Raw genomic sequence first — 55,634 nt, 5'->3', positions numbered from 1 at the left:
CTGACCACCACGCGCGTCGATTTCACGAACTTCTTCCGGCACCTGACCGGCGCCGCCCGCGGGGACGAGGCCGGCCTGCGCGAGTTGTTCGCTGCCGCACCGGCGGGCAGCTGCACGGAGGCCGACCCCGGCGCCGGGGAGGGCCCGGTCGACGCCTGGCTCGCGCGCTGGCGGGCTCTCGATCCCTCGGCTCCGGAGATGGCGCTCGCCAACCCCGTCTACATCCCGCGCAACCACCTGGTGGAGGAAGCGCTGGACGCGGCCACGGCAGGGGATCTCGGGCCGGTGGAGCAGCTCCTCGTCGTCGTCGCCGATCCCTACACCGAGCGCCCCGGCCTCGAGCGGTTCACCGAGCCGTCCCCGGCGGGTGCCGCCCCGCACGTCACCTACTGCGGCACCTGACGCGCGAGGTCAGGCGGTGCCGGACAGGTTCATGGCGGGCAGGGACGCATAGCCGCGCGTGAAGGGTGAGAGCGCGCGGACGGCGTTGTGGTGGTCGACGCCCAGGCGTGGGTGGGCCGCATAGAGTTCCTCGACCGCGAGACGGGCCTGCAACCGGGCGAAGTGGGAGCCGATGCAGAAATGCGGGCCGCGCGAGAACGCGAGATGACCGGTGTCCTCGCGGGTGATGTCGAGCCGGTCGGCGGTGGGGCCGTAGTGGCGCTCGTCGCGGTTGGCCGATCCGTACAGCATCATCACCTTCTCCCCGGCCGGGATCGTCGTGCCCTCGATCGTCACATCGCGGGTCGTGGTCCGCGCCAGGGCCTGCACGCTGGACTCGAAGCGCAGACATTCGGTGAGCGCACCGGGGATGAGGCCGGGGTCCGCGGCGAGCATCGCTCGTTGGTCGGGGTGCCGGTCGAGCAGAGCGGCGGTGTGCGAGATGAGGTTGCCGGTGGTGTCGTTGCCGCCGGCGACGATCACGAAGCAGAACCCCAGGACATCCCAGTCGGTGAGGGTATGGCCATCGATCTCGGCCCGGGTGAGCGCCGAGATGAGGTCGTCCCCGGGGGCCGCACGACGCTCCGTGATGAGCGCCCCGAAGTACTCGAACATCGCCGCGACCGCCGAGACGGCATCGCCCGCGAGTCCCTCGGGGCGGAAGCCCTCCTCCTGGAGTGAGGTGAGAGCGGTGACCCACGGGTCGAAGAGCGGACGGTCGGCCTCCGGAAGGTCAAACAGGTGCGAGAGCACGAACGTCGGCACCTGCGAGGAGAAGTCGCGGTGGAGGTCGACGGACTCGCCGGCGGAGTAGCGCGTGCTGAGGTCGGTGAGGCGGCCCCGCACGAACTCGCGGATGACCGGCTCGGTGGCGGCCACCCGCTTCGGCGAGAAGGCCCTGGCCAACAGGCGGCGCTTGGTCGAGTGCTCGGGCGGATCCATCATCACGATGGTCGGGGCCAGGCCGAGCGCGGCGATCTCGTCCGGGTAGAAGGTCAGACCGCTGGCGGAGGAGAAGAGGTCTGGTGCGGTGACCGCCGCGTCGACGTCCGCGTAGCGGGACAGGGCCCAGAAGTCGGGGCGGGCAGCGGTGCCGTCGCTGACGTGGTGGTGGACAGGGTCGGTCTCGCGGAGGACCCGGTAGGCCGGGTACGGGTCGGCGAGGTGCGCGGGATCGAAGGGGTCGAACACGTCGGCCGTTGCGGTGGTCGGCGCGGCAGGGACGGGCGGGGCAGTGGCTGCGGAGGGCGTCTCGGCGGACATGCCGCCATTTAACACCTACTGTTAATCCGGGGGAAGGGGTCGGGCCGAATCCGTCTAGACTCGGCCCATGCCGCGCACCTCCGCCGACACTCGCCGGGCCCTCTACCTGGCCGGACTGCGCCGCTTCGCGGACGAGGGCTGGCAGTCGGCCCGGGTCCGGGACATCATCGCCGACGCCGGGCAGGGAAACGACTCGGCGATCAACTATCACTTCGGCTCCCGCAGCGGCCTGCTCGCGCAGATCCTCGCCGACGGCGTGGCGCGGATGGAGGACGAGCGCCGGGCCGATCTGGCGCGCTGGCGCACGGACCCGCCCGACCTGCCCGAGGCGGTACGCGCCGTGGTGGCACCGCTCGCGGATCTGCTCCTCGACGAAGAAGGGCGCTGCACACTCCGGGTGATCGCCCAGGTGGGACCGCTGACCGAGGTCGGTCGGACCGTCACCGCCGGGCCGGTCGGCGGCACCGCGCTCCAGGATCAGATCGAGGTGCTGGTCAGCGAGACGGCGCGACGGTGCGGCACGGAGATGGCACGGCACCGGGTGCGGCAACTCGTCGTCGTCGTCACCTCCGACCTCGCCGTCCGTGCCGAGGCCTCCCCCGACTCGTTCCCACCGCACCACGAGTACGTCGCGGACCTGGTCGACTGGATGGCCGCGGGGTTGGGCCGTCGCCGGGTCGGCGCGGCGGTCGCTCGTCGGGGCGCCGTCACGGGGGACGATCCGGCCGCGGTGTGACCCCCGGCGGACCGGTGTCGGTCCCGCACCCCGGTGCCTACCGTGATCACACCGAGGGGTCGACCGCCCGGCATCAGCGGGGCGAGTGGCCGACACCACCGGAGGAGGCCTCATGCACATCACTTCCGTCGCCGACGGCGTCCATCTGCTCACCCACGCCCGGGTCAACTGCTACCTCGTGGAAGACGACGACGGGGTCACGCTCGTGGACGCCGGCCTGCCGCGGATGTGGCCGATGCTGCTGGACGCACTCGAGGAACTGCGACGGCGCCCCGGCGACGTGCGGGCACTCGTGCTGACCCACGGCCACTTCGACCACGTCGGGTTCGCCCGCCGCGTCCGCGACGAGTGGCGGGTCCCGGTGCTCGTCCACCCGCAGGACATCCGATTAGCCGCCCACCCGTACCAGTACAAACCGCAGCGCAACCGCCTGCTCTATCCGCTGCTGCACCCACGGTCGCTGCCGACACTCGGCCGGATGGCGCTGGGCGGCGCCCTCACGGTCCGGGGCGTCGACCAGACGGAGGAGATGGCCGTGGGATCGGCACTTCCGTACCCGGGTGCGCCGGTCGCGGTACATTCGCCCGGCCACACCGACGGGCACTGCATCCTGCACATCCCCGACCGAAACGTGGTGCTCAGCGGTGACGCGCTGGTGACCTTCGACCCCTACACCGGAGTGGCCGGCCCCCAGATCGTGGCCTCTGCCGCCACGTCCGACACCGCCCGCGCCATCGACTCACTGCAGGCCGTCGTCGCGACCGGCGCCTCGGTGGTCCTGCCGGGGCACGGCGACCCGTGGACCGACGGCGTCGAGACCGCCGTCGATCAGGCGCTGGCCGCCGGGGCCCACTAAACAGCGGCCGCGGCCTCCGCGCGGGGGCGGGCGCGGCGCCATGCCGCACCGTCGATGAGATCGGGTCGGCGACCGCGTAGCAGCGCGTCGAACTCAAACGCGGGCCGCGGCGACGGCAGCGTCCCCGAGTTGGCGTCGGCCAACAGGGCGTTGACGGTCTCCGCCGCACACGTCTTGTTGGAGCCGATGAACCCGCGCGGTCCGCGCTTGATCCAGCCCACCACATACTGGCCCGGCAACTCGCTGCCGCCGGGCTCGTCGAGCACGCGGCCCTGCGAGCTGGGGATCGTCGCGGAGGCCGGATCGAACGGCACTCCCGGCACCGGAACGCCACGGTAGCCGACCGAACCCAGGATGAGTCCGGCCGCGATGACCTCTTCGGAGCCGGAAACCGGGACGGCGCGGGCGGTGCCGGTGTCGTCGTCGACCTCGAGCTCGGTGCGCACCACCCGCAGGCCCTCCGCACGGTCGGTTCCCACGACCTCCACGGGGGAGGCCTGGAAGCGCAGCACGATCCGGCGGCGATCGCCCGGCGCGTCGGTCTGGCGCGCGGCGAGCTCGGCGAGATATTCCAGCTTGAGGCGCGTCTGACGGTCGGCGGTGGCGTCCACGTCGATGCCGTCGGGCGCGTCGACGCGCAGGTCGATGTCCTCCCGCGTGGCCAGACCCACCAGCTCGGGCAGGGTGAAAGCGGCGTGCTGCGGGCCGCGCCGGCCCAGCACCACCACCTCCCGCACCCGGCTGTGGCGCAACGCGTCCAGGGCGTGCGGAGCGATCGAGGTGTCGGCCAGCCGCTCCGGGTCGGTGGCCAGGATGCGCGCGACGTCCAGCGCCACGTTGCCGTTGCCGACGATCACCGCGCGCTCGTGGTCCAGCGGCACGTGCGCGTCCACGTGGTCGGGGTGATCGTTGTACCAGGCCACCACCTCTGTCGCGGACGTGCTGCCGGGGAGGTCGGTGCCCGGGATGGACAGCGGCCGATCGGTCCCCGCGCCGGTCGCGTAGATGACGGCGTGGTGGTGCGCGGCGAGTTCGGCGGCGGTGACGTCCTCGCCGATCCGCACGCCCAGCCGATAGTCGAAGCCGGGCTCGTCCTCGATCGCGGTGAACAGGTCCGCGACCGCACGGGTGCTGGTGTGGTCGGGCGCCACGCCGTGGCGGGCGAGTCCGTGCGGCACCGGCAGCCGGTCGAAGACCGTGACCTGCACGTCGTCCTGTCGCAGCAGGGCGTCCGCGGCGTACAGCGCGGCCGGGCCGGCGCCCACCACCGCGACCCGCAGCGTTGTGCGGGTCGGACCGAGGCGCACCAACGCCGGCACGCGGGCCTGGGGCCGGGACGGACGGTTGTCCCCGGTGAGCTCGGCGTTGATACGCAGGAAGTCCTGCTGCTCCGGGGCCAGCTCGGTGTGCGGCACGATCGCCCCGACCGGGCACGCCCCCACGCAGGCGCCGCAGTCCACGCACGACACCGGGTCGATGTAGAGCATCTCGGCGGTGCCGAAATCCGGCTCGTCCGGCGTGGGATGGATGCAGTTGACCGGGCAAGCGTGGACGCATGAGGCGTCCGCGCAGCAGGCCTGCGTGATGACGTGGGGCATGGCAGCCTAGCTCGCGGCGGCGGCCGGAGCCGGCTCGTGGAACGCGACCGGCGGCTCGCCGCGGAAGCGGGAGGGGCGGCCGTCGATCTTCAGCGCCTTCCACACGCGGCGGGCGGTCGGGTTCATGAGCCCGGAATCCTCGGCGAGCATGCGCACGTCACCGAACAGGTCCGACAGGAACCGGCGCGACTCGGGGCCGTCCCAGTACAGCTCGTCGACGACCTCCTGCGGGATGTCGAAGGCGTCGCGGAACTCCTTGGTGGGCTTGAGGATCGCGTCGCACAGCAGCCGCATGATCACCGGGAACGCCAGCGAGACCAGGAACTTCTCGCGGCGGGACATGCGCGGCGCGTTGCGGGCGACGAAGGTGTGGGCGAAGGAGATGTGGCGGGCCTCCTCGGCGACGTGGATCTCCATGATCCGCGACAGCACCGGCGGGAGGTTGTCCGAGTTGCGCAGGACCTGCTTCTGCGTGTGGTCGATCGGCTCCTCGCCGGCGAGGACGCCGATGAAGAAGGCAACCGGGAACGGCCCGGCCGCCATCGGGATGATGGGCGAGATCCGGCGCAGCCACTTGGGCATCCCCGGGACGTCCGCGCCGATGGCGTTGACGCCCTGCTGGAACATCTGGGTGTGGTGGCACTCCTCGGTTGCCTCGTGCGTGAGGTAGCGGAACTCGGCCGAGCCGTTCTCCGACTTGAAGACGTACTGCATGATCCCGCGGATCAGGATGTTCTCGAACTGCAGGCCGACCTTCATGATGTTGGCCTGGCGCCACAGGCCGATCGCGATCTGCTTCTCCTCGGGCTGCGACAGGTACCAGGGGTGCCCGCCCAGCGGGTCGATCCCCGCGGGCAGGATCCAGCGCTTGTCGGTGGGATCCGCCTTGAAGTCCGGGTGGTCCCAGGAGATGTCCTTGAACGGGTCGAAGCTGCGGTGGACCGAGGCGTCCGACAGGCGCCGGAGCGTGTTCTCGTACTCCTCGGTGGTCGCAGACGGGGCGGGTGCGACAGCAGTCATGATCATCCTTCCGGTCACCGGCCGTTGCCGGGAGCGTGGGAGCCAGATGCGGATCGATACAGAGTGACATCCGCGATCTATTTGTAACTGACGCTAGACACGGAGGGGTGTTTCGTCAACCGCCCACGAAGATTTACTCAGGAATGTGCTGGTCTGGCCTCGCCGGCGAACGCCGACGGGCCGAGCAGCGGACCGAGATGGTTGCGGGCGAACGCCCGGGAGACCTCGGGGTCGTCCAGGTCGATGACCATGGACGGACTGAGGACGAACGAGATCACGAGCCGCACGGTCACCTCGGCCACGACCAGCAGTTCCTCGTAGCTTCGAGAGTCGGGGGCGTTACGGGAGACCTCGCCGGCCAGGAAGTGCGCGGCCGCGGTGATCAGCGGTGCCCCCTGGACCGTGAAATGCGGGACGGTCGCCTCCGCCTCGGTCTCCAGGAGCCGATTGAGCAGGTCGTGATCCCGCAGCGTCTCGACGGTGAAGGCGAACCCCTCGGTGAGCTTGTCCTCCACCGTGTCGTGGGCGTCGATCTCCTGCTGCAGATCGGACAGGAACCACGCCGACTCCCGCAGCAGCGTCGCCTCGACGAGTTCCTGCTTGTTGGCGAACCGCCGGTACAGGGTCATCCGCGCCAGGCCGGCCCGACGCGTGATGTCGTTCATCGTGGACCGGGCGATCCCCACGCTCTGGAACTGCGCCGTCGCCGCGTCGAGGATCTGCTCGCGGATCGGGTCGTCCGGCTCGGCCCCGTCCTCCAGTCCCCGCCCGGAGCGCAGCATGGCCAGGGGGTCGGACGCCGGGATCGAGCTCATGGTCTCCAGTCTCCCACCTCGACGGCAGGCGTGCCGCCGAGTCGTACCTGGCGAGCGGTCTTTCCCCACCAGCGGCGCGAGTACTGGCTGAACGTGGTCGCATCGCCCAGGTCGAGGGCGGAGGCGATCTGGTACAGCGGGATCTCCGTGGTGGTGAGCAGTCGCAGCGCCGTCTCGCGACGGACATCATCGCGGATCGCGGCGAAGGTCGTGCCCTCCTTGGCGAGCTCGCGCTGCAGCGTGCGCGGCGACACCGCCAACAGGCCGGCCACGTCCGCGAGCGAGGAGGTGCCGGTCTCCAACGACTGGTGCAGCACCGCGCGGGCGTGGTCGACGAAGCCGCGTCGGTCAGCGGGGACGTGCTGGTCGAGGTATCGGAGCGCCAACTGCTGCAGGGTCTGGTCGCCGCCGGGAATGGGCTGCCCGAGCAGCGCGGACGGCACGCGCAGCACCGCGCCCGGGGTCGACGCCGCCACTGGGGCGCCGAACAATTCCCGGTACTGCTGCTCCGCAGCGCCGAGTTCGTTCGGCAACTCCACCGACAGGAGTCCGTAGTCAGGCCCCAGCACGCTCTGCATCGCGCGGTGCAGGAAAAGGAGCACCAGGTCGACGGACTGCGGGGGGATCTCCTGGTCCACGTCGCGGTACCCGAAACGCACGCCCAGCACGTCGTCGTCGCCCATGGGATCGGGGATCACGGTGATCTCGATCGACCGCGAGTGGAAGAACAAGTACTTGGAGGTCATCTCGAGCGCCTGGGTGGTGCTGCGCGCGTTCTTCACGGCCACGGCGACCGGGCCCAGCATGTCCAGGTCCTGGAGCTGGGCAACCCGCAGGCCGAGGTCCGGGCAGTCGAGTTCGGCGGCGGCCGTTTCCAGCAGCAGGGCGATCGCCAGGTCCTCGACCAGGATCTCGTCGCTGTCCAGGGCGGCGGTCGGCAGGCCGCAGCGCCGGGCCAGGTCGTCGGGGTCCCCGCCCAGGTCGGTGACCACCTGTCGGACGCCGCGCAGGCCTGCCGATCGGATGAATGCCATGGGGTAACCCTGCGTCGGGTGGCGCGAATTCTCAACTTGTTGGCGCATTACGGAAGGTTTCTGACGCCAGGCGCGGCTACGGTACTCGGCATGAGTACTTCCACCGACAGTCGCCAGCGGCCGGGCGCGACGCCAGAGAACCCGCTGGACCTGCTGATCGTGGGCGCGGGGATCTCCGGGATCGATCTCGCGCACCACGTCAACCGCGCCTTCCCCCAGTGGGAATGGGAGATCCACGACGCCCATGACGATCTCGGCGGAACGTGGCACACCTTCCGCTACCCGGGCATTCGTTCCGACTCGGACATGGCAACCTTCGGCTTCCCGTTCCGGCCGTGGCCGCACGACTCCACGCTCGGCGGCGGCGCCGACATCAAGGAGTACATCCGCGACACCGCCCGTGAGGCCGGCGCGCTGGACCGGCTGCATCTGCGGTCGTGGGTCGCCGACTCCGACTGGAACAGCGCTCTACAGCTGTACCGCATCACGTGTCGTGTGGGCGGCGACGCCTCCACCGACCGCACCACCGCCGATGACGCCGCGACCACCACCGAGCGCATCATTTGGGCACGCCGGATCCACTACGGTGCCGGCTACTACTCGCACGCCGAGGGCTACCGCCCCGAATTCCCGGGCGAGGCCGACTTCCGCGGCGAGGTCATCCACCCGCAGCAGTGGCCCGAGAACATGGACTACGAGGGCCGCAAGATCGTCGTGATCGGCTCCGGCGCCACGGCGGTCACGCTGCTGCCGTCACTGGAGCAGCTGGGCGCCGAGGTGACGATGCTGCAACGTACCCCCAGCTACATCGGCCCGCTACCGGAGAAGGACACCATCAGCGCGGTGTGGAAGCGACTGTTGCCGGGCCCGCTGGCCTACAAGGTCGCGCGCTTCAACCACGGTGCGCGCGACATGTCGCAGTTCGTGGTGGCGCAGCGGGCGCCGTGGCTCTTCAAGCGGGCCCTGCGCGCGATGCAGCGGCGCTACATCTCCGCCGAGATGATCGACCAGCACTTCACACCGGACTACCGCCCGTGGGACCAGCGCGTGTGCAAGGCCCCCGACGGCGACATCTTCCGCTCGCTGCAGCGGGGTGCGCGCGTGGTGACCGGGCACATCGAGACGTTCACCCCGACCGGCATCCGGCTCGTCGGAGGCGAAGAGATCCCGGCCGACGTGATCGTCACCGCCACCGGCCTGCGGCTTCAGGCGTTCGGCGGCGGCACCCTGAGTATCGACGGTCGGCCCCTGGACATCTCCGCCCAGGCGACCTACCGCGGCATGATGCTCGCGGGCGTGCCAAACTTCAGCTTCACCGTCGGGTACATCAACTCGTCGTGGACCCTGCGCGCCGACATGGTGTCGCGCTACATGGTCAAACTGTGGAAGCGGGGCGACGCCGTGTACGCGCCGACCGTGCCGGAGGAGCCCGCCGACCGGCTGTTGCTCGATTTCGATGCCGGCTACATCAAGCGCGACGGCCATCTCTTCCCGAAGCAGGGCGACGCGCGGCCGTGGCGTTACGTGCAGAACTACCTGGTGGAGATCCCGGAGCTGGCGTTCGGCGACCAGCGCCGCGGGATGGCCTTCGGTGGGGACGTGGAGCTGTCCGGCGGGCGGCCGGCCCCGGAGAGCGCCGCCGCGAGCCCCGAGGTCGCGGGCCACGAGGCCGCAGACCTGGAGTACGACGACGAGAACGACGACGACAAGGTGGGCCTGACCCGATGAGCGGATTCCTTTCCCGACGTGGCCGCGCAGGGGCGTCGGCGGCCGAGGCCGGCTCGCGTCGTGTCCTCATCACCGGCGCGGCATCCGGGCTCGGACTGGCGCTGACGCGCGAGTTCCTGGCGCTCGGCGACGAGGTGATCCTCACGGACGTCCACGCCGAGGCGCCGGCCGAGGTGCGGTCGCTGACCGGACGCTGGACCTACCGCCGACTGGACGTGACCTCGGACGCGGACTGGGAGTCGGCGGCCGCGGTGATCGACCGACTGGATGTGCTGGTCAACAACGCCGGCATCGCGGTGGGCGGGCCGATCGACATCACGTCGATGGCCGCGTGGCACCGGATCGTCGAGATCAACCTGCTGGGCGTCGTGCGCGGCTGCCGCACCTTCGCCGGCCGGATCCCGGACGGGGGCCGGATCGTCATCACCGCCTCGGCGGCCGGCCTGGTGCACGCACCGCAGATGAGCGCCTACAACGCCACCAAGGCCGCAGCGGTCGCGCTGGGGGAGACCCTCGACGCGGAACTGCGGCACCGGGGCGTGTCGACGTCGGTGATCTGCCCGCAGTTCTTCCAGTCCGGGCTGGCGGATTCGCTGTCCGGGGAGGATGCGCAGTCGGACGAGATGGCGCGCAAGCTGCTCTCCAAGACGCACCTGACCTCGGAGATCATCGCCCGGCGGGCGATCCGGGGCATAGAGGCCCGGCGTGTAGTGATCACCCCGGACGCGTTCGCGACGTTCGCCTGGTATTCCAAGCGGTTCACACGGGTCCCGTTCCTGGCGAGCACCCGGCTGATCGGTCGCTTCACGGCTCGCCGCGGCTGAGGCTCGCCCGGGGCTGGCCCGCTGGAGTCGGCCAACCCCGGGTTAACCGGCCCCGGGTCTGACAGCCCCCGGTTCGACCGGCCCCGGGCGGGCAGCCTGCCGGGGTCAGCCCCGGGCGGGGCCGCCCAGCGTCCGCTGGAGGAGGTCCTCCAGCGTGCGGAACATCCGCTCGGCGCCTTCCTCCTGGTAGGAGGCGGTGTCCGACATGCTGAAGCCGTGCGGGGCGTCCGGATAGGTCTCGTTCACCGCGGTCAGCCCGGCGGCGTCGAGCGCCCGGCCAAGCTCGGCGATCGCCTCGGCGTCGTTGGCCGGGTCGGCGTCGGCATGCCCGAACGCGAACTCGGCCCGGCAGTGCGGCAGCAGGAGATGGGGGCTCGCCTCGGAGTCGTCGACGAGGGCCGCGCCGTGGAAGCCCGCGGCCGCCACCACATGCTCGGGTCGGAGTGCCGCCGCCCGCACCGCCAGCCGGGCACCCATGCAGTAGCCGGTCACGCCGACGGGCCCCGGGCGCGCGTGCTCGCCGAGGACGTCGAGCCAACGCGCGGTGTCGGGGTCGGACAGGTCCGGCGTATAGCCCTGCACGCGGGGCATGATCACCGGTCCGTACGCCTTCCGGTTCTCGGGGACGGTCAGGTCCATCGGCGGGAGCAGTTCCTCGCTGGTGCCGAGCCGGTAGAAGACGTTCGGGGCCAGGACGGTGTAGCCCCAGCCGGCGACCCGGTCGGCCATCTCCTCGATGCGCGGCCGCAGCCCGATGGCGTCGATGAAGAACAGCACACCCGGGCCGGACCCGGTCAGGTAGGCCTCGGCGGTTCCGTCGTCGGTTTTGATCTCGAGTGTGGTTCCCATACCCAGTGCCTACCCGGACTCGGCTGACCCGGCAAGCATTCGACCATCTCGGCCCCGGAGCGGATGCGCGCTCGGCCGTCAGCGTGCACGGTGGGGGCATGAGTGATTCCACCAACGTCATCGTCGAGCGAGTGATCGACCACTCGGCGGCCGAGATCTTCGAGTGCCTGTCCAACCCGGAGAACCACGCCCGGTTGGACGGCTCGGGAATGGTCCGCGGCGACTACAAGACCGACCGCATCCAGCAGGTGGGCGACGTGTTCACCATGGACATGTACGCCGAGGCCATGGGCGGCGAGTACCGGACCGACAACCACGTCACCGGGTTCGTCGACGACAAGCTGCTCGCGTGGAAGACCGCCCCTGCCGGCACCGAGCCCCCCGGCTGGGAGTGGGTCTGGGAGCTCACGCCCGAGGGGCCCGACTCGACCAGGGTCCGGCTCACCTACGACTGGTCCGCGGTCGACAAGAAGCTCCGGGAGAAGCTGTCGTTCCCGGTGGTGTCGGAGAAGCAGCTCGCCGACACCCTGGGCAACCTCGCGGCCGCCGTCGCCGGCTGACATCGATCTTTGTCGGCAACACGGCGGGATTCGCGCCGGGATCGCACTGTGGAGGGGTCGAGAATCGCCGTGATGTCGACAAAGTAACAGGCCGTCCATGCCGTGGAGCATCGCGGCCGCGAACCGCTCGGCCTCGCGGCGCCCTGTTGATCGGCCCGGAGCGGCAGACGGCGCTCTGCGAATCGCGGCGGATCCATCCTGGCGAGGTCACCGCACCTTTCGCAGGGCGCTCTCCTTGTGCATGGCGACGTGGTCGGTCTTGTCGCTGCTGATCTCGTACTGCGGCTCCTCCGGGCTGCAGCGCCGTGTCCGGCCCTTGAACTCCACGTCCTTGGTGTGGACCGCCCGGATCACGCCGCTGACCATCCCCGCCTCGGAGTTCCACTCGACATGGTCACCCTTCGCGAAAGCACTCATGGCGCCAGCCTGCCGTGATGTGGGCGATGTCACCACCGCTCGAATGCCCGGCGATCGCACCCGGCGATTCGGGGCCGTGACCTGCGGCGGGCCTCGTCGTCGTCCCCCCCCGCCGATTCCCTGATCCCCGGTTCGCACCGGCTCCGACCTTGCGCACCTCCCCGGCCGGGTACGTAGGGTCGGCGGCTGTCCGACGACCGATGCACGACACGCCAGACCCCTATGGAGGTCACGAAGAATGCAGAAGACCCTCGTCCGAACCCTCGCCGGCGCCTTCCTCGCGGGGGGCGTCGCCGCCGGTGCCGCAAGCCTCGCCACGCCGGCCGCCAACGCCGCCGGACCGGCCGCCTGGGAGCAGGTCGCCCAGTGCGAGTCCGGCGGCAACTGGCAGATCAACACCGGCAACGGCTACTACGGTGGCCTGCAGTTCGCCGCGCAGACCTGGACCGCGCACGGCGGCGGCGAGTACGCCGCCACCGCCGACCAGGCCACCAAGGAGCAGCAGATCTCGGTGGGTGAGCGGGTGCTCGCCAGCCAGGGCGCCGGCGCGTGGCCCAACTGCGGCGGGCCGCTCGGCTGACGAGACGGCCGACGGGCTGGCCCGTCCAGCCGACAGCTCCCGGAATCCGCTACCCGCGTTCCGGGTCCGCTACCTCCCCTGGAGGGCAGCGGACCCGGGCGGAGGGTGGCGGATTCTGCGGTTGTGGGGTTCCGGGCGGTGGTGTCGGAGTGGGCGGCTACTGTCCTGAGACGTGAGCGCCCCCGACCGTCTGTACACCCGCCTCGTCACGCGGGTCGATCCCGCCGAGACGGCGCTGCCCCGCGACGTGCAGCAGGACGTGCCGCGCAACGGGCTGCGGCTGGTCGCGGCCAACACGTTCCAGTCGTCGGGGGACCAGATGGTCAGCGCGTCGACCGTGCTGCCGTGGCTGTTCCACGTGATCGGCGTGCCGGCCGCGCTGGTGGGACTGCTGGTGCCGATCCGCGAGTCCGGGTCGATGCTGCCGCAGGCATTCCTCACGCCGCTGGTCGTGCGGGTGCGGCGGCGCAAGTGGGTGTTCGTCACCGGTGCGGGCGTACAGGCGGCGTCGGTGGCGGTGATGGCCGCGATCGCCGCGCTCGGTCACGGGACCGCCGCGGGCGTGGGGATCCTGGCGGCGCTCGTCATGTTCTCGCTGGGCCGCTGCCTGTGTTCGATCGCGTCCAAGGACGTCCAGGGGCGCACGATCCCGTCCGGTGAACGCGGGCAGATCATCGGGCTGGCCACCTCCGCCGCGGGGCTCGTGGCCGTCACGCTGGGTCTGGCGATCCGGCTGGTGGGCGGACACGACATCGACGCCGGGCAGATCGCGATCCTGCTGGCGGCGGGCGCGGTCATGTGGACCCTGTCCGCTGCGGTGTACGCGCAGATCAAGGAGCCCGCAGGGGAGGGGCGGTCGGAGAAGTCCGGCAAGGACGACTCCTCGGGCTCGGGCGGTGAGGGCGGTGAGGGCGCGTCCGGCTCGTGGTTCGCCGACGCCGCGCGCCTGTTCCGCGAGGATCCCACCTTCCGGAAGTTCATCTCCGTGCGCGGGCTGCTGCTGGTGTCGTCACTGAGCCCGCCGTTCATCGTGTCGATGTCGGTCGCCGCGGGCACCCACGCCCTGACCGGGCTGGGCGGGTTCATCCTCGCCTCGGGCGTGGCGTCGCTGATCGGCGGGCGGATCTTCGGCCGCATGGCCGACCGGTCCAGCCGGCTGCTGATGGCGCGTGCGGCGTCGGCGGCCTCGCTCGTGGCGATCGCGCTGGTCGTGGTGGTGCTCGCGGTCCCCGGCTTCGACGGCGGATCGGCCGCCGGCACGGCCGTGTTCGTGGGTTCCTACTTCCTGCTCACGCTGCTGCACTCCGGCGTTCGGGTCGGCCGCAAGACCTACGTCGTGGACGTCGCGGAAGGAGACACTCGGACCGCTTATGTCGCGGTGGGCAACACCAGCATGGGGATCATCCTGTTGCTGGTCGGCGGCATCAGCTCGGCACTCGCGTTGCTCGGCGTCCAGTGGGCACTGGTCTTCCTGGCGGTACTGGGCCTGATCGGCGCGGCCTCGGCGCTGACGATGCCGGACGTCTCCCGCGGCCGGTAGCGGGCAACGGCCCCACCAGGGCCGGTCGCCGGGGGACAATGGTGCGTGATCCGCGCGCGACCGAGCCGCGCGCGTCGGGGACCGACCAGAACGACGACGACAACGCGAACAACGAGGAGTCCTCATGGCCGACACCCCCACTCTCTCGGACTTCCGGGCCCGCCTGCTCGACGGCAGCGAGAAGGACCTCTCGGACTACGCGGGCCGGGTCGTGCTGGTGGTCAACACCGCGAGCAAGTGCGGATTCACCCCGCAGTACAAGGGCCTGCAGAAGCTCTACGAGGACTACCGCGAGGACGGGCTCGTGGTGCTCGGCTTCCCCTGCGACCAGTTCGCGCACCAGGAGCCGGGCGACGATGAGCAGATAGGGGAATTCTGCGAACGGAACTTCGGCGTGGAGTTCCCGATGTTCTCCAAGATCGACGTCAACGGCGCCGATGCCCACCCGCTGTACCGCTGGCTCAAATCGGAGAAGTCCGGGATGCTCGGCGGGCGCATCACGTGGAACTTCACCAAGTTCCTCATCGGTCGCGACGGTCGGGTGGTGGGCCGCTTCGGCCCTAACCGGAAGCCGCAGGACCTCGGCGGAGCGGTTGAGGGGGCCCTGCGCGGGTGATCGTGCGAGGGGTCTGGTAACGCGTCGGGACTCAGGATCGATTAAGCTTTCCGAGCACATCCTCCCCTCGAATCTGGAGCCTCATGTCCCTCGGACTCCGTCGCCTCGCGGTCGCCACCGCCGGCGCCCTCACCCTCGCCCTCACCGTCGGGTCGATCACGCCCGCCTACGCCCAACTCGACGGCATCGACACCTCCTCGCTCGGACTCGAAGAAGTTGAGCTGATCGGCTCAGTCGCCGGTTCCCTGCCGCTCGGGTCCGCCCTCGGCTCGCTGGGCGCCCTCGGATCCTCCGACTTCCCGCTCGACGGCGCCGGGTCGCTGCAGGAGCTCAAGAAGCCGCCCCGCCCGCGCCAGGACACGATCACCGAGTCGAAGTTCGTCAGGATCGACAAAACCGTCGGCGAGTACGAGTACTGGCTGGTCACCTCCGCGGCGATGCAGCGAGAGGTGATCGTCGAGGTCGTTCCCTCGCAGGTCACCGACCGGGGTCCGGCGCCGGTGCTGTACATGCTCGACGGCGTCGACTCGCCGGAGGGCAACTCCGGCTACCGACACCAGGTGCACATCGACCAGATGATGCAGAACGAGAACGTCCACATCGTGGCGCCCACCGGCGCGTACTCGGCGTACTGGGCGGACTGGAACGCCGAGGACTCGACTCTGGGCTACAACAAGTGGGAGACGTTCCTCACCAAGGAGCTGCCCGGCATCGTCGAATCGCAGCTCGCGGAGCGCGGGACGCCGACCAACGGCAGCAACGCCGTCGGTGGCGTATCGATGGGCGGTCAGGCGGCGATGCACCTCGCGGCCACGCACCCCGAGCTCTACCAGGGCGTCATGTCCATCTCCGGCTACTACTCGACCATGGACGAGCTGGGCTACCAGTCGATCCGCGGCGCCATCGAGGGCCGGGGTGGCGAGCTCGAGAACATGTGGGGCCCGCGCGGCAGCGACCGCTGGAAGGACCACGACACGATCTCGCACGTGCAGGGCCTCGAGAACACCGCCGTCTACTTCTCCGCCGGCAGCCCCAGGGTCGGGCAGACAGATATCGAGGAGTACGGGGACGACTACCTCAAGATGACCCTGGGCCTCCTGCTGGAGTCGGGCGTGCGGTCCGGAACCGAGGAGTTCGAGCGGGTACTCGATCGCGAGGGCATCAAGCATCTCGCCGACTACGCCGACACAGGCTTCCACAACTGGCATACCTTTGTGCCGAAGATCAAGCCCGGCTGGGACTACATCAAGTCGGCGCTGTACTGAGCCGCCGGCTCTTTCTGCACCACCTTTTCTCGTCGTCACCGGGCGGCGACACGATCCGCCATCGGAGACACATGAATCCCGCACTGCGCCGCCTCGCGGCCACCACCGCCGGCGCTCTCGCCACCGCCCTGACCATCGGCTCGGCCGGCCCCGCCGCGGCCCAGGACATCGACGTGTCCAGCCTCGGTGAGGGAGGAGTGGAGACGGCGCTCGAGGTGATCGGCTCGCTGCCGGTCGGATCGACCGCCGGGGTCATCGGCTCGGTCGGCTCGGCGGACTTCCCGCTGGGCACGGGCTCGCAAACTCCTCTGTACGGCGATCCCCGCCCGCACAAGGACGTCGCAGCGCCAGGCTTCGTCAGCAAGACGAAGGTCGGGGACTACGAATACTGGGTCGTCGACTCCTTCGCGATGCAGCGGGAGGTCCTCGTCGAGGTGATGCCGTCCAAGGGGGAGGGGCCCGCGCCGGTGCTCTATCTGCTCGACGGTGTCGACTCCCCGGAGAAGCCCTCCGGATGGCGGTCCATGGCCAAGACCGACACGCGGCCGCTCGCGAACGACAACGTCCACGTCGTGGCCCCCACCGGGGCGTACGCCTCGTACTGGACGGATTGGAAGAGCGACGATCCGCTCCTCGGAAACTACAAGTGGGAGACGTTCCTCACCGAGGAGCTGCCCGGGATCGTCGAGTCGCAGCTGCAGGTGACCGACAAGGCTGCGGTCGGCGGCATCTCGATGGGAGGCCAGGCGGCGATGCACCTCGCCGCGACATACGACATGTACGACGCCGTGATGTCGTTCAGCGGCAACTACTCCACCATGGACCCGCTCGGCTACCAGACGTTGCGCATGACCGTCGAGACGCGCGGCGCCGACGTCCAGAACATGTGGGGCCCGCACGGCAGTGACCAGTGGCGGGAGAACGACACGATCTCCCATGTGGGCGGCCTGGATGGCAAGAGCGTGTTCTTCTCGGCAGGGAGCGGAGTCATCGGGCCCGACGACCTCGCGGCGTACAAGGGGGACGTGCAGTCGCTGGCCGTGGGCGTGGTTCTCGAGCGCGGAGTTCTCGAGGGCACCACGGCGTTCGAGCGGGCACTCAACCAGGCCGGTGTCGAGCACGAGGTCGTCTACACACCGACCGGCGCCCACAACTGGGTCAACTTCATGAAGAACTTCGACGCCGGGTGGGACTACATCAAGCCCGCGCTCCAGGGCTGATCAGGCGGGATACGCGAAGTCACCGGCTCGCGCCCATCGCCCAGAGGGTTCCGCACACGTCTACTCGCGAGATGTGTGCGGAACCCTCTGGACGATGAGACGGCGCGTCTTGCGGGGCGGGCCGGGTTCAGGCCGCGACGCGGAGCCTGCGGCGGGCGAGGTAGTCGCCGATCGAGGCGATCGCCCGCTCCAGAACGCCTGCCTCCGGCAGGCAGACGATCCGGAAATGATCCGGCTCGGGCCAGTTGAACCCCGTCCCGTGCGTGACGAGAACATGCTCCGAGCGCAGTAGATCGAGGACGAACTCCTCGTCGTCGTCGATCCCGTACATCTCGCGGTCGATCCGAGGGAAGCAGTACAGAGCTCCGCGCGGCGGTACGCAGCTCACCCCGGGGATCGCATTCAGGGCGTCCGACGCCATCGCCAGCTGCGACTCCAGGCGGCCGCCCGGATCGACGACGTCCGCCGGGAGCGCGGATCCGGGCGTCCCCGCGGCGAGCGCCACCGGGATCGCGTACTGGCCGGGCACGTTGGGGCAGACCCGCATGTTCGACAGCAGCGTGATGCCCTCGAGCAGGTCCGCGGCGTGGTCGAGCGGCCCGGTCGCGGCGACCCAGCCGGCCCGATAGCCGCACACCCGGTACGCCTTGGACAGGCCGCCGAAGGTCAGACACAACACGTCACTGCCGGCCGCGAGCGCCGCGTGGTGATGCACGGCCTCGCCGAAGACCAGCTCTTCGTAGATCTCGTCGCTGAGTAGGACGAGTCCGTGGCGGCGAGCGATGTCGGCCATCCCGCGGACCGTCTCCTCGCTGTAGACCGCGCCCGTCGGGTTGTTGGGATTGATCAGGACGAGGGCCTTCGTGCGCGGGGTGACCTTGGACTCGATGTCCTCCAGCGACGGGTTCCAGCCGTTCGCCTCATCGGCCAGGTAGTGCATGGGCACGCCGCCGGTGAGGTTCACGGCGCCGGTCCACGTGGGGTAGTCGGGTGCCGGGACCAGGATCTCGTCGCCCGGGTTCACCAGGGCCTGCAGGACGAGGGTGATGAGCTCGCTGACGCCGTTGCCCAGGAACACGTCCTCGGCCGAGATCTGGTCGATCCCGCAGCGGCGGTAGTGCTCGGCGACCGCCTCGCGCGCGACCGGGATTCCGCGCGAATCCGAGTAGGCCTGGCCGTCGCCGAGGTCGCGGGCCACGGCCTCGACGATCTCGGGGCGTGCGTCGAGGCCGAACGGGCGCATGTTGCCCAGGTTCAGGCGCAGGATGTCGTGGCCCTCGGCCTCGAGTCGCATGGCCTCGGTGAGGATGGGGCCGCGCACGTCGTAACGGACGTCGCGGAGGCGTGCGGACTGGCGGTACGTGGGCGCCGGGCGGTTGTAGGCGGTCGCGGAGTTCTGCATGAGGCCATTCCATCCGCTAAGTGGCTAGGCTGGGAAGGTCCACTTCGGGCCAAATGGTGAGACCACTTTGGCGAAGGTTCGGGGCGGCCGATACGGGGATTGCTGACGGCCGGTGGTCCGGTGTCGGCGCTGCCCGAACTTTGGTGGCGTCACTGCTATCTTTCCGGGCTGGGTTCGCAGTGATGCCGACGAGTTTCGCACTCATGTCGACAAGGTCTGGCGGGGCCGGGTTCAGTGCCGGCCGCCCCGGCCCGGGCCAGCGGGGCCCGGGCACGCCGCCCCAGGCCCCGGGCCCCAGGCCCCGGCGCCGTCAGACCGTGGGGCCGCGCTGCTTGACGATCTTCTCGGACTCGCCGGCCTCGCGACCCGCGGCCCGCGCGGAGGCCAACCGGGTCTCGTGCGCGGTGCGGATGATGTCGGAGTACTTGTCCTTGTGTTCGAGCAGTTCCTCGCGGTACCTCGGCGCCACGGACTCGGCCTTGCGGGTCCAGTCGTCCATGAGCTGCTCGGCCTGCACGCGGTCGGCGTCGGAGACGTCGGTGTCCTCGGCGAGCCTGGAGTAGCGGAACGCGTAGCGCTCGGCGTTCTGCAGCGCACGCAGTGCCTTGCCCTTGGGGCTGAGCAGCGAGACCGCCACGGTGATCGCCAGGATGATCACGATCACCAGCAGCGAGAGGTTGGTGGGGATCTCCACGACGGAGACGTTCTCGCCCTCGTTGATGAACGGCAGGTTGTTCTCGTGCAGTGCGTGCAGGATCAGCTTGACGCCGATGAACCCGAGGATCGCGGACAGCCCGTAGGACAGGTACACGAGCCGGTCGAGCAGGCCGTCGATGAGGAAGTACAGCTGCCGCAGACCCATCAGCGAGAACGCGGTGGCGGTGAAGACGATGTACGGCTCCTGCGTCAGACCGAAGATCGCGGGGATCGAGTCGAACGCGAACAGGATGTCGGTGGCACCGATCGCCACCATGACCAGCAGCATCGGCGTGAGCAGCCGCTTGCCGTTCTCGCGGGTGAACAGCTTGTCGCCGTCGTAGTGCTCGGAGGCCGGCAGGAACCGCTTGGCCAGCCGGACCATGACGTTGTCGGCCTCGTCCTTGCCGTCCTTGTCCCCGGTGAGCTCGCCTCGGAGCTGCTGGCCGGCGATGAGCAGGAGCGCGATGCCGAACAGGTAGAACACGTCCGACCAGGCCTCGATGATCGCGGCGCCGAGGAGGATGAACACCGTGCGCGAGATCAGCGCGAACGTGATGCCGAACAGCAGCACCTTCTGCTGGAACTCACGCGGCACCTTGAACGACGCCATGATCACCAGGAACACGAAGAGGTTGTCGACGCTCAACGCCTTCTCGGTGATGTAGCCGGCGTAGTACTCGACGGCGTGCGCGGTGTCGCCCACGGCGAAGAACATGAGGCCGAACAACAGGGCCAGACCCACGTAGATCGCGGACCAGACCGCGGCCTCGCGGATGGTCGGCAGGTGTGCCTTGCGCACGTGGAAGAAATAGTCGAAGGCCAGCAGGCCCACGATCACCGCGATCGTGATGCCCCAGAGCAGCGGAGTGATCTCCATGGACGGAGAGGGTCCTTTCGTGAGAGACGGCGTGGGACGACAAAGCCCCGTGAGTCTCTCCGCTCACCCGGGCCTTGACCGTTGGTGTGAGCCGCTGTGCCCGGCCGACCCGATCCTCGGGCCCGCGTGCTGACGTCCACAGCGTGATGGATACTCCCCCACTGCCGGTGAATCCTACACGCTGGCGGGCGACTTCTCCGGCCTCGTGACCGCGGTCGCCGCCTACGCTTGGTCCATGTCCCGCACCTCCCGCCCCGGCGCCCTGGTCCTGGGGCAGGTGTCGGGAGCCGCGGATCTGGTGGACGCGATCATCGAGCGCATCGCGGACGGCGCCCTGGCCGACGGCGACCGCCTGCCGTCCACACGCGCGCTGGCCGAGCAGACGGGCCTGTCCCGGGGGACGGTCGTGCGCGCGTTCGACGAACTCTCCGCCGCCGGCTTCGTGGCCTCCGAACACGGCTCCGGCACCCGCGTCAGCCGGGGCGCCGCGCAGGCCGCCCGCGCGGGTGCCCGGACCCGGCGGAGTGACGGTTCTGCGGCTGAGGCCTCGTCGTCGTCGCCCCTACCCGAGCCCCGTACGGGGCGATCGCCGCGCGACCTGCGTCCCGGGATCCCGGACGCCGCGCTGGTGGAGGAGCGCGCGTGGCGGTCGGCGGTGCGGGCGGCCGCGGCGCAGGGGCTCGCGGGGGTCAACCCGTGGGAGGAGCCGAGTCCGACGGTGCGCGCGGCGTTGGCGGGGCACCTGCGGCGGCATCGCGGGATCGCCGGCGCGGACCCGCTGTTGTTCGACTCGTCGCGCTCGGCGATCGCCGCCCTGTGCGCCGCGTTCGTCGCCCGGGGCGAGGGTGCCGGCCGGCCGGGCCCCGACGTGATCCCGTTCCACATGGAGGATCCCGGCTACCGCGGCGCGCTGCTCATGGCACGCGAGCAGGGTCTGGACGTGCACTTCCACCCCGTCGACCCGGACGGCCTCGACGCCGGGCGCCTGGGCGAGGCGCCCGCGATCGTGTTCACCACGCCCGCACACCAGTACCCGCTCGGCCACCGCATGAGCGTCGAGCGGCGGGTCGCGCTGGTGGAGTGGGCGCGGCGGACGGGCTCGCTGGTGATCGAGGACGACTACGACGGCGAGTTCCGCTACGGCGTCGCCCCGCTGCCCGCGCTCGCGACGCTGCCGGGCGCCGAGAAGTGCGTGGCGTACGTGGGTACGTCGTCCAAGTCCGTGGCCCCTGACCTACGCGTCGCCTGGTGTCTGCCGCCGGCCGGGCTGCGGCGCGAGGTCGAGCGGTGGCTGGCGGTGCACCGGCGCGGGCCGTCGTCGCTGCCCGCGGACGCGCTGGGTGGGTTCATGGCCTCGGGCGCGATGGATCGGCACCTGGCGCGGGCGGCGCGGGTGTACAGCGATCGGCGCACGCGCCTGGTGGCGGCGCTGGCGCGCGAGTGCCCGACCGTTGACGTGACAGGTGTAGAGGCGGGGCTCCACCTGTGTGTGATGTTGCCTGGGTATGACGACGACGACGTTGTGCGCGCACTCGAGCGGGCCGGGTGGCAGACGCGCTCGCTGAGTAGCCAGTCCGCACAGCATCCGGTGACGGGGCTGGTATTGAGCTATTCGCGGCTGGTCGCGCGCGATGCGGACGCGTTCGCTGTGGCGCTGCGCGAGGTGCTGGACGAGGCGGATTCGGGCTGATCCGCATCGGCGGGCTCTTTCCATCGCCGCGTCGCCGCTGCCCACCGCTGCATCGCCGCTCCTTTCCCCGGTTGCACGACATGCCCTCGCGACTGCAAGACACTCGGTGCGATTCTGACCCCGTTCGTCGCACCTGTGGTCTTGCAAACTGGGAGCAATGTCTTGCAACCGAGGGACGCGGGCGCGCTTGGGTGCTTAGATTCTGACAGTAGTCAGGTCGCCGCACGGCGGCCCGGCAGGTCGTCGTTCGGGCATTGTGAGCAGGAGCGTGGAGCACATGGAACAGCAGTCACTCGCGGGCAAGGTCGCCTTCATCACCGGCGCGGCCCGGGGCCAGGGGCGCAGTCACGCGGTGGAGCTGGCGCGGCGTGGGGCCCGCATCCTCGCCCTCGACATCTGCGAGGACATTGCGTCGGTGCCGTACGCCCTGGCCGCGCAGTCGGATCTGGATCAGACCGTCGCCGAGGTGGAGGCGGTCGGGGGTGAGATCGTGGCGGTGAAGGGCGATGTGCGCGAGACCGCCGACGTCGCCGCGGCCGTGGACCGGTGTGTCGAGGCGTTCGGTGTGCCGGACATCGTCGTGGCCAACGCGGGCATCAACCTCCAGCGCGGGCAGGAGCCGGATGCGCAGGTCGCGTTCATCGACACGATCATGGTCAACCTGGTCGGCGTGTGGAACACCGTCCACGCGATCGCGCCGCTCATGGTCGAGCGTGATCAGGGCGGATCGATCGTGCTCATCTCGTCGACGAACGGCCTGACCGGCCGCGGCGGCGACGGCAGCGGCGCCGCGACCGGGTACACCGCCAGCAAGCACGGCGTGGTGGGCATCATGCGCAGTCTCATGATCTGGCTGGCGCCGCACGGCATCCGCATCAACACAATCCACCCGGCCGGCGTGCCCACCGCGATGGTGTCGCACGCGGAGATGCAGGCCTGGTTCGCCGGCAATCCGGCCGGGCACACGATGGGCAACGCGTTGCCGGTGCCGATGCTCGATCCCATCGACATCTCGCGCGCGGTGCTCTACCTGGTGGAGGAGTCGGGTCGGCACATCACCGGGATCACGCTCCCCGTGGACGCCGGGTTCACCGGCAAGTAGCGCGAGTAGCCTCTGCGGCGCCTGCCGCCTGCCGCCTGCCGCCTGCCGCCTGCCACCGGCCGCCTCGCCGCCCCGCCGCCTGCCACCGGCCGCCTCGCCGCCCGGCTGCGTCGGGAAGAGGGTTCGGCCCGCATCGCCCGAGTGAGTTTGTGCGCTTTCCGCTTCTCGATCGAGTCCTCGACTCGGCGGGAGTCGCTCGGCGCGGGCCGGAGTACATCGTGAGAAGCGGACCGTGTGAGCAGACGGCGATTCTGCGCTGGCGTGGAAGCCGAGCGGATGCATTAGCGGATGGGCAGTCCTACGGTAAGCCACCATGGGCACTTCGTACTGGCAGCGCAGCACCATCGACGTCCCCGCAGTCGACATCCCCGCCGACGAGCACGTGGACCTGGTGGTCGCGGGCGCGGGCTTCACCGGCCTGATCACCGCGCTCATGGCGGCGGCGCGCGGCCACTCGGTGGTGGTGCTCGAAGCGCGGACCGTCGGCGCGGGCGCCAGCGGAGCGACCACGGCCAAGGTGTCGGTGCTGCAGGGCACGCGGCTCTCCGCCATCCGGTCACGGCACGGTCTGGACACCGCCCGCGCCTACGCCGACGCCAACCAGTACGGCCTGGAATGGTGGGCCGAGTTCTGCGACACCCACGACGTGGCCGTGCAGCGCCCGCGGGCGGTGACGTTCTCGCGCGGCCTGCTCGGCGGGTCCGCGCTGGGCAAGGAGATGCGCACCCTTCGCGACCTGGGACTGCCCGCGCGGTGGTACGATCGGATCGACGTGCCGTTCCCCGCCAGGGCCGCGGTCGAGCTGCCGGAGCAGCTGCAGTTCGACCCGGCCGAGGCGCTGGCCGCGCTGGTTCGGACGGTCGAGGCGCTCGGCGTGCGGATCGTGGAGGGCGCGCGTGTCACCGGCCTCGATGCGCGGGGCAGCGGGGACGAGGCGTTCGTCGACGTGACCGTCAACGCGGTGGCGGGCGACGTCGTCGTCGACACCTCCGACGCCTCAGGCACCTCCGGCACCACGGCCGCACCCGGTCCCACCCGTCGCTCCACCCTTACCGCGCGCGACGTGGTGCTGGCCACGGCGACCCCGGCGCTCGACCGCGGGCCGTCCGTGGCGACGATGGAGGCCGAACGCTCCTACCTGTGCGCGTTCGACTATTCGGGCGGGCTACCGGAGGGCATGTACGTCTCCGTCGAGCGCCCGGCGCGGTCGCTACGCACGGTCCCGACCGCGGGCGGCGAGGTGTTGCTCGTCGGCGGCAACGGCCACCGCACCGGCACGGCCGCCGGGACCGCCGACAAGCTCGACTCCCTGCGCGAGTACGCGGAGAAGCACTTCCCGGGCGCGCGACTCACGCACGGCTGGTCCGCGCAGGACTACCACCCGGTGACGATGCTGCCCCGCTCCGGACCGCTGCCGTGGGGGCGCGGGCGGGTCCACTTCGCCGGCGGTTACAGCAAGTGGGGACTGGCGGCGGCGCCGGCGGCCGCGGGGATCATGGTCGACCGCCTCGAGGGCCGCGAACCGCGTACGTCGTTCGGTCGGCCCACGATCACCGGCACGGTCCGGGGCGCGGCGCCGCTCGCGGCGGGGCTACCGGCGCAGCTCGCGGCGACCGCGGCGCAGGCGGTGGTACGGCCGCCACGGCCGAGCATCCGGCCGATGGGCCAGGCCAGGGGCGACGACGACGAGACCTGCCGCGTCGGACTGCTGTGCCCCCACCTGGGAGCCGTACTGAGCTGGAACGAAGCGGAGCGGTCCTGGGACTGCCCGTGGCACGGGTCGCGCTTCTTGGCGTGTGGCGAGCTGCTCGAGGGGCCGGCCGCGCGCGGACTCACGAGGTACGACGCCCACCAGGGAGGGAGGACGGGATGAGCCCGGCGCATCCCGACAGCAGCAGGCCGCGGCCCACGCGGATCGATCAACCGTGGGGCGAGCGCACCGCCTACGGGCCCGGCGAGGACTGGCCGGTCCGCGTGGACACCCACCTGGCGGACGGCGTGCGCGAGGAGGACGTGGACCGCTGGGTCCAGACCGCCTCCATCCTGCATTCCAACGGCGACGCGATGGACATGGCGGTGGTCGACGGCCGCATCCAGGGGGTTCGTGGGCGGGCCGGCGACCGCGTCAATCACGGTCGCCTGGGCGTTAAGGACCTCTACGGCTGGCAGGCCAACTCCTCGCCGGACCGGCTGACCCGGCCGCTGGTGCGGGAGAACGGCCAGCTGGTCGAGACGGACTGGGACACCGCGATGGATCGGGTCGTCGGCCGGACGCGCGAGCTGCTGGACGAGCAGGGGGCCAGCGCGATCGGCTTCTACACCAGCGGCCAGCTGTTCGCGGAGGAGTACTACACGCTGGGCGTGATCGCCCACGGCGGGATCGGCACCAACCACGTCGACGGCAACACGCGGCTGTGCACGGCCACCGCCGCCGCGGCGCTCAAGGCCTCCTTCGGCTGCGACGGGCAGCCGGGCTCGTACACCGACATCGACCACGCCGACGTGATCGCCCTGTACGGCCACAACATGGCCGAGACGCAGAGCGTCCTGTGGATGCGGATCCTCGACCGACTGGCCGGTCCCAACCCACCCGCGATCCTGTGCGTGGACCCGCGACGGACCCCGGTGGCCGCGCACGCCACCCTCCACCTGGCGCCGCTGCCCGGCACCAACATGGCGCTGATGAACGCGCTCATCCACGAGCTCATCGAGTCCGACGCCGTGGACCGCGACTACGTGGACTCGCACACGGTGGGCTACGACTCGCTGGCCGGGCAGGTCGCCGACTGCACACCCGAGTGGGCCGCCGAGATCTGCGGCGTCCCGGCCGGGCGGATCCGGGAGGCCGCGCGGCTGCTCGCGGGCGCGGAGAAGCTGATGTCGACCGTGCTGCAGGGCTTCTACCAGTCGCATCAGGCCGCGGCGGCGTCGATCCAGGTCAACAACATCCACCTCCTGCGCGGCATGCTGGGCAGGCCCGGCTGCGGCGTGCTGCAGATGAACGGCCAGCCCACGGCGGAGAACACCCGCGAGTGTGGGGCGGACGGTGACCTGGCGGGCTTCCGGAACTGGTCCAACCCCTCGCACATCGACGACCTGGCGTCGGTGTGGAACGTCGACCCGATGGCGATCCCGCACTACACCGCCCCCACGCACGCCATGCAGATGATGCGCTACGTCGAGGACGGCTCGCTGCGCCTGCTGTGGGTGAGCGGGACCAACCCGGCGGTGTCACTGCCCGAGCTGCACCGGATCCGCTCGATCCTGTCGCAGGAGCGGCTCACGCTGGTGGTCCAGGACATCTTCCTCACCGAGACCGCCCAGCTGGCCGACGTCGTGCTGCCCGCCGCTACCTGGGGGGAGAAGACCGGCACGTTCACCAACGTCGACCGCACCGTGCACCTGTCCGAGAAGGCCGTCGAGCCGCCCGGTGAGGCCAAGGCCGACCTGGACATCTTCCTCGACTACGCCCGCCGACTCGATCTGCGCGGCAAGGATGGCAGCCCGCTCGTGCACTGGCACGATCCGGAGTCGGCGTTCGACGCCTGGAAGGAGTGCAGCCGCGGGCGCCTGTGCGACTACACGGGCCTGACCTACGACAAGCTGCGCGGCGAGTCCGGTGTGCAGTGGCCGTGCAACGAGGAGAACCCGGACGGCACCGAACGTCTCTACACCGACGGCCGGTTCTGGGCCCACCCCGACGTGTGCGAGAACTACGGCCGCGACCTGGTCACGGGCGCTCCGAAGAACGCGCAGGAGTACAAGGTGTTCAACCCGGAGGGACGGGCGATGCTCAAGGGCGCGCCGTACCTGCCGGCGCACGAGAGACCCGACGACGACCACCCGCTGCATCTGATCACCGGACGCACCCTCTATCACTTCCACACGCGCACCAAGACGGGCCGGGCACCGGAGCTCGACGCCGCCGCGCCCGAGGTGTGGGTGGAGATCAGCGCGGGCGACGCCGCGGCCGCCGGGCTGACCGCCGGCGACTACGCCGAGATCTCCACCCCGCGCGGCCGCGTCCGTGCGACGGTGCGGATCACCGACATCCGCGACGGGGTGCTGTTCCTGCCGTTCCACTACGGCTACTGGGACACCCCGACCGGCGACGGCCCGGCTCGCGACGCGGCCGGCCGGGCCGCCAACGAGCTCACCCTCACCGACTGGGACCCGGTGTCCAAGCAGCCGATCTTCAAGACCGCGGCCGCCCGGATCACGCGGGTCGCGGACTCGGCCGCTGCGGCGGAGGCCCACGGGCCGGGGCACCGGGAATCCAGGAAGGAGGGCGCGCGATGAAACTCGCACCCGTTCTGCACGAACTCCACCACTCCGAGGTGCGGCTGGGTCGGCAGCTTCTGCTGGTCTCCGAGCGGTACGCCGTCGACCACGAGATCCACCACGTCGCGCGGGACAACGCCGAATGGTCGCGCCGCCACCTGCGGCGGATGGTGGAGGTCGGCGTCGACTACGGGCTCGACCTCGATCCGGCTCCCCGGCTGGAGTCCGGGCCGGCCGCCCGGGTCCGCGAGAAGGGCTCGGAGTTGATCGGCCGGCTGCGTGCGCCGGAGCTACTCATGCTCGAGGACCTGCGGAACGTGTACGTGGACGCCTCCGGCGTGCAGATGGACTGGTTGCTCCTCGCGCAGGCCGCCCAGGGGGTGCGGCACATGCGCCTGCTCGAGCTGGCCGAGGAGTGTCAGCCGGAGACCCACCGCCAGGCCAAGTGGGCGGAGGCGCAGCTCAAGGCGCACGCCACCCAGATCCTCGTGTCCTGAACCGGGAAGTTGGCACAGTGGGGGATATGAGCTCGGTTTCCGATCGTGCGGCCGCCCGCCGGGTCACGCCCCTGCGACCGACGTGCGCGCAACCGCATGCGTGCCCGGAGCCGGTACGACTGGCGGTCCTGCGGCACACACCGTTCTTCGCCGACCTCGACGCCGACGGTATCGCCGACGTCGACCGGCACTCGGTGGCACTGTCCTGGGGGGCGGGCGACGCGGTCTACACCGAGGGCGACTCGGCCGGCCACCTCTACCTGGTGGCCCACGGCCGCGCCAAAGCCTACCGCGACACCGAGGACGGCAGGACCGTCGTGGTGGACCTGCTGGCGCCGGGCGACGTCTTCGGCGGTTTCGACACGCTCGGCCGTCCGGTGTACGGCGAGACCGTGGAGGCGTTCGACACGCTCTGTGCACTGCGGATCTCTGCGGAGGACTTCCGCGAACTCCTGGTCCGCTACCCGGCTGTCGCGCTGCGGGTCGTCGACGATCTGGCGGGTCAGCTCGGCGAGTCCCGCACGACGGTGATGCACCAGTCCACCCGGACGGTGGCCGAGCGGGTCGCGGGGACGCTGCTTCGTATCGCCGACAAGTTCGGCGAGTCCCGGACGGGTTTCGGCGACGGCGGCGCGCCCGGCACACTGTTGCAGCTGCCTCTCACCCGCGCCGATCTCGCCGGGATGACCGGCTCCACACCCGAGTCCGTCTCGCGGGTGATGAGCCGCTTGCGCAGGGAGGGGATCATCGACTCCGGACGACGATGGACGGCAGTGCTCGACCGCGACGGACTGGAGGCGGTCGCGCGCCCGCTGACGGGGCCGTCCAGGTAGATACGCGCCACGCGGGCCGGCCGTTTCGGGCAGGCTGTCAGTGTCAGTTACACCGAACAGACAGGAACCGCGATGAGCCCCACCGATCATGGTCCGAACCCGTATGTCGTGGACATCGAGGACGCCACCTTGGAGAACGACAACTACCGGACCACCTTGTGGACGGGATCGAACATGCAGCTCACGGTGATGAGCATCAAGCCGGGTGACGACATCGGGCTGGAGGTCCACGACGACCACGACCAGTTCCTGCGCGTCGAGGCCGGTAAGGGCCGCGTGCAGATGGGCCCCGCCAAGGACCAGCTGGACTTCGAGCGCGAGGTCGGCGACGACTGGGTGATCCTCGTGCCGGCCGGCTCGTGGCACAACGTCACCAACATCGGTGACGAGGACCTCAAGGTGTACTCGCTGTACGCCCCGCCGGAGCACGCTCACGGCACCGTCCACCCGACCAAGGCTGACGACAACCACGATCACTGATCTGCGCGCGACGCTGACCGACAAGTCGCGCCGCACGATAGCGGCAGGGCCCGGACCGGCATCTGATTGCCGGTCCGGGCCCTTGTCGTCTCTGCGGTGTGGCATGCCGTTCGCGGAATGCGGGCTGCCTCGACGTGGTGCGTCAGACCTTCACGGAATCGCGATCCGCATCACCGAGGTCGGCATCGCTGCGCGCGGGTGCCGCCATTGCCTTCGGGGCGCTGCCCCTGCGACGCATGAGCCGCATGGCGTTGATGATCACCACCAGGACGGATCCCTCGTGGACGAGCATGCCGATCGACATGGTGACCCCGCCCGCGAACACGCCGGCCAGCAGTGCGGCCACGGTGATCATCGCGATCGCGATGTTCTGCCGCATCACGCTGACGGTGCGCTTGGCCAGGCCGATGGCCTCGGGCAGGCGTAGGAGATCGTCGCCCATGAGCGCGATGTCGGCGGTCTCCACTGCCACCGCCGAGCCGGCCGCGCCCATGGCCACACCGATGTCCGCGGTGGCCAGGGCGGGAGCGTCGTTGACGCCGTCGCCGACCATTGCCACGGTGTGCCCCTGACGCTGCAGCTCGGTGACCGCGTCGAGCTTGTCCTCGGGCAACATGCTCGCCCGGACCTCGTCCACACCGGTCGCCTTCGCCACGGCCTCGGCGACCAACCGCACGTCACCTGTGAGCATGATGACCGTCTCCACGCCCGCCTCGTGCAGACGGGAGACCATCTCGGCCGCGTCCGCACGGATGGTGTCGGCCACCGCGATGACGCCGGCGACTCGTGTATCCACCGCGATGATCATCGGGGTCTTGCCGTCGCGGGCGAACTCGTCCGCCGCACGTTGCGCGGCGCCGTCGTCGACGATTCCGAACTGGTCCAGCAGCGCCTGGTTGCCGATCAGGACACGGTGACCGTCCACCTGGGCGGTCAGGCCCTTTCCGGCGACCGGCTTGACGGACTCGGGGGTGTCGTAGCGGATCCCCTCGGCCGCCGCGGCCTCCAGGATCGGTCGGGCCAGCGGATGCTCGGAACCGGCCTCGCCGCCGGCAGCCAGGGCCAGCACATCGGCGTGGTCCATGGCCGGATCGAGCACCAGCACGTCGGTGAGCTCGGGGCGACCCTCGGTGAGGGTGCCGGTCTTGTCCACCGCGACAACGTCGATCTTGGCGGAGGTCTCCAGGTACTCGCCACCCTTGATGAGGATGCCGTTGCGGGCGGCACGGCCGATGCCGGCGACGATCGCCACGGGAATCGAGATGACCAGAGCGCCGGGGCAACCGATCACCAGCAGGGTCAGGGCGAGAACCACATCACCGGAGATGAGGCCGGCGACCAGCGCGAGGATCATGATGCCCGGGGTGTACCAGGTGGAGAAGCGGTCGATGAAGCTCTGGGTGCGGGCCTTGGCATCCTGCGCTTCCTCGACGCGGTGGATGATCCGCGCCAGAGTGGTGTCGGCGCCGATGCCGGTGGCCAGCACGTGCAGGAAGCCGCCACGCGAGATGGTGCCGGCGAACACCTGGTCGCCCTTGCCCTTCTCGACAGGGATGGACTCGCCGGTGATCGAGGCCTCGTCCAGCGCGCCCGAGCCGGCCACGACCTGGCCGTCGACGGGCACCTTGGCGCCGTTCTTGACCAGGACGATCTCGCCCTGGCGCACCTGGCCGGCGTCGATCTCGACTTGTTCGCCATCGCGCATCACCACAGCGACATCCGGGGCCACCGCCACCAGTTCGGCCAGCGCCGAGCGGGTCTTGTTGAGGGTCGCCGCCTCGAGGGCGTGGCCGATCGCGAACAGGAAGGTGACCGCGGCCGCCTCCCAGTAGTTGCCGATGATGATCGCGCCGATCGCCGCCACCGAGACCAGCAGGTCAATGCCGATATGGCGGATGAGCAGTGCGTCGATCGCCTTCTTGACGATGGGCGCGCCGGCCACGACGGCGGCGGCGAACATCAGCGCGTCGGCCAGGATGGTGTTGCCCTCGAGCCCACGGAAGTCCGAGCCGGCCACACCGGATGCGATGAACGATCCGATGATGAGCAGCCCGGACACGATGGGCACGAACCACCGCCCGTACAGCCAACTACGGATCGTGGTCATGGTCTTTTCCTCTTTCTCTTCTCCGCCACCGTCAGGGGTGCCGGACCTCAGGCGGCCGGCGCCCGTTGGCGCCGGCCGGTGGTGCACTTGCTCGGTTGAGAAGCTGCCGTCGGCGGCCCGAATGACCGCTGCGCGACCCGATAGGGGCCGGCGTGGGTCAGAAGGCGCTGGCACGTGCCTTGTAGCCGGCCTTGCCGACTGCGGCCACCACGTCGTCGACGCTGGCGACCTCGGGGTCGTGTTCAACCTCGATGCGTGAGGAGGCGAAGTGCACCTTCACGTCCTCCACGCCCTTGAGGCGGCCGACCTGCTTCTCGATCCTGCCCACGCAGGAGGGGCAGGAAAAACCCTCCGCACGGAGCATGCTCTTGACGATGTTCTGGCTGTTCGCGGCCATTTCTATCCTCTCCTCGTGGTGTCTTCCTCGGACCTTCCCGGCCCGTCAACTGTGAAGTTACGAGAGACGGGGAAGAAGAACACTGATGGGCGTCACTTATCCGCAAACTAGTTCTCGTGACAATCTGAGGGTGTGAAGACGCCGGTACCCGAATATCTGCTCGAGATCCGCGACGCCTGCTCGGTGGGCGACGACGGCGAGTTGGCCGACTACATCCCCGAGCTCGCCTCCGTCGACCCGGACAGGTTCGCCGTGTCCGCCTGCACCCTGGACGGCGTCGTCTACACCGCCGGCGATGCGGACGCCGAGTTCACCATCCAGTCGATGAGCAAGCCGTTCATCTACGCCCTCGCCCTGCGCGACCGGGGGATCAAGAGTGTGCTGGAGAAGGTCGGCGTGGAGCCGTCCGGTGATGCGTTCAACGAGATCTCGCTCGAGCCGGAAACCGGACGCCCGGAGAACCCGATGATCAACGTCGGAGCCATCACCACGCACACCCTCGTCGGGCCGCCGGACGCGACCGAGATCGAGCGGGACACGGCCGTGCAGGAGGGGCTCTCGGCGTTCGCGGGTCGCCCGCTGGACGTGGATATCACGGTTCTGGACTCCGAGCTGCGTACCGCGTTCCGCAACCGGGCGATGGCCAATCTGGTGCGGGCCGGAGGGATCATTGACGGCGACCCGGACGAGGCGGTCCGCGGATACACCAGGCAGTGCGCCTACACGGTGACCGTCCGCGACCTGGCGGTGATGGCGGTGACCCTGGCCGCCGGCGGGGTCAATCCGGTGACCAAGGAACGGGTGGTCTCGGATGAGGTGGCGCGGCATGTGTTGGCGGTCATGGCCACGTGCGGTATGTACGACGCGGCCGGCGACTGGATGTCCACGGTCGGCATCCCGGCCAAGAGCGGGGTGTCTGGTGGCATCCTCGGTTCGCTGCCCGCCCAGGTCGGACTCGGGGTGTTCTCCCCGCGGCTGGATGCGCACGGGCACAGCGTCGAGGGGGTGCGGGCGTTCGAGCGGATGTCGCGGGACCTCGACCTGCATCTGATGAACACCGCCGTGATGGATGTGGAGGCCGTCCGCTCGGTCCGCTACGACGAGGCAAACGACCGCCGCGTCTTCCGGCTGCAGGGTGCGATGACCTTCGCCAGCGCTGAACTCGTCCTGCGACGCCTCGCCGAGATCCCGCCCGGCGACGGTGAGGTGACCTTGGATCTGAGCCGCGTGTCGTCGGTCAACACCAGCGCCCGCCGGATGCTGCTCGACGGCATGCGCCGCCTCGCCGCCGACGGACACCTGATCGGGCTGGCCGACCCGAGCCGCCGCCTGCCCGACCCGGACCTCGGCGACGGGACGCGGCCCGTATCCCGGCGCGCGGCCCGCTGAACCGCGCCCCGACCGTCACACGCGGCGCGACCGGTCACCGCACCCGGAAGTGGGAGCGGTCGGGCTCGGCGAGCAACTCGGCGAGACGGGCGCGGTCGAACGGGAACAGATCGATCGCGCCGCCGGAGTGGAAGTACCAGGAGTTGCACCCGGTGTTCCAGACCGTCGGGCCCATCGCGTCCGCCACCTCGGCGTTGAAGTCCGCGGTCGCCTCCTCGGTCACCTCCACCGAGGAGATCGGGCCGTCGCGCAGCAGCCCCAACCAGTGGGCGATGTAGCGGGCGGTGAGCTCCGCGGTGTGCTGCAGGGAGATGGAGCCGGTCGGGGAGTTGGGGCCGAGGACGGTGAAGGCGTTCGGGAATCCCGGGATCGCCGTCATCCGGTAGGCGCGCGGGCCGTGGCGCCACTCATCGTCCAGAGTCCGACCGTCGCGGCCGACGATCTCCATGGGCAGCATGTAGTTGTGCGCCCGGAATCCCGTCGCCAGCACGATGACGTCGGCCGGGCGCTCGACGCCGTCGGCCGTGCGGATCCCGCCGGGTGTCACCTGGGCGATCGGCGCCGTCACCAGTTCGGCGTGGTCCTGTTGGATGGCGCGGTAGTAGGTCCCCGAGACCACCTGACGTTTGCACAGCGGCTCGTCGGCCGGGGTGAGTTGCGCGCGCAGGTCGGGGTCACGGACCTGTAAGCGCAGTGAGAGCCGCGCGTAGGTCTGTACCGCGCGTCGTCGCCACGACGGCCGGGTGGTGATGTCGGCGAGGATGCCCGAGCCCCACTGCAGCGCCGCGTACAGCGCGCGGTGTGCGGTCGGGAACCGCCGGAGGACGGATCCGACGACGACGAGCTGGCGCACCCCCATCGGGGCCCACAGGATCCACTGTGGCGATCGGACGTGATGCGTGACCGAGGCGGCGTCCCGGATGAGGGCGGACACCACCTGGACGCCCGTGGAGCCGGTACCGAGCACCGCGACGCGCCGGCCGGCGGTGGACAGCCCGTCTGGCCAGCGCGCCGTGTGGACCACCTCGCCGGCGAAGTCCTCGAGCCCGGGGATCGCAGGCACCGACGGGTGGTGCAGCACCCCGGTCGCGAACACCACCACGTCGGCGTGGAGCGTCTCGCTGCAGGCTGTCGTCAGTTCCCAGTGGGCGTCGTCCTCGTGCCAGCGGGCGGCGACGACCTCGGTGTTCGTCCGGATGAACCGGTCCAGGCCGTGATCGTCGACCACCCGGCGGTGGTAACGCTGGATCTGACTCCCGTCGGCCCACACGTGAGACCAATCCGGCTTGGGGGCGAACCCGAACTGATACAGCTGCGAGGGCACGTCGCAGGTCAGGCCCGGGTAGCGGTTCCAGTGCCAGACCCCGCCCACGTCGGAGCCCTTCTCGAGGACTGTGACGTCGGTGAATCCCTGCTCGCGGAAGACGTGGAGGGCGGTGATGCCGGCGACCCCCGCCCCGATGATCACCACGCGCGGTTCGCGCGGGTGGGCAGGACTCATACGCCGGCCCCGTTCGCGGACAGCGCGGCGCGGACGGTCTCCGGCGCGGTCCTCATGGAGTGCTCGAACGCCGCCACCCGCCGGGACGCGCTCATGAAGTGGGCGCCCAGACCGGCGAGGTCGGTGGCGGTGGGCAGGATGGGGACGACGGTGGTCCCCCGGGCCCGGACGGCCGCGACCTCGGCGGCCAGGCCCGCGGACATCGGACGCCGCAGGAGTCGGTACTCGACCGCGCCGCCGAAGCCGGGGACGCGGACGCCGGGCGCCGAGGTCATGGGGGCGACGACGTAGATCAGATCCGCGTCCTCGGGCGAGATCAGGTCCACGGAGGCGGACGAGCCCATACCGCCGTCGACGAAGATGCGGTCCCCGATGGCGACCGGAGGCATCCACCCAGGGGTCGACCAGGACGCCCGCAGCGCCTCGCCGACGGTCGCGATCGGCGAACCCGGCGCGCCGAACACGACCCGCTCGCCGGCCCGCACGTCGTAGGCGATCATCCGCGCGGCGCGATGCGGCAGCCAGGAGCCCACCTCGAAGCCGTCGGCCAGCCGCTGCAGCCACGTCATGTCACCGCGCCCGGTGGGGGCCAGGCCGGTGAGGGCGGCCAGCCCGGATTGCGTCCGCAGGAGTCCGGGGTTGAGCAGTGGCGGCCCGGGAAGCGGTGGGACGCCGGGCGGCGTGGCCGCGATGTGGCTGCGGAGCCGGGGGTCCTCGGCCTCGCCGCGCTGCATGTCCACCAGTTCGTCGATGCCGACGCCGCCGCCCAGCATGGTCACCAGCTCGGCGCCCGCGGAGGTGCCCTGCAGCACGTCGGCGTCGCGGGGCTCGAAGCCGGTCTGCTCGGCCAGCGCGTGGAGGGCGGCGATCGTCCACGCCGCGCCGATCGTCCCACCGCAGCCGATGACGAGGGCGGTTCGGTTCATCCGGGGTCCCTCCTGGGGTGATGGGGTGATCGGGTGGATTGTCGTGGGGTTAGTGATGTTTAACGGTAGCGCCGATCATCCGGCAAGCGGTTCGGTGAATCGGCGGATCGCCGCCACCACCGCGAGATAGCGCGGCGACCGTACGGCGTCGAAGCCGTGTTGGGCGCCGGGCAGCTCCGCGTAGACCACCGGGTTGGCCGAGGCGGCGCGCAGGTGCCTGACCAGCCGCCGGGCGCCCTTGACCGGGGTGTACGTGTCGAGGGTGCCGTGGATGATCGCGACCGGCGGCGCGCCGGTTGCCGGGCAGCGCACCGGGTCGGACGTCTCCGTGGTCGCCGGGCCCAGCCGGCCGTAGTAGCCGTACAGTCCGATCGCGCCGGCCAGCGAGGTGTCAACGTCCTCGAAGCCCGGCTGGTATTCCGGGTCGCCCGCCGTCAGCGCGGTCATCATCGCGATATGTGCCCCCGCCGAGCTGCCGGCCCCCACGATCGGCGTGTTCATCGGGATGCCGTGGTCCGGCCCCTCGGCGCGGACCCACCGGATGAGCCGCTTGATGTCCACCAGGTGCTGCGGGAACCCCGACTCCGGGGTGGGCGAGAGGTGGTAGGTCGCGCTGATCGCCGCCCAGCCGCGGCGCGCGTGGTCGAACAGCATCGCCCGCGATTCGCGGCTCGGGGCGCCCGCCCGGAAGTGCCCGCCGTGGATGTGGATCAGCACGCCGCGCGCCGGGGCTCCGTCGGCACAGGTGTAGAGATCGAACCGGTTGGCCGTCGGGTCGGGGCCGTAGACCACGCCCCTGCGGGCGCGGACGCCGCGTGGCACGCTCGGCCACGGCGCGAGCAGCACCGCGGGCCAGGGCGTGCGGTGGCGGGGCGAGGGCGGTGTCGTCGTCGTCGACTTTCCCGCCGCCTCTCCCACCACGTCGTGCGGCTCCGCCAGGGCCCGGTCGAGCACGCGCGTGGCGGCGAGCTGCCGGGCCAACACCAGACCCAGTCCCGCGCAGGTCAGTACCGCCATCCCCACGCCGATCACGTCGGACGGGCGCGTGCTGCGGCGGGCCAGCGCCGGGGCGGCCGCCGCACCCACGAGCACGCCGACGTGCAGCGGCAGCTCCAGCGCCGGCAGGCTCAGCACCCAGCCGGCGGTGGCGGCGGCGAAGGGGCGGCGGATCGGGGTGAGCGCGAGTAGCGTCGATGCCGCGGCGGGCGCGAGCACGGCCGGCAGCGGTAGCGGGCGTCGCATCGGGCGGGGGAGCAGCGTCATGTCAGGCCTCCGGCCGGGGTGCGCGTTCCCAGTCGGCCACCGGGCCCGGCACCAGGTCGAACATCGGGTGCGGGCGCGGCTCCGTGAGCCGCTCCAGCCACGCCGGGTCGCGCGCGGTGACCTTGCCGCGAAGGTGCGCCCACTCCAGCGCGAGCTGACCGTCGGTGAGCTCGAGTCGTTCGGCGCCCGCGGGCACCACGACGCGGGTGCGGTCGAACCGGTATCCGCGCGCGTCCGCGCCATCCGCCAGCGCGTGCAGCCATGTGGCGATGCCCGCGACCGGATCGGGCAGCGTGCGGAACCGCTCGAGCTGCGGGTGGCTGCGATAACCGGTGGTCAGCCCGCGGAGCACCTTCTGCGCCAGCAGGCCCTCGCGCCACCCGGCGACCAGCGCGGAGCGGTCGAGGAGGTCGGGGTGGATACTCCACAGGCGCACCCGGTGAGTATAGGGCGCGCGACAGCGTGGCCGCGCGAGTGCGCACGCCGCGGCGTCGGAGGCCGCGCTCGTATGGTGGTGGGATCGGTTCGGTGACGGTGCGAGACGGAGGCGACGGGCCATGACGACGACGACAACGCCCACACTCGACGAAGTGATGGCCGAGCTCGCGGAGCTCGCCGATGCCCGGATCCGGGAGGTCAACGAGCGTCACGGCGACGATCACGCGGTGAATCTGACCAAGCTGCGCGCCGTGGCCAAGAGGGTGAAGAAGAACCATCCCCTGGCGGTCGGGTTGTGGGGCACCGGCGATTCGGCGGCGCGGCTGCTGGCGCTGCTCATCTGCCGGCCGCGGGAGTTCTCGGCGGACGACCTCGACGCGATGATCCGCGAGGCGCGCACCCGCAAGGTACACGACTGGCTGGTGGGCTACGTCGTGATGAAGGGCCCGCACGCCGAGGAGCTGCGGGTCGCGTGGCTGGCCGACGCGGACCCGGTCGTGGCGAGTGCCGGCTGGGCGTTGACCGCGGACCGGGTGGTCAAGAAGCCTGGGGGGCTGGACCTGCCCGCGTTGCTGGACCAGATCGAGGCCGAGATGGCCGGGGCGCACGAGCGGCTGCAGTGGGAGATGAACACCACGCTCGCGCAGATCGGGATCGAGAACCCGGACCTGCGGCCGCGCGCGCTGGAGATCGGCGAGCGGCTGGGCGTCCTGCGGGACTACCCGACGCCGGCCAACTGCACGTCCCCGTACGCGCCGGAGTGGATCACCGAGATGGTGCGCCGCAAGGAGGGCTGACGCGGCCGCCCGCCGCCCGCCGCCACCCGCCCGCCGCCGCCCGCTGCCGCCCACTGCCGGCGAGTGGTCGGAGATCACGGCGTTCAGTGACCGCCACCTGGGGAAACGCGAGTGGGTTCGACCGATCGGCGGTTGCTGAGGGGCCGGTCGGTGTGGAAATAGGCATCGCGTGCGGAATTCCGGACGGCCTCGCGGTAGAGCTCGCCGTGGGCCCGGGCGACGGCGGCGTCCTCCGCATCGGGCGATCGGGGCGGAACCGGCGGGCCGTCGAGGGCGGCCAGGAGCGCGGCGTGCAGCTCGGATGTCAGCGCCTCCGCGGTGACGCGGGCCGGGTCGTACGACGCGGCATCGGGGCCCCATTGCTGCACGAGATGGCCGATTGCGGGGATGGCCGGCGGGAGGCCCAGGTCTCGGCACAGCTCCAGCCAGCCGGAATGCGTGCCGTGGCGGTGCGGAAGCACGAGCGCGCCGAACCCGGCAAGTGCCGCGCACAGGTCGGCATCGGACAGGTGCTCGTGCGCGCGGACCTCGACGGCCGGCGCGAGTCGGTCGAGTTCGATCGCCGCGGCGTGCCGGGGGTGGCCGGGCTCGCGGGCCGCGGCCAGCGCATCCGACCGGACCATGACGGCCAACCGCGTGCCCGGCGGCAGGGCCGCGGCCAGCGGGGCCAGGAGTTCCTCGACGGCGACCCCGGCCCGCAGCGAGCCCAGCACCACGCCCACCGCGCGAGGCGCTGGTTCCCGGGTACGTGCGTGCTGGTCGCAAAGCGTGTCGAGCCGACCCCGACGGTGCGGCTCGGTGATCTCGGGCGGCATGAGCCGGGGATGCGGGATGACGTGCGCGTCCACGCCCCAGAGCCGGCGGATCTCGGCGGCCGCGCCCGCGGTCAGCGTGATCACCGCATCCGCGCCGCGGACCAGGTGCCCGGTGCGCGCGAGGTGCGCCGCGGGGTCGGGCTCGTGGGGGTTCGTCAGATCGTGCACGGTCACCACCAGGGGTAACCCGCGCGCGCGGACCGCGGCGACGAACTCCGCGACCTGCCCGGGGGTGCGGTGCTCGTAGCCGAAGTGAACGTGGACGAGGTCGGCGCCGTCGAGCACCTCGGGGCGCTCGGCGGCCTCCAACGCCGGGTGCGGCCACCACCGCGCGGGCTCGGCGGGGTCGAGTACGGGATCGGCCAGCACCTCGACGTCGGTGGCCGGGCCGACGGCATGCCGGACGTAGTCGTGGCCGGCGGGGAGGGACAGGACCCGGGTCCGTGGGGTCGAGGAGGGGCCGGAGATCACCCCGTCACGGTGCCCGCCGACGCACGCCGTCGCCACCGCTTGCCGCCGCGGCTGCCGCGTCAGCCGGTTGCCGCCACCCCCGGCCGTGCCTACGCTCGCCCCGATGAGCACTCCGGATCAGCCCACGATCATGGTGATCGGGAACTGCCAGGCCGACGTCTACCGTGACCTGCTGCGCACCTCGCAGGAGGTCACCGTGATCGATGTCCGACCGGTGTACGAGATGACGGCCGGCGACCTCCCGCGCCTACACGCGGACCTCGCCCGCACTGATGTGCTGATCATCCAGCCGATCCGCGACGACTACCGCGACCTGCCACTGGGCCACCGCCAGCTCGCGGCCCGACTCCCGACGTCGGCCTCCGTGGCTCTGGTGCCGGTGCTGCGCTACGCCGGTCTGCACCCGTACCAGGTGCTGGTGCGCCCACCACGGGATCGCTCACTCGTCCCACCGATCGCGCCCTACCACGACCTGCGCACCCTCGTGGCCGCCGAGACCGGCGACCACGATCTCCTCGAGGCCACTCCGACCGCCGAGCAGGCCCGGGCCTCGGCGGATGAATCCGTCGAGGCGCTGCGTGTCCGCGAGCAGACCCACGGCGCCCTGTCCGTCTCGGATCTCCTCGAGGGCTACCCGCGCTGGCACACCATCAACCACCCCGACCGGCACACGCTGGCCACGGTGTTCGACCGCATCCTCGGGCACCTGCCCGCCGGCCTGCTGTCGGACCCTCCCCGGATCGGCGACCGCGAGCCCCTGGGCGCGACCCGCGCTCCCGTCGATCCCGCGGTGGAGCGTGCGCTGGGTCTGCCCGAGACCGGGCCCCGCGACTGGCTGGTCGACGGCGCGCCGGTGCCTGAGCGCGAGATCGTGGACGCCCACCTCGCCTGGTACGCCGCCACCCCGAGCGTGGTCGACGAGGGCTTGCGCAGGCACGCGGCCCGCATCGAGTTGCTGGGGCTGATGGCCGCGTGATCGGCTCCGACCGCGACGCCGACGCCGACGCCGACGCCGACGTCCCGGCCGCCCGGCCACCTCTCACGGTCGCCCTGGGGCCGCCCGAGCACGGGGTGGCCCGCTTCGCCGTCGACTGCGCCCGCGCCGCCGGGACCACGCTGATGGAGGTCGCCCACGTCGACGACCTGCCCGACGCCCTGACCGCGCACCCCGGCACGCCCGTGCACCTGCACATCACCGATCCACTGTTCGGCTCGACACCTGACGAGGCCGCCGGGGCGGTCGAGTCGCTGTCGCGTGACCGCCCCGTCGCGGTGACCCTGCATGACGTCCCGCAGCCGGCCGAGGGCGCCGAGCGATGCCGGAGCCGGGCCCGGGCCTATCGTCGAATCGCAGCCGCTTCGGACCTGGTCATGGTGAGTTCCGGGCACGAGCACCGACTCTGCGCGGACGAGGGCATCGCCGTCGACGTCGTCGTCCCGCTGCCTGTTCCCGCTCTGCCTGTTCCCGCCCTGCCTACCTCGGCCCGGACGGGAGCGGCCCCGACCGCTCGCGCCGTCCCCTCCCTCGACCCTCGCTCGGTGGGCGTCTTCGGCTTTCTGCACCCGGGCAAGGCGGTTGACGTGGTCGCGGAGGCCGTCGCGCGGCTCGCGGCCGACGGCGACGACCGCGTGACTCTACGCTTGTTGGGCGCGCCGGCCGAGGGGCACGAGGAGTACGTGGCCGCCGCGCTGGAGACCGTGCGCGCCGCCGGCGGTCGGGCGGAGGTGACGGGACGGATCGACGACGACGAGCTCGCCGGCACGCTCGGCGAGGTGACCGTGCCGGTCGCCCTGTTCCGGAACGTCTCGGCCTCGGGTTCCCTCAACACCTGGGCCGCCGCAGGCCGCCGCCCCCTGGTCAACGACTCGGACTACACCCGGGAGATGGAGCAGATCCGGCCGGGATCCCTGCTGCTGGCCAGCGGCGCCGATTTGGCCGCGGACCTGCGCGCACTCCTCGACGACCCCGCGCCCACCGTGCGCGACATCCCGCCGCCCGGCCTGGACGAGCTCGGGCGGGCGTACCTGCAGGCCTGGCGGGGGTGGCTCACATGAACGGCCGGCCCCCGCTGAGCGTGGACGTGGTGATCCCGTACTACCGGGACCAACAGATGCTCGACCGGATCCTCGCTGCCCTGAGCGGGCAACGCGGACTCGCCGGGGTCGGGCGTGAGCGGGCGGTGCGCGATCCGGTCGGGAACGATTCGGCGGGGCACGTGCCGGCAGGGCTCGTGCCGGCGGGAATGCCGTCCATGCAGGTGATCGTCGCGGACGACGGGTCACCCACCCCGCCCTCCGTGCCGCCCGGGGTCACGGTGGTGCGCCAGGACGACCGGGGTTTTCGCGCGTCGGCCGCGCGGCACCTCGGTGCGCAGGCGGGCAGTGGCGAGCTCCTGCTGTTCCTCGACGGCGACACCGTCCCCGGGCCCGACTACGTCGCCACGATGGCCGCCGCCCTGACCGACGCGCCCGACCTGCTGGTCGTGGGCCGCCGCCGTTACGGGCGCTTCGGCCCGGTCACTACAGCGGTTGAGCCGGAGGTGATCCTGCCCGATCCCGCCTGGCCCGCCGCGTTCTACGCCGAGACCGACAACCTGTCCCGCGGCGAGGGCCTGTGGCGCGGGGTCCTGTCCGCGGTGTGCGGCCTGCACCGCCGCCTTTACGACCTCGCCGGGGGATTCGATCCGGGGATCATCGGCTACGGCGGCGAGGACTGGGACCTGGCCTGGCGTTGCGAACAGGCCGGCGGTCGCCTGCGCTACCTCCCCGACGCCGTGGCCTGGCACGACGGCCCGGACTGGGCGGGCCGCGCAGGCGCCGGGGACGGCCGGGACGACGTCCGACACCTGGCCCAGAAGAACGCCGAGACCGCCCGCCTGGCACCGCTCATCGCCTCGCCCTTCACGCGCCCCGCCAGCGGGATTTTCGCCCTCCCGTCCATCGCGGTCCACGTCCACGCCGCGGGGTCGGCGTTTTCCGGGACCGGCTCTGCCGCCGCGACCTGCGTCTCTCTACTGCGCTGGGGCGATGTGGCCGCGACCGTCGACCCCGCCACCTCGGACTCCGGGGTGATCGCGGGCCTGTTCGCCGACGACCCACGGGTGGACGTGAGGGAGCGCGGCCGGTGGCGGCGGCGCGGCGGGCAGGGGGCGGGTCCTCGTCGTCGTCCCGACATCCTGGTCGACATCCACCGCCCCTGCGCGCTCGGGGATCTCCCCGTGGAGCGGTTGCGCGCACTGTGCCCACCCGTCGGGAGCGTGAGGATCGACGACGAGGGCCGCACCCTCGCCCACGTCCGCAGTTCGCGGGCACTGGCACGCGAGCAGGAGTGGGGTGAGCGCGCGCCCGACCCTGTGCGCGTCGCGGCGCGGGACCTCGAGATCAGGCCCCCGGTCGACGACGGAACGGGAGTGCGACTCGAACGCGTGGTGGGCGGCTGGTGAGAGCGGGGGTGTCGCTCCGGTGGCGGAGGGCCCCCCGGGGGGCCACGATCAATGATCTGGCACACCCGGAGAGCCCGGGGAGCTTCGTCAGCGGCAGGGGGATCGTGGACATCCGAAGTGAGGACCGGCTGGACATCGCCGTGATCGGCCCATCGAGGTTCCCCATCCGCGAGCCGTACGCCGGCGGTCTCGAGGTGGTGGTGGCCAAGGAGGTGCGGGCCCTGCGCGATCGCGGGCACCGCGTCACCCTGTTCGCGGCGGCCGGCAGCGAGGACCACGACCGGAGGTTCGAGTTCACGACCATGGCCGCGGCCACCGGCTTCGGCGACAGCTTCTACCCACCCGGCGGCTACGAGGCCGACGCGGCCGAGTTCGACCGCCTGATGGACCACCTGGCCGGATCCTCGTTCGACGTGATCCTCAACCACAGCCTCAGTCACGTCCCGCTCGTGCGGGCCGCCGGTATGCCCGCGCCCGTGATCACGACGCTGCACTGCCCGCCCCTGGCGGCGATGCAGGAGGCGTTCGACCGGCTCGGGTCCGCGACCGGGCAGGTCCTTGCGGTGAGCCGCTCGGTGCTGAGCGCGTGGCAGATCCCGCACGGCGCCGAGGTCCTGCCCAACGGCGTCGACATGACGGTCTGGTCGCCCCGCCCCGCGCCCACCGGTCCGCATCGAGCGGTGTGGATGGGGCGGATCGTGCCCGAGAAGGGGCCGCACCTGGCCGTGGAGGCGGCCCGCCGGGCAGGCTTGGAACTCGATATCGCGGGCCGCGTCGGCGACCGCGACTACATGAACAGAGTCCTGGCCCCGCGACTGCGCGCGGCCGGCGAGGCCGTCCGCTTCCACGGACCACTCGGCCGGGACGCGCTGGTTCCGCTAGTGGCCGGGGCGTCGGTCGCGCTCGTGACCCCCTGCTGGGAGGAGCCGTTCGGACTCACCTCCGTCGAGGCACTGGCCTGCGGCACGCCGGTCGTCGCGCTGGCCCGGGGCGGCACCCGCGAGATCCTCAGCGGGCAGCCCGGGGTGGTATTGGTCAAACTGGGCCCCGACCCGGCGTCGGCGCTGGCCGCGGGCATCCCCGCCGCGCTGACCATGGACCGGACCGCGACCGCCCGGGCGGCGGCCGCGGCCTTCTCCCACGATGCCCGCATCGACTCCCTCGAGGCCCGATTGCGCGGACTGCCTGTGGGGGCGGCCCTGTGATCGGTATCTACGCCCACCACCAGGGCAGCGGCCACCTGCAGCGGGCCCTGGCGGTGGCGGCCGAACTCCGTGACGAGGTCACCGTCCTCACCTCCGCGCCGGTCGCTCGCGCAATGAACCCCGACCCGGGGCGCGTGCAAATCCTGCCGCTGCCGCTGGACCACGACGGGTCCGCCTCGGGGGTCGACCCGACCGCCGGGGGCCGCCTCCACTGGGCGCCGATGCACCAGCCGGGGCTGCGCCGCCGCATGGCTCTTATCGCCGAATGGATCGACAGGACCGAGCCGGCGCTGCTGTGGACCGACATCTCCGTCGAGGTCACCCTGGCCGCCCGGCTCACCGGCACCCCCGTCGTCGCCACGGTTCTACCCGGCCGCCGTGACGACGCCCCGCACGCCCTGGCCCACGGCGTGTGTTCGGCCCTGGTGGCGGGCTGGCCACTATCGGCAGGCGCTCCCGTGCCCGCGGGCGCGGACCGACCCCTCGTCCCGGTGGGCGGGGTCTCCCGATTCGCGGACCGGGCCCCGGCAGGCGCGCGCTCCGTTGCGCACAGGCGCGGCCGCCCCCGGGTGCTGCACCTGCGCGGCTCCGGCGGCGACGCCGCAGACCCTCGCTGGGACGCGGCCCGCGACCAGTTGGCGGAGGTCGACTGGGTGTCGCTCGGTGGACCCGGCGGCAGATGGGTCGCCGACCCGTGGGACGAGATGTGCCGCGCGGACGTGGTGGTCAGCGCTGCCGGACAGAGTTCGATCGCCGACCTCGCCGCCGCCGACGCCCACGTGGTGGCCGCGCCCGAGGTGCGGCCCTTCGATGAACAGGACGCCACCGCGGCCCACCTCGAGCGGCTCGGACTCGGCGCGGTGGTCGGGCGCGAGGACTCCGTGAACGACCTGGTCGCCGCGGTACGACTAACGCTCGAGCGGGCCCGATCCACCCCGGGCGCAGGGTCCGGACTGCGGGAGGCGTGGGAGGTCGACGGCGCAGCGCAACGGCTGGCCGGGGTGCTGGAGTCTGTCGCGCGGGAGCCCCTCGCCCAGGGGCCGGCTGTGCTGGAGCCCGTCGCGCCGGGGTTCGCCGCGCAGGGGGCCGGGCGATGAGCGCGGGGACCTCGATCGCCGTGGTGACCGTGTGCACTCCCGGGCGCATCGACCACCTGCGCTCCCAACGCGAGGCTCTCGCGGCGAACCTGCCGGAGGCCCGGCACGTGGTGGTGCTCCCGGAGCGCCCCGGCAGCGCGGAGCTGGCTGCCGAACTGGCCGAGCTCGGCGCCATCACGGTGGAGCTTCCGGCCGGGCCGGACCTGCCCGTGGCGCGATCACGCAACCTCGGCGGAGACCGCGCTGCCGAGCTGGGGGTGGACCTGATCGTCTTCCTGGACGTGGACTGCATGCCCGGCCCGGACCTCGGGTGCCGCTACGCCGAGATCCCCGACGGGGCCGTGGGTCTGGGGCCGGTGACCTATCTGCCCGAGTCCGCCGGCGCTCCCGACCCGGACGACCTGCCCGGGCTCACAGACCCGCACCCGGCACGCGATTTCCCGGCCCGGGGCACACGGCCGCTGGATCCGGACGAGTACGGGTTGTTCTGGTCACTGTCCTTCGCCCTGCGGCCCGCGTTGTGGCGGTATATCCGCGAGGACTTCGGTGGCTTCGACGAGGCCTTCACCGGCTACGGCGCCGAGGACACCGATTTCGGGCGCCGACTGCTCTACCGCCGCGTGCCCGTGGTGCTGGTCGCGGGGGCGCACGCCTATCACCGCTGGCACCCGGTGTCCGACCCGCCGGTCGACCATCTCGACGACCTGCTCCGGAACGGCGCCCACTACGCCCGGCGCTGGGGGGAGTGGCCGGCGCCCGGATGGTTCGCCGAATTCGAGCGCAGGGGGCTGGTCCGCCGGGACGGGGAAGACTGGGTGCGCGCGGGCGGCGAGCGGGACTGACCGTGATAAATCGAAAAGAGCGTTCCGCACAGTCTCACTCGGAAGACGTGTGCCGAACGCTCTTGTCGACGGGAGGGGGGACTCAGCCGAGGAACGCCTTGTCCGAGAGCGTGGCGCCCTTGATGTTGGCGAACTCCTTGAGCAGATCCTGCACGGTGAGCTTGGACTTGGTGGCGGCGTCGGACTCGTAGACGATCCGTCCCTCATGCATCATGATCAGCCGGTTGCCCAGCCGGATCGCCTGCTCCATGTTGTGCGTGACCATGAGCGTGGTGAGCCCGCCCTCGCGGACGATCCGCTCGGTGATGGTGGTGACCAGTTCGGCGCGTTGCGGGTCCAGGGCAGCGGTGTGCTCGTCGAGGAGCATGATCCGCGGCTGCGTGAACCCGGCCATGAGCAGAGAGAGCGCCTGCCGCTGCCCGCCGGACAGCAGCCCGACCTTGGCGGTGAGGCGATCCTCCAGTCCCAGCTCGAGCATCGCGAGGTCCTCGGTGAACCGGGCGCGACGCTTCTTGTCGAGGCCCGGCCGCAGCCCCCGCCGCTTCCCCCGCAGCAGCGCGAGCGACAGGTTCTCCTCGATGGTGAGGTTCGGCGCGGTCCCCGCGAGCGGGTCCTGGAAGACCCGGCCGACGTACTTGGCGCGCTTGTAGTCGGGCATCCGGTTGACGTTGACACCGTCGATCTCGATGACCCCGCTGTCCACCGGCAGCCGCCCGGCCACGGCGTTGAGCAGGGTGGACTTGCCGGCACCGTTGGAGCCGATCACGGTGACGAAGTCGCCCTCGGCCAGCGTCAGGTCGAGCCTGTCGAGGGCCCGGCGCTCGTTGACGGTGCCGGGGAAGAACGTCTTGGAGATGGAGTTGACGGTCAGCATGGCGGGGTCACCCTTCTCCGGTCGCGGATCCGGCGCCGGAACCGGCCCCGGTACGTGCTGGGCTCGAGCCCGCCGCGACCGCGGCCCCGGGGGTGTCCCGCGGCTCGCGGCCGGAGCCCGGGGTACCGGTCAGGGAACCGACGGCCCGCCCGAACGGGCCCAGGAGCCCCCTCCAGCGGGGGAGCAGCAGCGCGATCACGACGAGCAGCGCGGTGATGGCCTTCATATCGTTGGGGTTCAGACCCACCTCGAGCGCCGCGAAGATGATCAGGCGGTACAGGACGGCGCCCACGACCACGGCGAACACCGCGAGCCACAGGGTGCGCTGGCTCAGCACGGCCTGGCCGAGGATCACCGAGGCCAGGCCCACCAGGATGAGACCGATGCCCATGGAGATGTCGGCGAACGCCTGGTACTGGGCGATGAGCGCACCGCACATTCCCACGAAGCCGTTGGAGATGGCCAGCGTGAGGGTCTTGGTGAAGTCGGTGGAGACGCCGAACGAGGAGATCATGGGGCCGTTGTCACCGGTGGCGCGGATGGACAGACCCAGGTTGGTGTTGAGGAACCAGATGACGACCAGGCCGAGCAGTATGACCGCCACGGCCAGGATCCCCACGCCGCCCCACGTACCGAGGAGCCCGGCGTCCTTGAGGGGGGTGAACACGGTGTCCTGCCGCAGGAGCGGGACGTTGGCCCCGTCCATGATCCGCAGGTTGACCGACCACAGGGCGATCATGGTGAGGATGCCGGCCAGCAGACCGTCGATCTTGCCCTTGGTGTGCAGCAGCCCCGTGACCGTGCCGGCCAGGAACCCGGTGACGAACCCCGCGAGGGTCGCGAGTACCGGGTTCCAGCCGGCGAGGATGGCGATCGCCGCGGTGGCGGCGCCGGTGGTGAAACTGCCGTCGACGGTGAGGTCGGGGAAGTTGAGCACACGGAAGGTAAGGAACACCCCCAGCGCCATGACCCCGTAGATGAGGCCTACCTCGACGGCGCCGATCACTTGCGGTCAGCCTCGGCGAGGATGGCCTCGGGAATGGTCACACCCTGGCGCTCGGCGGCGTCCTCGTTGACCACGTAGGTGAACTCGGTGGCGGTCTCCACCGGCATGGTGGCCGGGTCCGCTCCGTCGCGCAGGATGCGCAGCGCCATCTCACCGGTCTGGCGACCCAGCTCGGTGTAGTCGATGCCGATCGTGGCGACGGCGCCGCCCTCGACGGTGCCCTCCTCGGCGGCGATCACGGGGATCTGCTTGGACTCCGCGATCTGGACCAGCGAGGCGATGCCGGAGACGACCATGTTGTCGGTCGGGACGTAGATCGCGTCCACGTCGCCCAGGGCCTCGACGGCCTGCTGGATCTCGTTGACGGTGGTGACGGTCTGGGTGGAGATCTCCAGGCCCAGCGGCCCGGCGGCCTCCTCGGCCTGGTCGACCTGCACCTGCGAGTTTACCTCGCCGGAGGCGTAGACGATGCCGACCTTCTCGGCGTCCGGCACGATCTCCTTGAGCAGCTCGAGCTGCTCGGTGATCGGGGCGGCGTCCGAGGTGCCGGTGACGTTGGCGCCCGGCTCCTCCATCGAGTCGACCAGCTCGGCCTGGACCGGGTCGGTGACGGCGGTGAACAGCAGCGGGATGTCGGTGATGTTCTGGGCCATCGCCTGCGCGGCCGGGGTGGCCACGGCAAGCGCCAGATCCAGGTCGTCGCCGGCGAACTGCTGCGAGATGGTCAGCGCGGTGGCCTGCTCGCCGTTCGCGTTCTGCTCGTCGAACTCCGCGTCGACCCCGGCGTCCTCGAATGCCTGGATGAACCCGGCCGTCGCGGCGTCGAGTGCCGGGTGCTGGACGAGCTGGTTGATGCCGATCTTGTAGCTCTCGGAGCTGCCGCCCTCCCCGCCGTCGTCGCCACCGGAGCAGCCGGTGAGGACGAGCGCCGAGGTGGCCACCAGTCCGGTGAGGAGCTTCGCGCGTGAGAATGCCATGTGCTACGCCTTGTCTACGTCTCACGAGTGACCGTGAGGGGCCGGGTGCGTGAACTTACTGGCCTCACAGGGTACTCGGTAGGTACGACGCGGCATGGCCGGACTCTCATCACCGGCCGTGTGCGACGCCCGCTCCGCCTATGACGCGGCGGTTTCCGCCTGGGCCAGTTCCTGCTTCCAGGTGCGGAAACCCTCCTCGCTGCGGCCCCGCCGCCAGTACCCGGAGATCGAGGCCCGCGCGGCCGGCACGCCCCGCTCGCGACGCAGGTACGGACGCACGTGCTTCATCACGGTCTCGGCCTCGCCGTGGACGAATACCTGCACGTCGCCACCGGGCCAGGACAGACCCCGGACCGCGTCGACGAGCGGTGCCCCGCCGTCGATGACGTCCGCGCCGGCGTCAGCCGAGGAGGCACCACGGTGCAGCCAGGTGATCTCCACGCCCGCCGGCGCGGTCAACGCCAGTTCATCGGAGCGGTCCCCCACCTCCAGGAACACCGCTCCCCTGGCGTCGGCCGGTAGGGACTCCAGCGCGGCGGCGATCGCCGGGACCGCGGTCTCGTCGCCGGCGAGCAGGTGGAAATCGGCCGCCGGGTCGGGCCGGTAGCCGCCGCCCGGACCGCGCACGGCGACCTCGGTGCCGGCCGTGACGGTGCGAGCCCAGGGCCCGGCGACGCCCTGGTCGCCGTGGACCACGAAGTCGATCCAGATCTCGCGCGCCGCGGCATCGACCCGTCGGACGGTGTAGGTGCGCACCACCGATTCCTCGCCGTGCGGCAGCTCGAGCTTGACGTAGCTGTCCGTCTCGTCGCGGGCCGCGAACCCGTCGAACCCCTCACCTCCCAGAATCACCCGCACCAGGTGGTCGCTTACCTGCTCGGTGCGCAGAACGGTGAGGGTGACCGCGGTGCGGGATCTGGGGCTGGTGGACTGAGGGGCGCTGGCCAACGGAACTCCTAACGTACTGAAAACGAGATACTTAGGGCAGCCTATCCTTTTTCGGGAAATCGTGCCGTCGGCGGGGATCGATCGGCCACCGGCTGTAGGTTCGGTGCGGTGCCCCGGAATCGTCCTACCCCTGGCTACGTGACCGGATCGGTCACGCGGGTCCTGCGGATCGCGTCGCTGCTCGGCATCGTGGCGCTGACCGCCTACGTCCTCGTGCGGTACCCCTCGTTGCCGGAGATCGTGCCCGTTCACTTCAACTTCGCGGGCGCCGCAGACGGTTTCGGCCCCAGGTCGAGCACCCTGTGGCTCGCGGGCGTCATGACCGGGCTGGGGGCCCTGGTGGCGTGGCTGTCCACGAAGCCGGACGTGCTCAACTACCCCGGCGAGATCACCGGGGCCAACGCGCAGCGGATGTACCGCGAGGGCGAGCGGATGATGGTGTGGGTCCTGGCCGGGCTGGCGGTGGTCTACCTGGGGATCTGCCTGCAGACCTTCGCCGGCACGGGGGCGGCCTTCCTCATCGTGGGCCTGGTCGCGCTCATGGGCTCGACCCTCGTCGGACTCGTGCGTATGTCGATCGCGGAGACCCCGAACTAGGTCGCGGCCCGACGTGGGAAGGGCGCGGGCCGGGCCACCCGGCTGCTGTGACTCACCGCCCCCTGGCCCGGAGGCGGACCACCTCGCCGTCGGCGCCCGCCCGCGCGCCCAGCGCGGCGAGGGACCGGTCCAGCTCGTCCGGCGGCGGATTGTGGTGGCCCAGGTGCACGGCCACCACCTCGGTGGCCCCGTCCACCGCGCCCACCTCACGCAACCGGTCGAGCATCGCCCCGAACCGCGGCAACCCCAGGTGGGAAGCCGAGATCTCTTCGCGGTGGCCGAGCGTCTCCTCGAGGAACACCGCGTCGAACCGCGCCCCGCGCACGGCCTCGAACCAATTCGGGTCCCACGGCCCGGTGTCAGTGGCCCACAACAGGCGCGCGTCGTCGGGGCCGGTGATGTCGTAGAGCACCGCGTCGCCCCGGCGGAACACCTGGTGCTGCGCAGGCAGCACGCGCACGTCGTACCGGCCCACCCGCACACGATCCCCGGCGGCCACCGGCGTGAAGCGCACCGGGTCGTCCGGCCCCACCCACTGCCGACACACCTCGAGCGCGTCCGCGGGCCCGACGATCTCGAGCTCACCGAGCCCCTCGACCCAGGACCGCACGAGCAGTGCCTGGGGGCCGAGGTGATCGAAGTGGGCGTGGGTGATGAGCAGGTGCGTGACGCCGGCGAGTGTGCGCCCGTGACGCACCACCGCGCCGGGGGTCTCGGGACCGCAGTCGACGAGCAGGTCGTCGTCGACAAGCGCGGAGGTCTGGCCACGCACCACGCCGCGCGCACGTGCCGCCTCGCACGAGGCGCACCGGCAGAACGGCGACGGCCACCCGTCCGCCGCGCCCGTGCCGACCAGCAGGACCTCCGTCACGCCGGCCCCCGCACCGGTAGCACCGCGGGCCCGTCCGTACGGCCCACCACCTCGACGCGCGCGCCGTAGACCTGCGCGATCCGCTCGGCCGTGAGCACCTCGCCGGGCCGCCCGTCGGCCACCACGCGCCCCCGGTCGAGCAGGGCCAGGCGCTCGCCGTACTGCGCCGCGGAGGTGAGATCGTGCATCGCCGCGATCACCGTCAGCCCCGTCTCGCGACGCAGGGAATCGACCAGGTCGAGCACCTGCTGCTGGTGGCCGATATCGAGCGCGCTGGTCGGCTCGTCGAGCAGGAGGACGCGCGGTTGCTGGGCGAGCGCGCGGCCCAACACGACCCGCTGGAGCTCGCCGCCGGACAGGGTGGTGGCGATGCGCCCGGCGAGATCGTGCAGGTCGAGTCGGTCGATGACGGTGTCGACGACGACGACGTCGTGGGCCGACTCGGTCCCGAACCGCGGGATGTGGGGGGTGCGTCCCAGGCTGATCAGTTCGCGGGCCGTCACGCCCTCGGGGACGACCGGTCGCTGCGGCATCAGCGCGACGGTGCGGGCGACCCGGCGGCGCCCGCCGCGCCGCGGGGTGACGCCCTCGACCTCGAGGTGGCCCGTCGAGGAGATGAGGCCCGCCAGCGCAAATAGCAGGGTGGTCTTGCCGGAACCGTTGGGGCCGACCAGCGACACCCACGCGCCCGCGGGGACCGACAGGTCGACGCCGTGCAGGACCGGGGTGCTGTCACGGGCGACATGCAGGTCGCGGCAGGCGACGGCGGGCCCCGCGGGCTCCTCGGCACGGGGCATGGCGGCGCCGGGTACGCGCGGCGTCTCGTCGTCGTCGGTCATATCTGCCCCCGGCTGCGGCGCAGGACGAACAGGAAGAACGGGGCGCCGATCGCGGCGGTCACCACGCCGATAGGCAGCTCGGCCGGACTCATGGCGGTGCGCGCCACGACGTCGGCCAGGACCAGGAACGCGGCGCCTACCAGCAGCGACACCGGCAGGAGAAGGCGATGGCCGGGGCCGATCACCATGCGCACCGCGTGCGGGATCACGATGCCGACGAACCCGATCAGGCCCGAGACGGACACCACCGCGGCGGTGCCGAGCGTGGCCACGCTGATGAGCACCAACCGCACCCGCGACGGGGAGATGCCCAGGGTCGCGGCCTCCACGTCGCCGACCGCCATCACGTCGAGCATGCGGCGGAACAGGAAGATCACCGCGACCGACACGATCACGTACGGCAGGACCCGCGTGACCTCGGCCCAGCCGCTGGTGGTGAGCCGGCCGAGCATCCAGGAATAGACCTGCCGCAGCGTGTCGTCGTGGCGCTGCATGAAGAAGGTCTGGATGGCGCTGGCGAACGCGGCCACGGCCACGCCGGCGAGGATGATCACCACCTCGGTGCGGCCACCGCCCACGCTGCGCCCCAGCGCATACGTGGCCAGGACGGCGATCATGCCGCCCGCGAACGCCGCCGGCGGGACCATCGTCGAGGCCGCGGCGCCGCCCAGGACGATCGCCAGCGTGGCGCCCAGCCCGGCGCCGCTGGATACGCCCAACAGGTAGGGGTCGGCGAGCGGATTGCGGAAGACCCCCTGGTAAGTGGCGCCGGCGATCGCCAGCATCGCGCCGACGATCGCGCCCAACACCACACGTGGGATGCGGATCTCCCACAGGATGACCTGCTGACGCAGCGTGAGACCGGAGTCGACCGACACGAGCGGGACCCGGTCGAGCAGCTCCAGCAGCACGCCGCCCGCGGTGAGTCCGGCGGGCCCGACGAGCGTGCCGGCCAGGAGCGCCGCCAGCAGGACCAGCGTCGCCCCGCCCAGCACCAGGGCGCTGCGGGACGACGGCCGGGTCACGGGGCGGGCTGGGGTGCCGGGCTATTCGCGGGGATGGCCGTGACGATCGCGGCGACCTCGCGCATGAAGTGCACGACGCGCGGTCCCCACCGGCTGGCCAGGTCCTCGTCAACCACGTAGACGTGACCCTCGCGCACCGCGGTCAACTGGTCCCAGCCCGGCCGCTGCGCCACGGTTTCGGCGGTCACGCCGCAGCACTGACCATCGGCGAGCAGCACCACGTCCGGGTCGGCCTCGAGGATCAGCTCCTCGGACAGCTGCGGGTACGGGTCACTGCCGGTGGCGATGGACGTCAGGCCCAGCATCGAGTAGATCTCGCCGATGTAGGTGTCGTCGGTGACGGTGTAATAGGTGTCGTCGAGCTCGTGGAAGTACGTCAGCGGGGTCTCACGCTGCGGCACCGAGGCCACGATCTCGTCGATGTCGACCTGCATCTGCGCCACCAACTCCGCGGCCTCTCCGACGTGACCGGTGGCGGCGCCGACCTGCTCGAGCTGGCTGTACGTGTCGTCCAGGGTCGCCGCCGCGGGCAGGACCAGCACCTCGACGCCCGAACGCTCGAGCCCGGCCACGACGTCGTCGTTGTCGTCGGACAGCACCACCAGATCCGGTCCGTAACCGAGGATCGCCTCGAGGTTGGGCGTGTAGCCGGACAGCTCGGTGACCGGCGCGTCCTCGGGGAAGTCCGAGCGCTCGTCCACGGCCACCACCTGCTCGCCCGCGCCCACCGCGAACAGCATCTCGGTGGTGGTGGGGGTCAGCGACACGATCGACTGCGGGTCGCCGCCGGTGGCGGAATCGTTCGTGGCGGCCTCGCCGTCGTCACCGGCGCCGCAGGCCGTGGCCAGGAACACCAGGGCCGCCAGGGGTGCGGCCAGCAGCGCGCGGGCACGTGGGTGGTGCATGGCATCCTCCGATTCGCGGAGGACGAAAGCAGCTCGGGCCGCGGCGGGAGGGCCGCTGCACGCAACCGCCCTTCGTCCGAGGTCAGTTCGTACGGCTACCGCGGCAGCGGCCGACCTGGCTTGCCCGCTCTCCGGCGGGATCACAGTTGCGGGACAGCGCCGGTTTCCCACCGGCTTCCACCGCGTGCCTCGGGTGTCCGGAACCACGTCCGGACGAGGCAAGGGTATCCGACCGCACGGCCCGCCCGGACACGGCGACGCGAACGGCCCGCTGATCCCGGTGTGGGGCACGGCCCGGTCGGGTAGAACGGGACCACCGACCCGAGGAGCCCCCGATGTCCGAGCCGTCCCCCGCCCCCTGGCCCCGACTCCGCCTGGACGACTGGGCCGCCACCCGCGACACACTGCACATGTGGACGCAGATCGTCGGAAAGGCCCGGATGGCCCAGTCGCCGCTGGTCAACCACTGGTGGCACTCCACCCTCTACATGTCCGCGCGGGGCCTGACCACGGGCACGTTCCCGGCGGGGTCCGGCATGGTCGACGTGGAGTTGGACCTGGTCGACCATCGGCTCCTCGCGCGGTCGAGCAACGGCGGCCACCGCGGGTTCGCGCTCGAGGGCCAGTCCGTGGCGCGCTTCTACGAGCAGACGCTGGAGGTGCTCGCCGCGCTCGGTGTGGACCCGGTGTTCCAGCCGTCGCCCAACGAGGTCGACCCGGCTGTCCCGTTCGCCGAGGACACCGCCGCCCGGGAGTACGACGGCGACGCCGCGCACCTGTTCTGGCAGCAGCTCGTCCGTGTGGACCGCGTCCTGGGGCAATTCCGCGCGCGGTTCGCGGGCAAGGTGTCGCCGGTGCACTTCTACTGGGGCTCGATGGACATGGCGTGCACCCGCTTCTCGGGCCGCTCGGCGCCTCCGCATCCCGGGGGCGCGCCGAACTGCGCGGACTGGGTGATGGTCGAGGCCTACGACCGGGAGCTCAGCAGCTGCGGGTTCTGGCCCGGCGGCGGGGACGAGGGCGCGTTCTACGCCTACGCCTACCCGACCCCGGAGGGCTTCGACGAGCGGCCGGTCAGGGTGGGCGAGTACAGCACCGAGCTCGGCGAGTTCGTGCTCCCGTACGAGGTGGCGGCCGAATCCGACGACCCCGAGGCCACCGTTCTGACGTTCCTGCAGCAGACCTACGAGGCGGCCGCCGACCTGGCCGGGTGGGACCGTGCGGCGCTCGAGGTCGACCCCGGGCGGCTCGACGCGCACCGGTACCGGCGCGGGCAGGATGGTCCGTGACACGTTCGCAGCGGGAAAGGACCACGAGATGACGACGACGAGCTCTTCCGACGAGGGCGCTAACTCCCAGGATCTCCGCGAGCTGGGCTTTGCGGCCAGGCGCGAGGTGATGAGCGACGAGTTCGTCGACCGCGCCATGGACCGCGCGACTGGGACCGCCTCGGAGGCCATCCAGTATGTGGTGACCGAGAACGTGTGGGGCAACATCTGGAACCGGCCCGGGCTCGGGTGGCGGGACCGCAGCCTGCTCAACATCGGGATGCTGGTGGCGTTGCGCGCGAACGCCGAGCTGTCCGGGCACGTGCGCGGCGGACTCACCAACGGGCTCACGCGCGAGGAGATCACCGAGGCCGTCATCCACGCCTCGGGGTATTGCGGGGCGCCGGCCG

Annotated in this window: 53 protein-coding genes and 1 riboswitch (2 of these 54 cut by a window edge); of the genes, 29 read left to right on the top strand and 24 right to left on the bottom strand. The window is 71.3% G+C overall.

Going from position 1 to position 55,634, the window contains the following annotated elements:
- Window positions 1-402, top strand: the end of a protein-coding gene (locus ACWGLC_RS00540) for a protein adenylyltransferase SelO (RefSeq protein WP_452098085.1). The gene continues 1,182 nt to the left of window position 1, outside the view; 402 of the gene's 1,584 nt are visible here — the last part of the coding sequence; its start codon lies off the left edge, out of view; the stop codon is at window positions 400-402.
- 9 nt (window positions 403-411) lie between these two features.
- Here the strand turns inward: ACWGLC_RS00540 and ACWGLC_RS00535 are convergent, their stop codons facing one another.
- Complete coding sequence (locus ACWGLC_RS00535; protein ID WP_452098084.1) at window positions 412-1,704, bottom strand: cytochrome P450; 1,293 nt, start codon at window positions 1,702-1,704, stop codon at window positions 412-414.
- Between the two features lie 67 nt (window positions 1,705-1,771).
- Here ACWGLC_RS00535 and ACWGLC_RS00530 point away from each other — a divergent pair, with 67 nt between their 5' ends.
- Both ACWGLC_RS00530 and ACWGLC_RS00525 read left to right on the top strand, forming a co-directional pair.
- Window positions 1,772-2,440 (top strand): TetR/AcrR family transcriptional regulator, encoded by a 669-nt coding sequence (locus ACWGLC_RS00530; RefSeq protein WP_452098083.1) that lies wholly within the window; start codon window positions 1,772-1,774, stop codon window positions 2,438-2,440.
- Window positions 2,441-2,552: 112 nt separating this feature from the next.
- Complete coding sequence (locus ACWGLC_RS00525; protein WP_452098082.1) at window positions 2,553-3,296, top strand: MBL fold metallo-hydrolase; 744 nt, start codon at window positions 2,553-2,555, stop codon at window positions 3,294-3,296.
- On the opposite strand, the gene ACWGLC_RS00520 is transcribed toward ACWGLC_RS00525, so the two are convergent.
- The 4 genes from ACWGLC_RS00520 to ACWGLC_RS00505 all read right to left on the bottom strand — a co-directional run bounded on the left by ACWGLC_RS00520 (window position 3,293) and on the right by ACWGLC_RS00505 (window position 7,763).
- A complete protein-coding gene (locus ACWGLC_RS00520; RefSeq protein WP_452098081.1) occupies window positions 3,293-4,894 on the bottom strand; it encodes an FAD-dependent oxidoreductase in 1,602 nt (533 codons plus the stop codon). The two genes, ACWGLC_RS00525 and ACWGLC_RS00520, sit on opposite strands and share 4 nt — an antisense overlap.
- A 6-nt stretch (window positions 4,895-4,900) precedes the next feature.
- Complete coding sequence (locus ACWGLC_RS00515) at window positions 4,901-5,914, bottom strand: AurF N-oxygenase family protein (protein WP_230929298.1); 1,014 nt, start codon at window positions 5,912-5,914, stop codon at window positions 4,901-4,903.
- A gap of 137 nt (window positions 5,915-6,051) precedes the next feature.
- Entirely contained in the window at window positions 6,052-6,729 is a 678-nt protein-coding gene (locus ACWGLC_RS00510) for a TetR family transcriptional regulator (RefSeq protein ID WP_344996929.1), read from the bottom strand.
- Entirely contained in the window at window positions 6,726-7,763 is a 1,038-nt protein-coding gene (locus tag ACWGLC_RS00505) for an AraC family transcriptional regulator (protein WP_452098080.1), read from the bottom strand. Before ACWGLC_RS00505 ends, ACWGLC_RS00510 begins: the two co-directional genes overlap by 4 nt.
- A gap of 90 nt (window positions 7,764-7,853) precedes the next feature.
- On the opposite strand from ACWGLC_RS00505, the gene ACWGLC_RS00500 reads away from it, so the two are divergent.
- Complete coding sequence (locus tag ACWGLC_RS00500; protein WP_452098079.1) at window positions 7,854-9,491, top strand: flavin-containing monooxygenase; 1,638 nt, start codon at window positions 7,854-7,856, stop codon at window positions 9,489-9,491.
- Window positions 9,488-10,315, top strand: a complete 828-nt coding sequence (locus ACWGLC_RS00495; protein ID WP_452098078.1) for an SDR family NAD(P)-dependent oxidoreductase — start codon at window positions 9,488-9,490, stop codon at window positions 10,313-10,315. The genes ACWGLC_RS00500 and ACWGLC_RS00495 overlap by 4 nt, the downstream gene beginning before the upstream one ends.
- A gap of 105 nt (window positions 10,316-10,420) precedes the next feature.
- On the opposite strand, the gene ACWGLC_RS00490 is transcribed toward ACWGLC_RS00495, so the two are convergent.
- On the bottom strand, window positions 10,421-11,164 hold the full coding sequence (locus tag ACWGLC_RS00490; protein ID WP_452098077.1) for a dienelactone hydrolase family protein: 744 nt from the start codon (window positions 11,162-11,164) through the stop codon (window positions 10,421-10,423).
- A 98-nt stretch (window positions 11,165-11,262) separates the two neighbouring features.
- On the opposite strand from ACWGLC_RS00490, the gene ACWGLC_RS00485 reads away from it, so the two are divergent.
- On the top strand, window positions 11,263-11,724 hold the full coding sequence (locus ACWGLC_RS00485) for an SRPBCC family protein (protein WP_230929292.1): 462 nt from the start codon (window positions 11,263-11,265) through the stop codon (window positions 11,722-11,724).
- A gap of 207 nt (window positions 11,725-11,931) precedes the next feature.
- On the opposite strand, the gene ACWGLC_RS00480 is transcribed toward ACWGLC_RS00485, so the two are convergent.
- The gene (locus ACWGLC_RS00480) at window positions 11,932-12,141 is read right to left on the bottom strand and encodes a DUF2945 domain-containing protein (protein WP_452098076.1); all 210 of its coding nucleotides are present in this window, start codon (window positions 12,139-12,141) and stop codon (window positions 11,932-11,934) included.
- 238 nt (window positions 12,142-12,379) lie between these two features.
- Between ACWGLC_RS00480 and ACWGLC_RS00475 the strand changes: the two genes are divergently transcribed.
- The 5 genes from ACWGLC_RS00475 to ACWGLC_RS00455 all read left to right on the top strand — a co-directional run bounded on the left by ACWGLC_RS00475 (window position 12,380) and on the right by ACWGLC_RS00455 (window position 17,362).
- Complete coding sequence (locus ACWGLC_RS00475; RefSeq protein WP_452098075.1) at window positions 12,380-12,721, top strand: transglycosylase family protein; 342 nt, start codon at window positions 12,380-12,382, stop codon at window positions 12,719-12,721.
- 172 nt (window positions 12,722-12,893) lie between these two features.
- Window positions 12,894-14,261: an MFS transporter gene (locus ACWGLC_RS00470; protein ID WP_452098074.1), complete on the top strand. Its 1,368-nt coding sequence runs from the start codon at window positions 12,894-12,896 to the stop codon at window positions 14,259-14,261.
- Between the two features lie 124 nt (window positions 14,262-14,385).
- The gene (locus ACWGLC_RS00465) at window positions 14,386-14,877 is read left to right on the top strand and encodes a glutathione peroxidase (RefSeq protein ID WP_452098073.1); all 492 of its coding nucleotides are present in this window, start codon (window positions 14,386-14,388) and stop codon (window positions 14,875-14,877) included.
- Window positions 14,878-14,960: 83 nt separating this feature from the next.
- The gene (locus tag ACWGLC_RS00460) at window positions 14,961-16,142 is read left to right on the top strand and encodes an alpha/beta hydrolase (RefSeq protein WP_452098072.1); all 1,182 of its coding nucleotides are present in this window, start codon (window positions 14,961-14,963) and stop codon (window positions 16,140-16,142) included.
- Between the two features lie 71 nt (window positions 16,143-16,213).
- Window positions 16,214-17,362, top strand: a complete 1,149-nt coding sequence (locus ACWGLC_RS00455; protein WP_452098071.1) for an alpha/beta hydrolase — start codon at window positions 16,214-16,216, stop codon at window positions 17,360-17,362.
- 127 nt (window positions 17,363-17,489) lie between these two features.
- Here the strand turns inward: ACWGLC_RS00455 and ACWGLC_RS00450 are convergent, their stop codons facing one another.
- A complete protein-coding gene (locus ACWGLC_RS00450; RefSeq protein WP_452098070.1) occupies window positions 17,490-18,764 on the bottom strand; it encodes a pyridoxal phosphate-dependent aminotransferase in 1,275 nt (424 codons plus the stop codon).
- A 310-nt stretch (window positions 18,765-19,074) separates the two neighbouring features.
- A complete protein-coding gene (locus ACWGLC_RS00445; RefSeq protein WP_452098069.1) occupies window positions 19,075-20,340 on the bottom strand; it encodes a TerC family protein in 1,266 nt (421 codons plus the stop codon).
- A gap of 235 nt (window positions 20,341-20,575) precedes the next feature.
- Between ACWGLC_RS00445 and ACWGLC_RS00440 the strand changes: the two genes are divergently transcribed.
- From ACWGLC_RS00440 to ACWGLC_RS00410, 7 genes are all read left to right on the top strand, one after another.
- Window positions 20,576-22,030, top strand: coding sequence for an aminotransferase-like domain-containing protein (locus ACWGLC_RS00440; RefSeq protein ID WP_452098068.1), 1,455 nt, complete (start codon window positions 20,576-20,578; stop codon window positions 22,028-22,030).
- A 277-nt stretch (window positions 22,031-22,307) separates the two neighbouring features.
- Window positions 22,308-23,132, top strand: a complete 825-nt coding sequence (locus ACWGLC_RS00435; protein ID WP_452098067.1) for a mycofactocin-coupled SDR family oxidoreductase — start codon at window positions 22,308-22,310, stop codon at window positions 23,130-23,132.
- A 313-nt stretch (window positions 23,133-23,445) separates the two neighbouring features.
- The gene (locus tag ACWGLC_RS00430; protein WP_452098066.1) at window positions 23,446-25,005 is read left to right on the top strand and encodes an FAD-dependent oxidoreductase; all 1,560 of its coding nucleotides are present in this window, start codon (window positions 23,446-23,448) and stop codon (window positions 25,003-25,005) included.
- On the top strand, window positions 25,002-27,431 hold the full coding sequence (locus tag ACWGLC_RS00425) for a molybdopterin oxidoreductase family protein (protein ID WP_452098065.1): 2,430 nt from the start codon (window positions 25,002-25,004) through the stop codon (window positions 27,429-27,431). Before ACWGLC_RS00430 ends, ACWGLC_RS00425 begins: the two co-directional genes overlap by 4 nt.
- On the top strand, window positions 27,428-27,910 hold the full coding sequence (locus tag ACWGLC_RS00420) for a hypothetical protein (RefSeq protein WP_452098064.1): 483 nt from the start codon (window positions 27,428-27,430) through the stop codon (window positions 27,908-27,910). Before ACWGLC_RS00425 ends, ACWGLC_RS00420 begins: the two co-directional genes overlap by 4 nt.
- A 26-nt stretch (window positions 27,911-27,936) precedes the next feature.
- The gene (locus ACWGLC_RS00415) at window positions 27,937-28,743 is read left to right on the top strand and encodes a Crp/Fnr family transcriptional regulator (RefSeq protein WP_452098063.1); all 807 of its coding nucleotides are present in this window, start codon (window positions 27,937-27,939) and stop codon (window positions 28,741-28,743) included.
- 72 nt (window positions 28,744-28,815) lie between these two features.
- Window positions 28,816-29,223 carry a cupin domain-containing protein gene (locus tag ACWGLC_RS00410; protein ID WP_452098062.1) on the top strand — a complete coding sequence of 136 codons (408 nt, stop codon included), beginning with the start codon at window positions 28,816-28,818 and terminating at the stop codon, window positions 29,221-29,223.
- A 142-nt stretch (window positions 29,224-29,365) separates the two neighbouring features.
- On the opposite strand, the gene ACWGLC_RS00405 is transcribed toward ACWGLC_RS00410, so the two are convergent.
- A complete protein-coding gene (locus ACWGLC_RS00405; protein ID WP_452098061.1) occupies window positions 29,366-31,330 on the bottom strand; it encodes a heavy metal translocating P-type ATPase in 1,965 nt (654 codons plus the stop codon).
- Window positions 31,331-31,487: 157 nt separating this feature from the next.
- Window positions 31,488-31,727 carry a heavy-metal-associated domain-containing protein gene (locus tag ACWGLC_RS00400; RefSeq protein ID WP_452098060.1) on the bottom strand — a complete coding sequence of 80 codons (240 nt, stop codon included), beginning with the start codon at window positions 31,725-31,727 and terminating at the stop codon, window positions 31,488-31,490.
- A 132-nt stretch (window positions 31,728-31,859) separates the two neighbouring features.
- On the opposite strand from ACWGLC_RS00400, the gene ACWGLC_RS00395 reads away from it, so the two are divergent.
- Entirely contained in the window at window positions 31,860-33,116 is a 1,257-nt protein-coding gene (locus ACWGLC_RS00395; RefSeq protein ID WP_452098059.1) for a glutaminase, read from the top strand.
- Between the two features lie 34 nt (window positions 33,117-33,150).
- Here the strand turns inward: ACWGLC_RS00395 and ACWGLC_RS00390 are convergent, their stop codons facing one another.
- The 4 genes from ACWGLC_RS00390 to ACWGLC_RS00375 form a co-directional block, all read right to left on the bottom strand.
- Entirely contained in the window at window positions 33,151-34,617 is a 1,467-nt protein-coding gene (locus ACWGLC_RS00390) for a flavin-containing monooxygenase (protein ID WP_452098058.1), read from the bottom strand.
- A complete protein-coding gene (locus tag ACWGLC_RS00385) occupies window positions 34,614-35,543 on the bottom strand; it encodes a patatin-like phospholipase family protein (RefSeq protein ID WP_452098057.1) in 930 nt (309 codons plus the stop codon). The genes ACWGLC_RS00390 and ACWGLC_RS00385 overlap by 4 nt, the downstream gene beginning before the upstream one ends.
- 75 nt (window positions 35,544-35,618) lie before the next feature.
- Window positions 35,619-36,806: an alpha/beta hydrolase gene (locus ACWGLC_RS00380; RefSeq protein WP_452098056.1), complete on the bottom strand. Its 1,188-nt coding sequence runs from the start codon at window positions 36,804-36,806 to the stop codon at window positions 35,619-35,621.
- Between the two features lies 1 nt (window position 36,807).
- Window positions 36,808-37,242 (bottom strand): pyrimidine dimer DNA glycosylase/endonuclease V, encoded by a 435-nt coding sequence (locus ACWGLC_RS00375; RefSeq protein WP_452098055.1) that lies wholly within the window; start codon window positions 37,240-37,242, stop codon window positions 36,808-36,810.
- A 121-nt stretch (window positions 37,243-37,363) separates the two neighbouring features.
- On the opposite strand from ACWGLC_RS00375, the gene ACWGLC_RS00370 reads away from it, so the two are divergent.
- Window positions 37,364-38,041, top strand: a complete 678-nt coding sequence (locus tag ACWGLC_RS00370; RefSeq protein ID WP_452098054.1) for a DNA alkylation repair protein — start codon at window positions 37,364-37,366, stop codon at window positions 38,039-38,041.
- Window positions 38,042-38,124: 83 nt separating this feature from the next.
- Here the strand turns inward: ACWGLC_RS00370 and ACWGLC_RS00365 are convergent, their stop codons facing one another.
- Entirely contained in the window at window positions 38,125-39,327 is a 1,203-nt protein-coding gene (locus ACWGLC_RS00365) for a glycosyltransferase family 4 protein (RefSeq protein ID WP_452098053.1), read from the bottom strand.
- A 103-nt stretch (window positions 39,328-39,430) separates the two neighbouring features.
- Between ACWGLC_RS00365 and ACWGLC_RS00360 the strand changes: the two genes are divergently transcribed.
- The 6 genes from ACWGLC_RS00360 (at window position 39,431) to ACWGLC_RS00335 (ending at window position 45,914) form a co-directional block, all read left to right on the top strand.
- Window positions 39,431-40,303, top strand: coding sequence for a WcbI family polysaccharide biosynthesis putative acetyltransferase (locus tag ACWGLC_RS00360; RefSeq protein ID WP_452098052.1), 873 nt, complete (start codon window positions 39,431-39,433; stop codon window positions 40,301-40,303).
- Window positions 40,300-41,382, top strand: a complete 1,083-nt coding sequence (locus ACWGLC_RS00355; protein ID WP_452098051.1) for a hypothetical protein — start codon at window positions 40,300-40,302, stop codon at window positions 41,380-41,382. The genes ACWGLC_RS00360 and ACWGLC_RS00355 overlap by 4 nt, the downstream gene beginning before the upstream one ends.
- Window positions 41,379-42,770, top strand: a complete 1,392-nt coding sequence (locus ACWGLC_RS00350; protein ID WP_452098050.1) for a glycosyltransferase family 2 protein — start codon at window positions 41,379-41,381, stop codon at window positions 42,768-42,770. Before ACWGLC_RS00355 ends, ACWGLC_RS00350 begins: the two co-directional genes overlap by 4 nt.
- 104 nt (window positions 42,771-42,874) lie before the next feature.
- Window positions 42,875-43,975: a glycosyltransferase gene (locus ACWGLC_RS00345; protein WP_452098049.1), complete on the top strand. Its 1,101-nt coding sequence runs from the start codon at window positions 42,875-42,877 to the stop codon at window positions 43,973-43,975.
- The gene (locus ACWGLC_RS00340) at window positions 43,972-45,072 is read left to right on the top strand and encodes a glycosyltransferase (RefSeq protein WP_452098048.1); all 1,101 of its coding nucleotides are present in this window, start codon (window positions 43,972-43,974) and stop codon (window positions 45,070-45,072) included. Before ACWGLC_RS00345 ends, ACWGLC_RS00340 begins: the two co-directional genes overlap by 4 nt.
- Window positions 45,069-45,914, top strand: a complete 846-nt coding sequence (locus ACWGLC_RS00335; RefSeq protein WP_452098047.1) for a glycosyltransferase family 2 protein — start codon at window positions 45,069-45,071, stop codon at window positions 45,912-45,914. Before ACWGLC_RS00340 ends, ACWGLC_RS00335 begins: the two co-directional genes overlap by 4 nt.
- Before the next feature lie 82 nt (window positions 45,915-45,996).
- Here ACWGLC_RS00335 and ACWGLC_RS00330 read toward each other — a convergent pair whose 3' ends face one another.
- The 4 genes from ACWGLC_RS00330 to ACWGLC_RS00315 all read right to left on the bottom strand — a co-directional run bounded on the left by ACWGLC_RS00330 (window position 45,997) and on the right by ACWGLC_RS00315 (window position 49,719).
- Entirely contained in the window at window positions 45,997-46,788 is a 792-nt protein-coding gene (locus tag ACWGLC_RS00330) for an ABC transporter ATP-binding protein (RefSeq protein ID WP_230929259.1), read from the bottom strand.
- Between the two features lie 7 nt (window positions 46,789-46,795).
- On the bottom strand, window positions 46,796-47,794 hold the full coding sequence (locus tag ACWGLC_RS00325) for an ABC transporter permease (protein ID WP_230929258.1): 999 nt from the start codon (window positions 47,792-47,794) through the stop codon (window positions 46,796-46,798).
- Window positions 47,791-48,771: an ABC transporter substrate-binding protein gene (locus tag ACWGLC_RS00320; RefSeq protein ID WP_452098046.1), complete on the bottom strand. Its 981-nt coding sequence runs from the start codon at window positions 48,769-48,771 to the stop codon at window positions 47,791-47,793. Before ACWGLC_RS00320 ends, ACWGLC_RS00325 begins: the two co-directional genes overlap by 4 nt.
- A gap of 138 nt (window positions 48,772-48,909) precedes the next feature.
- Window positions 48,910-49,719, bottom strand: a complete 810-nt coding sequence (locus ACWGLC_RS00315; protein ID WP_452098045.1) for a siderophore-interacting protein — start codon at window positions 49,717-49,719, stop codon at window positions 48,910-48,912.
- A 138-nt stretch (window positions 49,720-49,857) separates the two neighbouring features.
- Here ACWGLC_RS00315 and ACWGLC_RS00310 point away from each other — a divergent pair, with 138 nt between their 5' ends.
- Window positions 49,858-50,316, top strand: coding sequence for a DUF1648 domain-containing protein (locus ACWGLC_RS00310; RefSeq protein ID WP_344996828.1), 459 nt, complete (start codon window positions 49,858-49,860; stop codon window positions 50,314-50,316).
- 52 nt (window positions 50,317-50,368) lie between these two features.
- Here the strand turns inward: ACWGLC_RS00310 and ACWGLC_RS00305 are convergent, their stop codons facing one another.
- From ACWGLC_RS00305 to ACWGLC_RS00290, 4 genes are read right to left on the bottom strand one after another with little or no spacing between them, the layout of a single operon-like run.
- The gene (locus ACWGLC_RS00305; protein ID WP_452098044.1) at window positions 50,369-51,187 is read right to left on the bottom strand and encodes an MBL fold metallo-hydrolase; all 819 of its coding nucleotides are present in this window, start codon (window positions 51,185-51,187) and stop codon (window positions 50,369-50,371) included.
- Window positions 51,184-51,984, bottom strand: a complete 801-nt coding sequence (locus ACWGLC_RS00300) for an ABC transporter ATP-binding protein (protein WP_452098360.1) — start codon at window positions 51,982-51,984, stop codon at window positions 51,184-51,186. Before ACWGLC_RS00300 ends, ACWGLC_RS00305 begins: the two co-directional genes overlap by 4 nt.
- 38 nt (window positions 51,985-52,022) lie before the next feature.
- Window positions 52,023-53,051, bottom strand: a complete 1,029-nt coding sequence (locus tag ACWGLC_RS00295) for a FecCD family ABC transporter permease (protein ID WP_452098043.1) — start codon at window positions 53,049-53,051, stop codon at window positions 52,023-52,025.
- Window positions 53,048-53,956, bottom strand: a complete 909-nt coding sequence (locus ACWGLC_RS00290) for an ABC transporter substrate-binding protein (RefSeq protein WP_452098042.1) — start codon at window positions 53,954-53,956, stop codon at window positions 53,048-53,050. The genes ACWGLC_RS00295 and ACWGLC_RS00290 overlap by 4 nt, the downstream gene beginning before the upstream one ends.
- Before the next feature lie 91 nt (window positions 53,957-54,047).
- Window positions 54,048-54,179: riboswitch (cobalamin riboswitch) on the bottom strand.
- Between the two features lie 112 nt (window positions 54,180-54,291).
- Between ACWGLC_RS00290 and ACWGLC_RS00285 the strand changes: the two genes are divergently transcribed.
- Window positions 54,292-55,245: a DUF5996 family protein gene (locus ACWGLC_RS00285; RefSeq protein WP_452098041.1), complete on the top strand. Its 954-nt coding sequence runs from the start codon at window positions 54,292-54,294 to the stop codon at window positions 55,243-55,245.
- Window positions 55,246-55,273: 28 nt separating this feature from the next.
- A protein-coding gene (locus ACWGLC_RS00280) for a carboxymuconolactone decarboxylase family protein (RefSeq protein WP_452098040.1) crosses the window boundary here: on the top strand, window positions 55,274-55,634 show its 5' portion. The gene runs 56 nt beyond the window's last position; 361 of the gene's 417 nt are visible here — the first part of the coding sequence; the start codon lies at window positions 55,274-55,276; the stop codon falls past the right edge of the window.

The sequence above is a fragment of the Dietzia sp. NPDC055877 genome, assembly GCF_053615975.1.
This window is presented reverse-complemented; position numbering and strand designations above follow the sequence as displayed.

Bases quoted from the DNA above. Each gene is read 5' to 3' on its own strand.
- ACWGLC_RS00535 (WP_452098084.1), bottom strand. From the start codon at position 1,704: ATGTCCGCCGAGACGCCCTCCGCAGCCACTGCCCCGCCCGTCCCTGCC.
- ACWGLC_RS00530 (WP_452098083.1), top strand. From the start codon at position 1,772: ATGCCGCGCACCTCCGCCGACACTCGCCGGGCCCTCTACCTGGCCGGA.
- ACWGLC_RS00525 (WP_452098082.1), top strand. From the start codon at position 2,553: ATGCACATCACTTCCGTCGCCGACGGCGTCCATCTGCTCACCCACGCC.
- ACWGLC_RS00520 (WP_452098081.1), bottom strand. From the start codon at position 4,894: ATGCCCCACGTCATCACGCAGGCCTGCTGCGCGGACGCCTCATGCGTC.
- ACWGLC_RS00515 (WP_230929298.1), bottom strand. From the start codon at position 5,914: ATGACTGCTGTCGCACCCGCCCCGTCTGCGACCACCGAGGAGTACGAG.
- ACWGLC_RS00510 (WP_344996929.1), bottom strand. From the start codon at position 6,729: ATGAGCTCGATCCCGGCGTCCGACCCCCTGGCCATGCTGCGCTCCGGG.
- ACWGLC_RS00505 (WP_452098080.1), bottom strand. From the start codon at position 7,763: ATGGCATTCATCCGATCGGCAGGCCTGCGCGGCGTCCGACAGGTGGTC.
- ACWGLC_RS00500 (WP_452098079.1), top strand. From the start codon at position 7,854: ATGAGTACTTCCACCGACAGTCGCCAGCGGCCGGGCGCGACGCCAGAG.
- ACWGLC_RS00495 (WP_452098078.1), top strand. From the start codon at position 9,488: ATGAGCGGATTCCTTTCCCGACGTGGCCGCGCAGGGGCGTCGGCGGCC.
- ACWGLC_RS00490 (WP_452098077.1), bottom strand. From the start codon at position 11,164: ATGGGAACCACACTCGAGATCAAAACCGACGACGGAACCGCCGAGGCC.
- ACWGLC_RS00485 (WP_230929292.1), top strand. From the start codon at position 11,263: ATGAGTGATTCCACCAACGTCATCGTCGAGCGAGTGATCGACCACTCG.
- ACWGLC_RS00480 (WP_452098076.1), bottom strand. From the start codon at position 12,141: ATGAGTGCTTTCGCGAAGGGTGACCATGTCGAGTGGAACTCCGAGGCG.
- ACWGLC_RS00475 (WP_452098075.1), top strand. From the start codon at position 12,380: ATGCAGAAGACCCTCGTCCGAACCCTCGCCGGCGCCTTCCTCGCGGGG.
- ACWGLC_RS00465 (WP_452098073.1), top strand. From the start codon at position 14,386: ATGGCCGACACCCCCACTCTCTCGGACTTCCGGGCCCGCCTGCTCGAC.
- ACWGLC_RS00460 (WP_452098072.1), top strand. From the start codon at position 14,961: ATGTCCCTCGGACTCCGTCGCCTCGCGGTCGCCACCGCCGGCGCCCTC.
- ACWGLC_RS00455 (WP_452098071.1), top strand. From the start codon at position 16,214: ATGAATCCCGCACTGCGCCGCCTCGCGGCCACCACCGCCGGCGCTCTC.
- ACWGLC_RS00450 (WP_452098070.1), bottom strand. From the start codon at position 18,764: ATGCAGAACTCCGCGACCGCCTACAACCGCCCGGCGCCCACGTACCGC.
- ACWGLC_RS00445 (WP_452098069.1), bottom strand. From the start codon at position 20,340: ATGGAGATCACTCCGCTGCTCTGGGGCATCACGATCGCGGTGATCGTG.
- ACWGLC_RS00440 (WP_452098068.1), top strand. From the start codon at position 20,576: ATGTCCCGCACCTCCCGCCCCGGCGCCCTGGTCCTGGGGCAGGTGTCG.
- ACWGLC_RS00435 (WP_452098067.1), top strand. From the start codon at position 22,308: ATGGAACAGCAGTCACTCGCGGGCAAGGTCGCCTTCATCACCGGCGCG.
- ACWGLC_RS00430 (WP_452098066.1), top strand. From the start codon at position 23,446: ATGGGCACTTCGTACTGGCAGCGCAGCACCATCGACGTCCCCGCAGTC.
- ACWGLC_RS00425 (WP_452098065.1), top strand. From the start codon at position 25,002: ATGAGCCCGGCGCATCCCGACAGCAGCAGGCCGCGGCCCACGCGGATC.
- ACWGLC_RS00420 (WP_452098064.1), top strand. From the start codon at position 27,428: ATGAAACTCGCACCCGTTCTGCACGAACTCCACCACTCCGAGGTGCGG.
- ACWGLC_RS00415 (WP_452098063.1), top strand. From the start codon at position 27,937: ATGAGCTCGGTTTCCGATCGTGCGGCCGCCCGCCGGGTCACGCCCCTG.
- ACWGLC_RS00410 (WP_452098062.1), top strand. From the start codon at position 28,816: ATGAGCCCCACCGATCATGGTCCGAACCCGTATGTCGTGGACATCGAG.
- ACWGLC_RS00405 (WP_452098061.1), bottom strand. From the start codon at position 31,330: ATGACCACGATCCGTAGTTGGCTGTACGGGCGGTGGTTCGTGCCCATC.
- ACWGLC_RS00400 (WP_452098060.1), bottom strand. From the start codon at position 31,727: ATGGCCGCGAACAGCCAGAACATCGTCAAGAGCATGCTCCGTGCGGAG.
- ACWGLC_RS00390 (WP_452098058.1), bottom strand. From the start codon at position 34,617: ATGAGTCCTGCCCACCCGCGCGAACCGCGCGTGGTGATCATCGGGGCG.
- ACWGLC_RS00385 (WP_452098057.1), bottom strand. From the start codon at position 35,543: ATGAACCGAACCGCCCTCGTCATCGGCTGCGGTGGGACGATCGGCGCG.
- ACWGLC_RS00380 (WP_452098056.1), bottom strand. From the start codon at position 36,806: ATGACGCTGCTCCCCCGCCCGATGCGACGCCCGCTACCGCTGCCGGCC.
- ACWGLC_RS00370 (WP_452098054.1), top strand. From the start codon at position 37,364: ATGACGACGACGACAACGCCCACACTCGACGAAGTGATGGCCGAGCTC.
- ACWGLC_RS00360 (WP_452098052.1), top strand. From the start codon at position 39,431: ATGAGCACTCCGGATCAGCCCACGATCATGGTGATCGGGAACTGCCAG.
- ACWGLC_RS00350 (WP_452098050.1), top strand. From the start codon at position 41,379: ATGAACGGCCGGCCCCCGCTGAGCGTGGACGTGGTGATCCCGTACTAC.
- ACWGLC_RS00335 (WP_452098047.1), top strand. From the start codon at position 45,069: ATGAGCGCGGGGACCTCGATCGCCGTGGTGACCGTGTGCACTCCCGGG.
- ACWGLC_RS00330 (WP_230929259.1), bottom strand. From the start codon at position 46,788: ATGCTGACCGTCAACTCCATCTCCAAGACGTTCTTCCCCGGCACCGTC.
- ACWGLC_RS00320 (WP_452098046.1), bottom strand. From the start codon at position 48,771: ATGGCATTCTCACGCGCGAAGCTCCTCACCGGACTGGTGGCCACCTCG.
- ACWGLC_RS00300 (WP_452098360.1), bottom strand. From the start codon at position 51,984: ATGCCCCGTGCCGAGGAGCCCGCGGGGCCCGCCGTCGCCTGCCGCGAC.
- ACWGLC_RS00290 (WP_452098042.1), bottom strand. From the start codon at position 53,956: ATGCACCACCCACGTGCCCGCGCGCTGCTGGCCGCACCCCTGGCGGCC.
- ACWGLC_RS00285 (WP_452098041.1), top strand. From the start codon at position 54,292: ATGTCCGAGCCGTCCCCCGCCCCCTGGCCCCGACTCCGCCTGGACGAC.